The sequence below is a fragment of the Candidatus Neomarinimicrobiota bacterium genome, assembly GCA_017656425.1.
In the GTDB taxonomy this organism is placed as follows: Bacteria; Fidelibacterota; UBA2242; order UBA2242; family B5-G15; genus JACDNV01.
Genome location: JACDNV010000001.1, coordinates 1 through 57671 on the forward strand (window position 1 = coordinate 1; position 57671 = coordinate 57671).

General features: G+C 34.5%; 43 protein-coding genes and 1 tRNA gene (1 of these 44 running past the window's edge). 17 read left to right on the plus strand and 27 right to left on the minus strand.

From position 1 onward, the window contains the following. Positions 1-70: 70 nt before the first annotated feature. The 10 genes from rpmG (at position 71) to rpoC (ending at position 11381) form a co-directional block, all read left to right on the plus strand. Positions 71-220 (plus strand): 50S ribosomal protein L33, encoded by a 150-nt coding sequence (gene rpmG / locus H0Z29_00005; protein MBO8129883.1) that lies wholly within the window; start codon positions 71-73, stop codon positions 218-220. A 13-nt stretch (positions 221-233) separates the two neighbouring features. Continuing rightward, a tRNA-Trp gene (locus H0Z29_00010) sits at positions 234-306 on the plus strand. 34 nt (positions 307-340) lie between these two features. After that, on the plus strand, positions 341-523 hold the full coding sequence (secE, locus tag H0Z29_00015) for a preprotein translocase subunit SecE (protein ID MBO8129884.1): 183 nt from the start codon (positions 341-343) through the stop codon (positions 521-523). A gap of 7 nt (positions 524-530) precedes the next feature. Beyond that, positions 531-1058, plus strand: coding sequence for a transcription termination/antitermination factor NusG (gene nusG, locus H0Z29_00020; GenBank protein ID MBO8129885.1), 528 nt, complete (start codon positions 531-533; stop codon positions 1056-1058). A 7-nt stretch (positions 1059-1065) separates the two neighbouring features. Beyond that, the gene (gene rplK, locus H0Z29_00025) at positions 1066-1491 is read left to right on the plus strand and encodes a 50S ribosomal protein L11 (protein ID MBO8129886.1); all 426 of its coding nucleotides are present in this window, start codon (positions 1066-1068) and stop codon (positions 1489-1491) included. 8 nt (positions 1492-1499) lie between these two features. Beyond that, entirely contained in the window at positions 1500-2189 is a 690-nt protein-coding gene (locus tag H0Z29_00030; protein MBO8129887.1) for a 50S ribosomal protein L1, read from the plus strand. Between the two features lie 24 nt (positions 2190-2213). Continuing rightward, positions 2214-2738: a 50S ribosomal protein L10 gene (locus tag H0Z29_00035; GenBank protein MBO8129888.1), complete on the plus strand. Its 525-nt coding sequence runs from the start codon at positions 2214-2216 to the stop codon at positions 2736-2738. A 32-nt stretch (positions 2739-2770) separates the two neighbouring features. Next, positions 2771-3154, plus strand: a complete 384-nt coding sequence (gene rplL, locus H0Z29_00040) for a 50S ribosomal protein L7/L12 (GenBank protein ID MBO8129889.1) — start codon at positions 2771-2773, stop codon at positions 3152-3154. Between the two features lie 127 nt (positions 3155-3281). Beyond that, a complete protein-coding gene (rpoB, locus tag H0Z29_00045) occupies positions 3282-7082 on the plus strand; it encodes a DNA-directed RNA polymerase subunit beta (GenBank protein MBO8129890.1) in 3801 nt (1266 codons plus the stop codon). 6 nt (positions 7083-7088) lie between these two features. Further along, positions 7089-11381, plus strand: coding sequence for a DNA-directed RNA polymerase subunit beta' (rpoC, locus tag H0Z29_00050; protein ID MBO8129891.1), 4293 nt, complete (start codon positions 7089-7091; stop codon positions 11379-11381). Between the two features lie 308 nt (positions 11382-11689). On the opposite strand, the gene H0Z29_00055 is transcribed toward rpoC, so the two are convergent. The 5 genes from H0Z29_00055 to H0Z29_00075 all read right to left on the minus strand — a co-directional run bounded on the left by H0Z29_00055 (position 11690) and on the right by H0Z29_00075 (position 22883). After that, positions 11690-12727 carry a PorV/PorQ family protein gene (locus tag H0Z29_00055; protein ID MBO8129892.1) on the minus strand — a complete coding sequence of 346 codons (1038 nt, stop codon included), beginning with the start codon at positions 12725-12727 and terminating at the stop codon, positions 11690-11692. Positions 12728-12768: 41 nt separating this feature from the next. Continuing rightward, positions 12769-14973, minus strand: a complete 2205-nt coding sequence (locus tag H0Z29_00060; protein MBO8129893.1) for a hypothetical protein — start codon at positions 14971-14973, stop codon at positions 12769-12771. A 26-nt stretch (positions 14974-14999) separates the two neighbouring features. Next, entirely contained in the window at positions 15000-18482 is a 3483-nt protein-coding gene (locus H0Z29_00065) for a TonB-dependent receptor (protein ID MBO8129894.1), read from the minus strand. 169 nt (positions 18483-18651) lie between these two features. Then, positions 18652-21750: a T9SS type A sorting domain-containing protein gene (locus H0Z29_00070; GenBank protein ID MBO8129895.1), complete on the minus strand. Its 3099-nt coding sequence runs from the start codon at positions 21748-21750 to the stop codon at positions 18652-18654. A gap of 110 nt (positions 21751-21860) precedes the next feature. After that, complete coding sequence (locus tag H0Z29_00075) at positions 21861-22883, minus strand: T9SS type A sorting domain-containing protein (protein ID MBO8129896.1); 1023 nt, start codon at positions 22881-22883, stop codon at positions 21861-21863. Between the two features lie 640 nt (positions 22884-23523). Between H0Z29_00075 and H0Z29_00080 the strand changes: the two genes are divergently transcribed. Further along, positions 23524-23658, plus strand: a complete 135-nt coding sequence (locus H0Z29_00080) for a transposase (GenBank protein ID MBO8129897.1) — start codon at positions 23524-23526, stop codon at positions 23656-23658. 88 nt (positions 23659-23746) lie between these two features. Here H0Z29_00080 and H0Z29_00085 read toward each other — a convergent pair whose 3' ends face one another. The 3 genes from H0Z29_00085 to H0Z29_00095 all read right to left on the minus strand — a co-directional run bounded on the left by H0Z29_00085 (position 23747) and on the right by H0Z29_00095 (position 28148). Next, a complete protein-coding gene (locus H0Z29_00085; GenBank protein MBO8129898.1) occupies positions 23747-24625 on the minus strand; it encodes a DMT family transporter in 879 nt (292 codons plus the stop codon). A gap of 95 nt (positions 24626-24720) precedes the next feature. Continuing rightward, positions 24721-27066 (minus strand): AAA family ATPase, encoded by a 2346-nt coding sequence (locus H0Z29_00090; GenBank protein ID MBO8129899.1) that lies wholly within the window; start codon positions 27064-27066, stop codon positions 24721-24723. Then, entirely contained in the window at positions 27063-28148 is a 1086-nt protein-coding gene (locus H0Z29_00095; protein ID MBO8129900.1) for a DNA repair exonuclease, read from the minus strand. The genes H0Z29_00090 and H0Z29_00095 overlap by 4 nt, the downstream gene beginning before the upstream one ends. A gap of 431 nt (positions 28149-28579) precedes the next feature. Here H0Z29_00095 and H0Z29_00100 point away from each other — a divergent pair, with 431 nt between their 5' ends. Further along, positions 28580-32164 (plus strand): CotH kinase family protein, encoded by a 3585-nt coding sequence (locus H0Z29_00100; GenBank protein MBO8129901.1) that lies wholly within the window; start codon positions 28580-28582, stop codon positions 32162-32164. Between the two features lie 139 nt (positions 32165-32303). Continuing rightward, positions 32304-34733, plus strand: a complete 2430-nt coding sequence (gene pulA, locus H0Z29_00105; protein ID MBO8129902.1) for a type I pullulanase — start codon at positions 32304-32306, stop codon at positions 34731-34733. A gap of 3 nt (positions 34734-34736) precedes the next feature. Here the strand turns inward: pulA and H0Z29_00110 are convergent, their stop codons facing one another. Further along, entirely contained in the window at positions 34737-36782 is a 2046-nt protein-coding gene (locus H0Z29_00110) for a glycoside hydrolase family 97 protein (protein ID MBO8129903.1), read from the minus strand. A gap of 512 nt (positions 36783-37294) precedes the next feature. On the opposite strand from H0Z29_00110, the gene H0Z29_00115 reads away from it, so the two are divergent. The 4 genes from H0Z29_00115 (at position 37295) to H0Z29_00130 (ending at position 39465) form a co-directional block, all read left to right on the plus strand. Further along, positions 37295-37762, plus strand: a complete 468-nt coding sequence (locus H0Z29_00115) for a peroxiredoxin (GenBank protein MBO8129904.1) — start codon at positions 37295-37297, stop codon at positions 37760-37762. A 21-nt stretch (positions 37763-37783) separates the two neighbouring features. Beyond that, positions 37784-38011 carry a DUF2892 domain-containing protein gene (locus H0Z29_00120; GenBank protein MBO8129905.1) on the plus strand — a complete coding sequence of 76 codons (228 nt, stop codon included), beginning with the start codon at positions 37784-37786 and terminating at the stop codon, positions 38009-38011. 47 nt (positions 38012-38058) lie between these two features. Beyond that, entirely contained in the window at positions 38059-38292 is a 234-nt protein-coding gene (locus H0Z29_00125; protein MBO8129906.1) for a zinc ribbon domain-containing protein, read from the plus strand. 75 nt (positions 38293-38367) lie between these two features. Then, on the plus strand, positions 38368-39465 hold the full coding sequence (locus H0Z29_00130; protein ID MBO8129907.1) for an MFS transporter: 1098 nt from the start codon (positions 38368-38370) through the stop codon (positions 39463-39465). Here the strand turns inward: H0Z29_00130 and H0Z29_00135 are convergent. From H0Z29_00135 to H0Z29_00220, 18 genes are all read right to left on the minus strand, one after another. Then, positions 39451-40395 (minus strand): aldo/keto reductase family protein, encoded by a 945-nt coding sequence (locus H0Z29_00135; GenBank protein MBO8129908.1) that lies wholly within the window; start codon positions 40393-40395, stop codon positions 39451-39453. The two genes, H0Z29_00130 and H0Z29_00135, sit on opposite strands and share 15 nt — an antisense overlap. Positions 40396-40416: 21 nt before the next feature. Then, on the minus strand, positions 40417-41274 hold the full coding sequence (locus H0Z29_00140) for an NAD(+)/NADH kinase (protein ID MBO8129909.1): 858 nt from the start codon (positions 41272-41274) through the stop codon (positions 40417-40419). 4 nt (positions 41275-41278) lie between these two features. Next, on the minus strand, positions 41279-41506 hold the full coding sequence (xseB, locus tag H0Z29_00145; GenBank protein MBO8129910.1) for an exodeoxyribonuclease VII small subunit: 228 nt from the start codon (positions 41504-41506) through the stop codon (positions 41279-41281). A 32-nt stretch (positions 41507-41538) separates the two neighbouring features. Beyond that, the gene (gene xseA, locus H0Z29_00150; GenBank protein ID MBO8129911.1) at positions 41539-42729 is read right to left on the minus strand and encodes an exodeoxyribonuclease VII large subunit; all 1191 of its coding nucleotides are present in this window, start codon (positions 42727-42729) and stop codon (positions 41539-41541) included. Positions 42730-42888: 159 nt separating this feature from the next. After that, positions 42889-43182, minus strand: a complete 294-nt coding sequence (locus H0Z29_00155; protein MBO8129912.1) for an integration host factor subunit beta — start codon at positions 43180-43182, stop codon at positions 42889-42891. Next, the gene (gene sppA / locus H0Z29_00160; protein MBO8129913.1) at positions 43179-44087 is read right to left on the minus strand and encodes a signal peptide peptidase SppA; all 909 of its coding nucleotides are present in this window, start codon (positions 44085-44087) and stop codon (positions 43179-43181) included. The genes H0Z29_00155 and sppA overlap by 4 nt, the downstream gene beginning before the upstream one ends. 7 nt (positions 44088-44094) lie before the next feature. After that, complete coding sequence (locus H0Z29_00165) at positions 44095-45678, minus strand: LysM peptidoglycan-binding domain-containing protein (GenBank protein ID MBO8129914.1); 1584 nt, start codon at positions 45676-45678, stop codon at positions 44095-44097. Between the two features lie 72 nt (positions 45679-45750). Continuing rightward, positions 45751-46248 carry a D-glycero-beta-D-manno-heptose 1-phosphate adenylyltransferase gene (rfaE2, locus tag H0Z29_00170; GenBank protein ID MBO8129915.1) on the minus strand — a complete coding sequence of 166 codons (498 nt, stop codon included), beginning with the start codon at positions 46246-46248 and terminating at the stop codon, positions 45751-45753. Next, entirely contained in the window at positions 46227-47513 is a 1287-nt protein-coding gene (locus H0Z29_00175) for a DUF2851 family protein (GenBank protein ID MBO8129916.1), read from the minus strand. Before H0Z29_00175 ends, rfaE2 begins: the two co-directional genes overlap by 22 nt. Beyond that, positions 47513-48217 carry a 1-acyl-sn-glycerol-3-phosphate acyltransferase gene (locus H0Z29_00180; protein ID MBO8129917.1) on the minus strand — a complete coding sequence of 235 codons (705 nt, stop codon included), beginning with the start codon at positions 48215-48217 and terminating at the stop codon, positions 47513-47515. The genes H0Z29_00175 and H0Z29_00180 overlap by 1 nt, the downstream gene beginning before the upstream one ends. Before the next feature lie 27 nt (positions 48218-48244). Continuing rightward, on the minus strand, positions 48245-48877 hold the full coding sequence (locus tag H0Z29_00185; GenBank protein ID MBO8129918.1) for a class II aldolase/adducin family protein: 633 nt from the start codon (positions 48875-48877) through the stop codon (positions 48245-48247). Positions 48878-48881: 4 nt separating this feature from the next. After that, positions 48882-50159: a serine--tRNA ligase gene (gene serS, locus H0Z29_00190; protein MBO8129919.1), complete on the minus strand. Its 1278-nt coding sequence runs from the start codon at positions 50157-50159 to the stop codon at positions 48882-48884. A 90-nt stretch (positions 50160-50249) separates the two neighbouring features. Then, positions 50250-52802 (minus strand): exopolysaccharide biosynthesis polyprenyl glycosylphosphotransferase, encoded by a 2553-nt coding sequence (locus tag H0Z29_00195; GenBank protein ID MBO8129920.1) that lies wholly within the window; start codon positions 52800-52802, stop codon positions 50250-50252. Between the two features lie 108 nt (positions 52803-52910). Beyond that, positions 52911-53648, minus strand: a complete 738-nt coding sequence (rsmA, locus tag H0Z29_00200) for a ribosomal RNA small subunit methyltransferase A (GenBank protein MBO8129921.1) — start codon at positions 53646-53648, stop codon at positions 52911-52913. A 32-nt stretch (positions 53649-53680) separates the two neighbouring features. Next, positions 53681-54439, minus strand: a complete 759-nt coding sequence (locus tag H0Z29_00205) for a TatD family hydrolase (protein MBO8129922.1) — start codon at positions 54437-54439, stop codon at positions 53681-53683. A gap of 3 nt (positions 54440-54442) precedes the next feature. Further along, complete coding sequence (gene metG / locus H0Z29_00210; protein ID MBO8129923.1) at positions 54443-56326, minus strand: methionine--tRNA ligase; 1884 nt, start codon at positions 56324-56326, stop codon at positions 54443-54445. Next, positions 56313-57173, minus strand: a complete 861-nt coding sequence (locus H0Z29_00215; protein MBO8129924.1) for a hypothetical protein — start codon at positions 57171-57173, stop codon at positions 56313-56315. Before H0Z29_00215 ends, metG begins: the two co-directional genes overlap by 14 nt. Next, positions 57170-57671, minus strand: the end of a protein-coding gene (locus H0Z29_00220; protein MBO8129925.1) for a hypothetical protein. 626 nt of this gene lie beyond the right edge of the window; the window shows 502 of its 1128 coding nt (coding positions 627-1128); its start codon lies off the right edge, out of view — the gene reads right to left on this strand; the stop codon is at positions 57170-57172. Before H0Z29_00220 ends, H0Z29_00215 begins: the two co-directional genes overlap by 4 nt.

A 57671-nucleotide genomic window follows, 5' to 3' on the forward strand; every position in this document is an offset into this window, starting at 1 on the left:
CTATTAGGGAAGGCGGTAGAACAGTTGGTGCCGGTGTCGTAACTCAGATTATTGAGTAGTAGGTAAGAATATGAGAGAGATTATAACATTAGAATGTACAGTATGCAAGCGTAGAAATTATACAACAACAAAAAATAAAAGAAAACATCCAGAAAGGGTTGAGTATAAAAAATATTGTAGATGGTGTAATAAACATACACTTCATAAAGAAACTAGGTAATTGAAATAAAGACAGGTGAGTAGCTCAATTGGTAGAGCACTGGTCTCCAAAACCAGTGGTTGCGGGTTCGAGTCCTGCCTCACCTGCTCTTTAAAAAGTGATTTTTATCAAGGAGATTTAATGTTTAAGAAGATTAGAGATTTTATTAATGGTGTAACTTTTGAAATGAAAAAAGTGTCCTGGCCAAGTTTTAATGAACTTAAAGGATCAACAATTATAGTACTGGTTTTATCTCTGATCTTATCATTATTTCTTTTTTTAGTAGATACATTATTGGCGAGAATAGTACATGTAATACTTTAGGATAAAAATGAACTGGTATGTTTTAAAAGTTTATTCAGGTAGGGAGAAGAAAATAAAAGACGCTATAATACATGAAGCAGAATTATCTGGAATTCAGGATCAGATTGGTAAGGTTTTAGTTCCATCAGAAAAAGTTATGGAGATGCGAGAAGGTAAAAAACGTGTTAAAGATAAAGTATTTTTCCCGGGGTATATAATTATAGAAATGGAAATGAATAAAAAGACAAGATATTTGATTGAGAATATTCCCGGTGTTATTAGTTTTGTGGGACCGAAGGGTCAACCACTACCTCTACATGAAGATGAGGTGAAAAGAATTCTTGGTGAGGTTGAAACAAAAGACGGGAAAGAAGTTCTTGCTGTTCCGTTTAAGGAGGGCGATCCGGTTAAGGTTGTAGATGGTCCTTTTGTTGATTTTCATGGTGTGGTTCAGGAAGTAAATGAGGATAAGAAAAAGTTAAAGGTAATGGTAAGTATTTTTGGAAGGCCAACGCCTGTTGAGTTGGATTTTATGCAGGTTGAATTAGAGAAGTAGGTGAAAAATGGCTAAGAAGGTAGTCGCAAAAATTAAAATACAAATAGAAGCTGGAAAGGCTAATCCATCACCGCCAGTAGGTCCAGCTCTGGGACAACATGGTGTTAATATTATGGAGTTTTGTAAAGCATTTAATGCTAAAACTCAGGATCAAGCTGGAATGATTATCCCGGTGATAATAACTGTTTATTCAGATAGGTCTTTTACGTTTATTACAAAAACTCCACCTGCGGCTGTATTATTGAAAAAGGCAGCAAAAATTGAGAAAGGAAGTGGTGAGCCTAATAAAAATAAGGTCGGGAAAGTAACCCTTGATGATATTAAAAAAATTGCCGAGTTAAAAATGCAAGATCTTAATGCACATACAGTAGAAAAGGCAATGGAAATGATAAAAGGAACGGCCAGATCAATGGGATTAATTGTCGAGGAGTAGATCGAATTATGAAAGTATCCAAAAGAGTTCTGAAAAATAAAAGTTTGGTTGATAAAACTAGGGAGTATGATTTAAAAGAAGCTATTGCACTCATAAAAAAAACAGATCCTCCTAAGTTCGATGAGACTATTGAAGCTCATGTAAATTTAGGAGTTGATCCAAGACATGCAGATCAGAATGTTAGAGGTACAGTTTATCTTCCTAATGGAACCGGTAAAAAGATAAGAGTACTTGTGTTGACAAAGAGTAAGATCGAGGAAGCTAAGGAGGCTGGAGCTGATTATTTTGGATTTGAGGAATATATAGAGAAGATAAAGAACGGTTGGCTCGAATTTGATGCGGTTATTGCTACTCCCGATGTCATGAGTGAAGTTGGTAAACTGGGTAGAATTCTCGGTCCAAGAGGGCTCATGCCAAATCCAAAAAGTGGAACGGTAACAAACGATGTTGCTAAAGCTGTTAATGAATTAAAAGCGGGTAGGATAGAAGTCAGAGTTGATAAATATGGTATTATTCATGCACCTGTTGGGAAGCGTTCGTTTACCGATGAACAACTAGAGGAAAATATTAGGTCATTAGTTTCATCTCTGATTAAAATGAAGCCTCCTGCAGCAAAAGGAGCATATCTTAAAAAAATAACATTAGCATCTACAATGGGTCCAGGTGTTACTGTTAAAAGAGAGTCTGTTGTTTCATAATGAAAATAGTTGTCGGGAGAGATTATGCCAAATCCAAAAAAAGTTGAAATAGTGGAGCAAATAACAGAGAAGTTTAAAAAATCTAAAGGGATGTATTTTGTTGATTTTTTAGGAATGAATGTTGAACAGGTGAATAGTTTGCGTAAAGAAATGAGAAACGCGAACATCGATTACCGAGTTTTGAAAAATACGCTTTTAAGACTAGCTGCTGATAAATCGGGTTTAAATGAGAATGTTAAGAAATTTTTTACTGGTCCGACAGCAGTAGCGTTTTCATATGATGATCCAACTATTCCTGCAAAAGTACTGACCGATTTTATTAAAAAGAATAAAATTGAACATTTAAGGATTAAAGGATGTCTGTTTGAAAATGAAATTTATTATGAAAATGAAGTTGAAAATATTGCTAAGTTACCAACTAAAGATGAATTATTGGCCAAATTTATAGCAACAATTCAGACACCACTTTCTAATTTAGTAGCAACTTTGAGTTCGCCATTCACACAGTTGATTGGTGTTTTAAACGCTTTGAAAGAAAAGAAAGAATGAAAATGTATTGTAGAAAAGGAGGATAAAAAGACATGGCAGAAATAACAAGAGCGGATGTATTAGAATATCTTGAAAAAGCAAATATGCTTGAAATTTCAGAACTGATTAAGGATATCGAGGAGAAATTTGGAGTAAAGGCAGCCGCTCCGGTAGCAGTAGCTGCCGCACCAGGGGCAGCGCCCTCTGAAGCTAAAGAAGAAGAAAAGACTGAGTTCGATGTAGTGCTGAAGGAAGTAGGTCCACAAAAAATAAATGTAATCAAAGTTGTAAGAGCAGTTACCAATTTGGGATTAAAAGAAGCAAAGGATCTTGTTGATAATGCTCCGGGTACGGTAAAGGAAGGTATCTCGAAAGAAGAAGCAGAAAATATTAAAAAGCAACTTGAAGAAGCCGGAGCAAAGGTAGAATTAAAATAATTGCTAATCCCAATATCTATGAATTTACAAAAGTTTCTCTGAGAGAAATGCAAGAGTTTTTACTCTATAATATATATAGAGGGTTAAACTATTAAAACCATAAAAATTTCATAAAAGGAGGGAGAATTTGAGAACCATTCAAAATTTTGTTGATGAACGTAAATCCTTTGCTAAATCGAAGCCAGTAATGAAAGTACCTGACTTGCTTGATATACAGATCAAGTCATTTGAGGATTTTTTACAAAAGGATGTTCCTCCTGATAAAAGGAAGATTCAGGGACTAGAAGAAGCTTTCAGAACAGTGTTTCCAATTGAGGACAATCATGGTAATTATCTTCTGGAATACAAATATTATACGGTAGGAGACCCTCCATACACAGTCTGGGAAAGTATTGAGAGAGGGGTAACATATGCTGTACCACTAAAAGTAAGGTTAGTACTGCACATCAGTGAAGAAGGTGGTAGCGGTAAATATACTGCTGGAATTGAGCAGGATATTTTCTTCGGGAATATTCCTTATATGACTGATCGAGGTACTTTTGTAATAAATGGTGCAGAAAGAGTTATAGTATCTCAACTTCAAAGGTCTCCTGGTGTATTTTTTGACCAGCAGGATCATTCAAGCGGAAATAAGATATATATATCACGTGTTATACCTTTTAGAGGTAGCTGGGTTGATTTTGTGATCGATCATAATGATATAATGCATGCTATTATTGATAAAAGAAGAAAATTTCCAGCAACTATATTACTTAGAGCTTTTGGATATCCCAAAAATGAAGATATATTAGCGCTTTTTGATATGGGTAAAAGGGTTAATATCAAGAATGCTGAAAAGGAAGCTAATGGTAAATTTCTAGCTGAGAATATTGTTGATCCAGAGACAGGTGAAGTTATAATTGATATAAAGAACAGGGTGAAAGTTGACGAAGAGGTTATAAAGATATGTAAAAACCACAATATTGAATCTTTACTTGTGTTTGCCACTGATGATGAAACTATTATAAATGTCTTCCTTAATACATTTATAAAAGATCCAATATTTAACGATGAGGAGGAGGCAGTATATTTTCTATATAGAAATCTTAGAACTGGAGAACCACCAAATCTGGATGTTGCCAGAAAATTTGTTGAGAGACTATTTTTCAGTCCCAAAAGATATGATCTTGGGATGGTTGGAAGATATAGGATTAACAAGAAATTTAATCTAAAAATTCCAATTGAGGAAACTGTATTAACGAAGCAGGATCTTGTTGAGATAATGCGTTATCTGGTAAAAATGAAGCGAGGTGAGATCGGGGTTGATGATATTGATCATCTTGGTAACAGGAGAGTTCGAACAGTTGGAGAGCAGCTTACAAATCAATTTACCCTAGCATTGACAAGGATGGCTAGAACCGTAAGAGAGAGAATGAACCTGAGGGAATCGGAAAACTTGACACCCCAGGACCTTGTAAACTCCAGAATAATTACGTCTGCTATAAATTCATTTTTCGGAACTAACCAATTATCACAGTTTATGGATCAGACTAATCCGCTTGCGGAAACAACCCATAAACGTAGGGTTTCTGCTCTAGGTCCAGGTGGTTTAAGCAGGGAGAGAGCTGGATTCGAGGTGAGAGATGTACATTATACACATTATGGCAGATTGTGTCCAATAGAGACTCCTGAAGGGCCCAATATCGGTCTTATATCCTCTTTAGCAACATATGCTTATGTGAATGAACTTGGATTTATTGAGACACCCTACAGAAAAGTGTTTATCGAAAATGGTAAAGCAAGGGTTACAAATGAAATAGAGTATTTATCAGCTGATGATGAAGATAGGGAATTAATTGCACAGGCAAACGCACCAGTTGATGAAAAAGGATACTTTAAGGCATCAAGAGTTAGGGCAAGGATTAAAGGTGAATTTCCGATTGTTGATCCAAAAGAAGTTAAATATATGGATGTGTCCCCGCAGCAAATTGTTTCTGTATCGGCTTCACTAATTCCATTCCTGGAGCATGATGATGCAAATAGAGCTCTTATGGGTTCAAATATGCAGCGTCAGTCTGTCCCGCTTCTAATACCTGAAAGACCTATCGTTGGAACTGGAATGGAAAAGAAAGTCGCGGTAGATTCGAAGGCTGTGGTAACCTCTCCTATTGATGGTGTTGTGGAGAAGGTAAGCGCTAATTACATCATTATACGTAATGAAGAGTTTAAAGATGAATTAAATTTGGATGAAACGAAGGAGAGAATACGTATTGACCTGGTGAAGTTCCAGAGAACAAATCAGGATACAACTATAAATCAGAGGCCACTAGTAAAACCAGGACAAAAAGTTAAAAAGGGAGATGTGATTGCAGATGGTTGTTCTACAGATAAAGGAGAGCTGGCTTTAGGTAGGAATGTGCTTGTTGCCTTTATGCCCTGGAGGGGATATAACTTTGAGGATGCTATTGTAATAAGTGAGAGATTGCTAAAAGATGATGTTTTTACAAGTGTTCATATTAAAGAGTTTGAACTAGAAGTTAGAGACACAAAGAGAGGTCCAGAAGAGCTTACAAGGGAAATTCCCAATATAAGTGAAGAAAAAACAGCTAATCTTGATCCTAACGGTATAATCAGAGTAGGGGCTGAGGTTCAGCCTGGTGATATACTGATTGGTAAGGTGGTGCCAAAAGGCGAAACAGATCCAACACCTGAGGAAAAACTCCTACGTGCGATATTTGGTGAAAAGGCAGCTGATGTTAAAGATGCATCCAAGAAGGCTGACCCTGGTGTTTGGGGAGTTGTAATAAATACAAAGTTATTCAGTAGAAAAGGAAAAGAAAGTAGAATTAAAGACAGGAAAAAGATTGAAGAAATAACCAACAGTGGTTTATTAAGACAAGCAGAACTCAAGAAAAGAAGAAATGCAAAACTAATTGAAATTCTTAAAGGTAAGATTGCCAATGAAATTAAGGATATAACAAATAGGAATGTTGTAGTCAAGGATGGTACTGTGTTCGATGACGAACTATTGAAAAATTTGGATTTTGATAAGCTTGCCTTAAATGTCGATTGGACAAAGGATGAAGAGACTAACAAAAAAATAAAGACGTTATTCGACAATTATTTTAAAGTATCCCAAAAAATTGATGATGATATTGAGAAGGAAATATACAAAATCAAAGTTGGAGATGACTTGCAACCAGGTGTTCTACAGTTAGCAAAGGTTTATGTTGCGACAAAGCGTAAAATTCGTGTGGGAGACAAGGTTGCAGGACGTCATGGAAATAAAGGTGTTGTTTCTATTGTAGTGCCAGAAGAAGATATGCCATTCTTAGAAGATGGTACCAGAGTAGATATGATATTGAATCCTCTCGGTGTTCCATCACGTATGAATCTTGGTCAATTATACGAAACAATGCTTGGGTGGGCAGGTAAGAAACTTGGTATACATTACGAAACTCCTGTTTTCAACGGTGCGACACATGATGAGGTAATTGCGGAACTTAAAAAAGCTGGTTTGCCTGAGGACTGTAAAGTAACGTTATATGATGGTAAGACTGGAGAGCCTTATGAAAATAAGGTGATGGTTGGTTACATTTATATGATGAAATTATTGCACCTTGTTGAGGATAAGGTGCATGCTCGTGCAACAGGTCCTTATTCATTAATTACACAGCAACCACTTGGTGGAAAAGCACAGTTTGGAGGTCAGAGACTGGGTGAAATGGAAGTCTGGGCACTTGAAGCATATGGTGCCGCTTATACTTTACAAGAAATGCTTACAGTAAAATCAGACGACGTAGATGGAAGAACTAAGATGTATAATGCAATTGTTAATGGCGAGAATTTCTCGGATTTCGGAATGCCAGAATCTTTTAATGTTCTTGTTAAAGAATTACAAGGATTATGCATAGAATTAGATTTAAATTACACAGATGAAGAGGAGTAAAATAAAATGAATGGTGTAAAACCAACGAATCACAGGAAGGAATTTACAAACATTACAATACACCTTTCCTCCCCTGAGACTGTCTTGAAGAGATCGAGGGGAGAGGTATTAAGACCTGAAACAATAAATTACAGAACATACAAACCAGAAAAAGATGGTTTATTTTGTGAAAAAATTTTTGGTCCTGTCAAAGATTATGAATGTCATTGTGGAAAATATAAGAGGATTCGCTATAAAGGTATAATATGTGATAGATGTGGAGTGGAAGTTGCGCCAAAGCGTGTTCGTCGTGAAAGGATGGGTCATATAACTTTAGCTGTTCCTGTGGTACATATATGGTATCTAAAATCAATTCCTAGTAAGCTTTACTATTTGCTTGATATTCCTTCTAGGGAGTTGGAGGAAATAACATACTATGAAAAATATGTGGTAATTAATCCAGGGAAGTCAAATTTACCTTATAAGGCTGTGATTACAGAAGAAGAGTATTTCGAAAATCTAATGGAATATGGACCCAAGACTGAATTGTTGGATGAAGAAGAAGTACAGGAATATTTCATAGCCAAGACTGGTGGTGAAGCAATAAGAGACCTTTTGAGACAAGTTGACATTGAAACTTTAGTGACAAAACTAAAAAATGATTTGAAAAACTCAAGATCAGAAACCCAAAAGAGTGAAATTTTAAAAAGATTAAAGGTGGTTCAGGCATTTTTGCCTAAAGAAGGTAGACCTGTCAATAAACCTGAGTGGATGGTTATTACAATTCTACCTGTGATACCTCCTGATTTAAGACCTCTTGTTCCTCTAGAAGGTGGAAGATTTGCTGCAAGCGATTTGAATGACCTATATAGAAGAGTTATTATAAGAAATAATAGGTTAAAACAGTTAATGGAGATAAAGGCACCTGATGTAATTTTGAGAAATGAAAAAAGAATGCTTCAGGAGGCGGTTGATTCTCTATTTGATAATAGCAAACGTACAACCGAGGTAAGAGGAAGTACAAGAAGACCTTTAAAAAGTCTTAGCGATATGCTCAGAGGCAAAGAGGGTAGATTTAGACAAAATCTACTTGGTAAGAGAGTTGATTATAGTGGGAGATCAGTAATTGTTGTTGGTCCAGAGCTAAAATTGAATGAATGTGGTCTACCGAAGGAGATGGCTATTGAGCTATTTAAGCCCCATATAATGCATGAATTACTCAAAAGAGGTATTGCTAAATCTCCTAAAGCAGCAAAGTTAATGATTGATAATAAAGAGCCAGATGTATATAAAGTTCTTGAGTATGTTGTGAAAGATCATCCAGTGTTGTTAAACCGTGCACCTACATTACATAGGCTAGGTATACAGGCATTTCAACCAGTTTTAACAGATGAGCTTGCGATTCAAATCCATCCTCTCGTTTGTGCTGCTTTCAATGCAGATTTCGATGGTGACCAAATGGCGGTCCACGTACCCCTCTCCTTTGAAGCACAGATGGAAGCTAGGATATTGATGCTATCAAGTCATAATATCCTTCATCCTGCTCATGGGAATCCAATTGCAATTCCCTCTCAGGATATGGTTCTTGGCATTTATTATATCACAAAGAAAAAAGATGGAGCCAAGGGAGAGAATACTATATTTAGCTCCATTGACGAAGCAATATATGCGTATGAAGTAGGAGAGGTTGATTTACATGCGAAAGTAAAAATTAAAATTGACGGTAAATTAATTGATACAACGCCTGGTCGTGCTATTTTTAATAGCATATTACCACCAGGAATGAATTATATAAATGAGCTTATTACTAAGTCAAGGCTTGAAAAGATAGTAGGATATGCTTTTAGAAAAGTTGGTAACTATGAAACCGTTAAATTTCTTGATAGATTGAAAGATCTTGGGTTTGCCTATGCTACTAAAGCTGGAGCAACAATATCAATTGCGGATATTCTAATACCACAAGAAAAGCAAAGGATAATCGATGATACATTTAAACGTGTTGATGATATCCAGAGAAAATTTCAAAAAGGTATCCTAACTGAGGGAGAAAGATATAATAAGGTAATTGATGAATGGACACACACTACAAATAAAATTACAGATATTTTATTCGAACATTTATCTAAGGATAGGCAGGGATTCAATCCTGTATTTATGATGGCTGATTCTGGAGCAAGGGGAAGTCGTGAACAGATAAAGCAGCTTGCTGGTATGAGAGGTTTGATGGCAAAACCTCAAAAAACATTGACCGGACAGGTAGGTGAGATTATTGAAACGCCTATTACATCTAACTTTAAAGAAGGGCTGACGGTACTGGAGTATTTTATCTCAACTCATGGTGCACGTAAAGGACTTGCCGATACGGCCTTAAAAACTGCTGATGCCGGTTACCTGACCAGAAGGCTTGTCGATGTTGCTCAGGATGTGGTTGTTACAATGGAGGACTGCGGTACTATCAATGGTATTGAGGTTACTGCTTTGAAAAAAGAAGAAAGTATTATAGAGGGATTGGCGGATCGTATAGTCGGTAGAGTAGCTCAAGAAGATATTTTCAATCCTGAGAATGAAAACGAAATAATCGTTGAAGCAGGTGAAGAAATTGATGAAGATACTGCTATGAAAATTCAGGATCTGGGTATTGTAAAAGTAAGGATAAGGTCAGTTTTAACATGTGAAGCAGATCATGGTGTATGTGCAAAATGCTACGGTAGGAATTTGGCTACAGGTCAGATGGTTAATGTCGGTGAGGCCGTCGGCATAATGGCTGCTCAGGCTATTGGTGAGCCAGGGACGCAATTAACACTAAGGACTTTTCATTACGGAGGTACTGCGGCGAGAGTTGTAGAGGAGTCTGATACTATTGCAAAAACTGCAGGAAAGGTTGTGTTCTCTATTAATTATAAATGCGTTAAATACGAAAAAGGTGATTATTATGTAGCATTATCCAGAAATTCCACATTAAGTATCGTGGATGAAAATGATAGAATAACATCAACTTACAATATTCCATATGGTTCCCACGTTTTTGTCAAAGAAGGTGATAAGGTGGAAAGAGGAGACCTATTATTTAGATGGGATCCATATACAGATTGGATATTGTCATTGCATTCAGGAAGAGTCAAATTCGTCGATCTAATTGAAAATGTAACATATAACGTTGAAACTGATGAATTTGGTCATAAATCGAGAATAATTATTGAATCAAAAGATAAAAATTTACAACCAAGAATTGATATAGTAGAGAAAAAAGATGGTCGAGAAATAGTTCATCCTGGATTTATACTACCCGTCAGGGCAATACTCGTGGTTAAAGATGGAGATGAAGTCGTTGCTGGCGATGTAATTGCCAAAATGCCAAAAGAGATTGGAATGACTAAGGATATTACAGGTGGTTTACCACGTGTTGCGGAGTTATTTGAGGCAAGAAGGCCTGCGGATCCAGCTATAATAAGTGAAATAGATGGTAAGGTATCGTTTGGTCCAACAGTTAAAGGAATAAGAGAAATAATTGTTACTGCACCAAATGGACAACAGAAAAAATATAAAATACCATACGGTAAATACGTTCTCGTTAATCAGGGAGATGAAGTTAAAGCAGGTGACAGGCTATGCGATGGGCCGATAGCTCCACAGGATATTTTAAAAGTTCAGGATCCAAGGCGTGTACAAGAATATCTCGTAAATGAGATTCAGGAAGTCTATAGGTTGCAGGGTGTGAGAATTAATGACAAGCACATCGAGGTTATTGTAAGACAGATGATGCAAAAAGTAAAAGTTGAAGATTCTGGTGATACTAGATTACTTGAAGGAGATAGAGTCAATAAATCAGATTTAATACGAGAAAATGAGAGAATAGTAAATTATGTTGTAATAACAAATCCTGGTGATTCAGAGTGGTTAGAGGGTGAAATTGTTCATAAGAGAGATTTCTTAAGAGTAAACAGACAATTGAGAGAAGAAAATAAACAGCCTGCCAGAGCCAGACAGGCAAGACCTGCCAAATTTAGTGAAGTGTTGTTAGGTATTACGAAAGCTTCATTGAATACTGATTCCTTTATTTCTGCTGCTTCATTTCAGGAGACAACTAGAGTTCTAACAGATGCTTCTGTAGAATGTGCTACCGATTACTTAAGGGGTTTAAAGGAAAACGTTATTGTCGGCAGACTGATCCCCGCTGGCACAGGCTTAAGAAAGTACAGAAATCTTATGGTAATCGAACCTGAAGAAGAAAGAATAGAGTGGGAAAGAATTAAGAAATTGAAAGAAGAACAAGAACAAGAAGAGCGAGAACAGGAAAAAAAGCAAGAAGATGTTGTATAGAATAGTGTTAGAACAAGTATAATATAAACAAACAAATTTTGACACATTTATAAAGAATAATGAGACAGATAATAGATACAAAATTAATTATATTTAACCCACAATACTTGATCTTTTCAGCTAAGAATACTGAATATCAGACAATATTTAAAAACATTAAATTATAAGATGTTTATACTAAGGAATTGTAATTAAACCTTTTCTTTTCCCACGCTTTTTTGGTTCTTATAATATATCATTTAATAAACAAAGATGGGAAAAAACCCTGTGACCCTATCACAAGGTCACAGGGCAACGCAACCTTATCTTCATAAACCGATCGTCAGCGATAACCTACTTACACCATTAAACAACTTAACATCGGAATATGAATAATTAACCTCTAATCGCCTCTTACCAACACTTAAATAAGTACCAGCCCCAATACTCCAAGATAACAAGTCGTGATTTGATTCATACCCAGCCCTAAGGGAAAATAAGCTCTTATAATTATATTCTACTCCAGCATTTATACGTTGATAATAATTATTAGGATGTGATAACTCTGTAATTAAAAGTAGGCTATGTAATTTCCTCAACTCCGGTTTTATCACTTCTATAAGATCCATACTTAAACCAATTGAATACACCAAAGGAAGTGAAAAACTCGTCCTCTGATATAATACATAAGTCGAAAAATTTCTCATCGCCATAGATAAACTCAACGACTTCCATCCAAAATAATACCTAAGTCCAAGATCAAATGCTACCTTACCACGATCATTGTCAGTAGCTTCACCAGTATCCCAATCTATTAACTGTCCTAACGATTGTGAAACATATTTTACTGTACCACCCATCGAAAACTTTATATTAATTTGTCTAACATATGATAAACCAATCGAATAAGCACCTACATTTTTAGCCTCTCCAATTATTCTATAATTTTCTTCTCCTACTTCCGGATGAGTAAGTGCTGTTGCCTGTATATAACCATAATCTACTGTCAAAAAATGTAATCCAAATACTCCTAAATTACCTGCTTTTATCGCTAATGCACTGGCTAAATAATTTATGTCTGCTATCCATTTCGTAGATGAAAAAAACAATTCAATAGGTGTTGATAGCTCTGTTAATCCTGCAGGATTTCCAAAAACACTTTCCACCCCTCTACAAACGGCTGTATAAGTATTTCCACGTCCAGCTATATTTGGTGATACACCTACCTGCAAAAAATTCATCGACGTTGTTCCAGATTTACTGATCTTACTACCTTGACCAATTGAATTCATATCTTCCTGGGCTATAATTATGCCAAAAATTACTCCAATAATCATAAATATTCTTAAACAATAAACTCTCTTCATATATCCCATCCCCTTCATTTTTTGTTAAACATCCAACATTTTTAACGTACCACTATAAGCTTTTTATATGCCATATCACCATTGGAATTGGTAAAAACTACTATATATACACCACTTGCTATTGGCTGACCATCTTCATTAACTAATTTCATTTTGTAATCACCCGTGCCTGTAGTTTTAACTTTCCTAACAAGATCACCATATTCAGTATATATCGAAATAGTAACATCTTTTGGCAAATTGAAAAATGTTAAAGTAAGATTCTTTGGTTTTTCAAATAAATATTTGGCTAACATTTTATCATTATAATTAAATGGATTTGGTACCATAACAATTTCATCCAATCCTCCGGTACTTGGTGGCTGATTTGCACTCGTACCCAAAACATTATATCTCCAGAATGGGCTACTCCATATTGTATCACCATCAGATGTTTCTACTCCTGCATATATCCTGTAAAAGTACTTTGGAGATGGTCGAACATGGACATCAATATACTCATTGTCCTTTCCAGTATACACTACTTTATAAAATACTGTATCATATGTAGAAACTTTTCTTTCCAATTTGTATCCAATAAACCCTGGCCAGTTCTCAGCTGGAGAAGGTTCCCAGCTTATTTTAATACCTTCATTGGTTGGTCTTACAACAGACTTTGGAGGCGGTGGAGGAGTCATCTCTGCATTATAACCACTAAGAAAATTCCTCTTAGCAAGGCTCACTGTTTTATGTACCAACTTGATACCCAAACTTAACCAACGATCTTTAATTTTATCAATTTCAGTAGCATCTTCCGGAAAAACAAAATTCTCAGGTAAAAATCCTGTTTCTGGATTATATCCATCTAACAACCAAGGGGGTAGGTCCGAGTACAATGGATCATCAAGAGTTCCATTCATCCATTTCCTACCAACTTCTACAGCTTGCTCTCTGCTAATTCCAGCAAAACCTGATGCCTTGACTATTCTTATCCTTGTACCGGGTGCAAATTCATACGGTCCATAGCAGTATACCATGCTTTCAAATGAATTTACCAAAGGACCACATCCAAAATCTCCACCAGGTGCACTCTTACCTAATTCATCCAAATTCTTGCGATGATGACCTGGTCTAACATTGTTCCCTTGCATATCCTCACCTGCTGTCACTTGACCCGATATAAAATCATAATAACGTGGATAATCTACAGGTGTACTCTGACTGAATAACCCAAGATTTATTCCCTGTTGAATATTCGCAAATGTTGTAACAGTTGGCTGATTCATATCATCTTTATCATTTGGATCTATCGCTGGAAATTGCACTGATTTATTTGGAACATAAGGCTCTTTAGATGCATGAAGTGTTGCAGCAAAATAGAAATTTTTACTGAATAATCTACCATTCTGCTCTGTTAACGGCTGACCCATATTATCTCCATTTTTTTCAGGATCATCAGATGGATATTGGTAAAATATCCTCAAACTATCATCCTTAAGTGCACCATAATAGTGAAACCACATGCGAGGGTCACCATTAAACCAGTCATCCACAGATGCAATACCAGGATTATGTCCATCTGCCATAATGAAGTAATACCAACCCTCCTGGAAAAAAACATAAAAATTGTGTAAGGTATCATTATCTGCCGGATTATCTAAAGTAATATCCACTATTACATAATTATCATGCTTATTATTTCCCCATGAAAGAACACGTTTTGTTAAAATAACTCCATTTACATATTTATTCTTTACCATAACTGTTTGATCAGATGTTCCTATGCATTTTTCTGGATTCACGTCAACTACCATTCCAAAATCAGGTTGTGGTAACTGTAATTCCGTATCTTGATAATATATGCTATCAACAGGAGGTTCATACCGTATATAATTAGCGAGATCTTCTATGACTTCTAATCCATTCGGTTGAAGTTCATTTACAGGCGGGAAAATAGCTTTTTCTATTATCTCACCAGTTACTGGATTCTTCCAATTTGTACAGGCGAGTGTTACATACCCACCAAAACAAGATTCTTCACCATTTAAACGACATCCTACAGCATCTTGATCTGCAAATAGATACAAATTACTTGCTGAAAAAGAAGTACCGGTATTAGTTCCAATTGAATTTACAGAACCCCAATATTTATTTAAACGAAGATAACAAAAATTTTGACTATAAAGGTTTAATATAAAAAATGTTGAAAAAATTACTACAATAGATATTATCCTTATAAAATTTGAAAAATTTTTCTTCCTCTCCATCTTTACCTCTCAAAAATAATTCCATATTAGAAATCAATTCTTAATCCAATCCAAATAGAGCGTGGCTCATTGCCAAAAGTAAAAATATCAAGATTAGGATTATTTATATGCGGCTTTTCACTCGACCTTACATCACCTATATGATCCTCTCCACTCACTACTTCTCCTTTGTGATGAATAATTTCACCAGTTTCTGGATCCGTTATATCTTTCGTATATACATATCCCGGATAAAGATATTCACCTTTTTCCTCATCCCTAATAGGATCATAATATGAGTCTTTATAATCTTTCAAATGCAGTGATGCCATATAATTTTTGAAGTCCTGAGATGGACCTGTTTCCGAACCAATACCCTTGGCAAATGCATATTTATAAGTAAATATTTTGGTGTTAAATAAATTTAAAATATCAACGGTTAAAGTTGCTTTAGCACCTTTTAAATCAAATGTTTTACTAATAGCCATATTTGCTAGAAAAATATCAGGCCAGCGAAATTCATTATTTACATCTAGACCTCTTGGATTATATCTAAAAATTTCACCTCGTTTCCATTCAGGCAAAAAGCTAAATCTCCAGTCTCCAAATATATAACCCCACTTACTTGGACTTCTCAATGTTATATTCGCTGAAAATTGTGGAACTGGATATGGTCTTTTTGGATCTCTATAGTAATTAATCTTATCTGGATCATTATTAAAATCTGGATCTTCATATACATATTCACGACCACTATACCCAACTGTTACGTAAATATATTGCAATTTTGCCCATCCTGTTAGTATTTCACCAAACTGCTTTGTAATTTGTATTTCCGCTCCTTGAACACCCTTATATGCCTGATTCGTTCTAAATGAAAATCCATTACCATAATTTGGAATATATATAATTGGTCGTACTTCACCTGTAACATCTTTATAATAACCCGCGACATGAATCAAATACATATCCATCAGGTTGTAATCAACTCCCAATTCGTATTGGATAGTTCGAACAGGTTCAAGATTTGGATTTCCAAGATGATATAAACCACCTTTCGCTGTACCATGCCTATAAACATACATATACATTTCACTGTATGGCGGTAACATTCTAAAATGTCCATAATTAAAATAAAATTTGGTTCTACTTGTAAGAGGGAATGAAACACCCAAACGTGGACTAAATACTAAATGTGATTTTACTGGTTGATATAACGGTTTTTCGCCTATCCTTCTATAATAATTATCAAGAGTATCCCATTTCCACCAAACTACCGATTTCCCTGCATGTAACATTTCTAACCAATCAGTCGGTGTCTCTGCATAATTTATACCAAAGGCTTTTTCCTCGAATAATCTACCAGTTGGCCATTTTAATCCACTTGCCTCACCGAAATAATCCGCTCTTATACCAAAATTAAGTATCATCTCTTCATAAGATATTTGATCTTGAATGTATGCACCCGCAAATACTGGTCTAACCTTGAACATATATTCATAAGCACTACCTGGATCATGCCAATAGCCAAAACGATCATGATCTAAATCCATTACAAATACCTCTGCACCTGTCTTTATAAAATGCATCATATTTATCTGATTACCATAGTTTATCTTAAAGCGAAATTGCTGGGTTAATGAACGGTCAAAAAGCAAACCACCTTTACTATCAAATCTATCTTCTAATCCAGGAACACTGTGAAACTGGTCAAATATAAACCCATCAACCGTATCACTATCAGTATTAAGAGGTAAAATCCTCCTACCATATGGTGCCTCAGTTAAAGGTATTACCCCACCTAAACGATATAAAACTGTTTCATCACGAGTCTCCTTTGGATGTATATGATCTTTTATTCTCATATAACTTGCTTGTACGTCAAAAAATGACTTTACGTTTATTGTATGGGTATATTTTAATCCAAGCATAAAATTATATTGTTTCCAGATTTGAAGATCAGAAACATACCACCATAATCTTGGTCCATAATTACCACCCCATCCCTGACCACTGAATAGAAGAATATTGTCTTCAGGCATAAAATCACCACGATCAAGCCCGCGTGGGGTCCATGTTCCAGATGAAAACTCCAAACCCTGCGCGAAACTTAAGTTCGGCATTTCACTTTCACCACCATGTGTCGGAGACATTCCTTTATGATAATTATACAAAGATGTTATTTTCAAATTAGATTTCTTACTAATATTTGATTTAAGCACTAATATAGTAGTTGTTTTATAATCTGAGTCCAATTCCTTTGGTTGAACATATGCAGTTCTTGCGGTAATATTAGATAAATAGAAAGTCATATTTCCTAAATTCTTTCCTATAATCGGTACAGGACCACCAAATCCACCATCAAAAACATAATCCCATGTTCTCCCCTCTTTATTTGCATGTTTTCTAAATAGCTCTATCAACTTAGGATCCGTTACCTTTTCTCCAACATATATACCCATCGAATCAAGCTCTTCAATTTTTCTGTTCAATTTATCAAAATCAGGGAACACCTGGTGCATCCATGCATCATAAAGGTATAAATCAACAGCAGTAATAGCGGAAAAATCAAGCCCCATATTAACCAAACTAGTCTTCCATGTCGATGGTAAACGCCTACCTGTATAAAATGGGAAACCTCTGAAACTATTATATTTAACAAATTGTTGGGCTTCATATTCAGTAATTATCCCTTGTTTTATAGCTTCATCAACACCTATGAATGCAATATCAGGATCCAAATGCGGACGCAAAGCATTATTCATTGGATCATATAAGGATCTACCGAAACGCTTCATATGAGGTTGATTTCTTTTAAATGAAAAAGTACCATGATATCTATCACTATAACCTGTCTTTGTCGTTACCTCTATAATACCTGAGCGGAACTCTCCATACTCCGCACTCATACCGCTTGACTGTACAGATACCTGCTCAATTGAACTCGTTGGAATAAATGACCCTGTCTTACCTACTCTTGTATTTACAAAAGCAAATCCATTTATTATAGTTCCTGTTTCCTGTGGATTCCCACCACGTATTTCTAAAAACCTCTCATCCGTAATTCCTGCCTGCTTTGCCAAAAAATCATGTAACGTCGTTACTCCAGCTGTCTCTACTATCCTATCTGCCATAATAACATTCTGGCTCCCCGTTACCTCTTTATGTAATATATCACGCTCAGCAACAACCGTAACTGTAGCACCCTCTATCACTGCTCTCTCTAATTGAAAATTTACCTTTGTAATCCGTCCCTGAGATACAATTACACCTGTCTTCTTTGTCTTAGTATAACCCACATAACTTACTTCGATTATATAAACTCCTACCGGGACATTCACTATAACATAATCCCCATTTTGATTTGTAGCAGCACCAAGATATGTTCCAGAAACAATTACATTTGCTCCAGGAAGTGGCTGACCTGTTTCCTTATCCTCAACATGACCAATTATCTTTCCCTGCGACCATAAAACAGTATTCAATAAAAATATTACAAACAAAACACATAATAGCTTTAAATTTTTCATTTAGCACCTCCCCCAACTATTTATAGGTGCAATTTAGTTATGTAAAATAATCAATGTTAGCATCTATTTAAAGAACTGTAATAACTTTTTTTATACTCTAAAAACAAGTGGTTTGGCACAGATTCAATAATTGAACTGTGCCAAACCACTATAACTATCACAGGTGGGTTTACTTAAGCAACATCATTTTCTTTATTTCAGTGTACTTACCTGCCTTAATTCTGTAGAAATAAACACCCGACGGTAAATTCTTTGCGTCAAACCTAACCTGATGATACCCCTTATTCATGTATTTATTAACAAGAGTTTCAACTCTCTGTCCAAGAATATTGTATATACTCAGTGTTACATAACAATCCGTAGGTAATTGAAATTTTATATTCGTACTCGGGTTAAATGGGTTCGGATAATTCTGCATTAGCTTGAATTCTTTTGGACCCGCTTCGGCAACATCGTGAATAGCTACCTCTGGACCAGCAATATACATACCTTTTACCTCTTCATCGGACAATGCACGTCCGTAAATTCTGAAATCAGCTAAAATACCTTTAAACTTATTTGTTCCTTTGTAATAATTCCCCAAAATTAAGTCATGCTCAGTTCCAATAGGCCCTTCAGTTTTATCCCAAATCGAAGCTACTTTTTCACCATTTATATATATAAACAAGGAATCCTGTATTCTATCACGTACACAAACTACGTGCATCCATTGATCATTCAAATCTTCTGGTAAATCATATTCGAGTTGTGTTTTACCAGTAGTATCTGTATCAGAAAACTTAACTGTATCCTGATTGCCATTGTCATCAATTGCAAAACGTAACTCACCATTTTTAATTTCTGATTGTAACCATCTTGCACAACTATCTTCACTATGTGGAGCAAATGCAAAAGTACCTTTATAGAATATTGTTTGATTCTGTGTAATATCAGTCTTAATCAAATATGCTACTGAGAATGACTCCTCGCTAAGTCTAATCAAACTATTATCAGGAACTCTAATAAGTGCAGTATCAGAAGCAGCAGAAAAATCCAGACCACCACCTGAAAAAATCGTCACCCATTCATCACCTTCAAAACCTTCCAGTGTTCCATCCAGCCCATTTACTATTTCCTCAGCCGTAGTTCCTGAGGTTTCATCAAGTTTCCAGTGAGCAATTTTTGCCATACCTAACTTACTACCTATTTCAGCAATTTCATCAGGGGTAAGTACATAATTATATAATCTAATATCCTTTATATCTCCAGACATAGCAGTTTCAGATTCATCAGTCGATTCACCTATACATAATGGTTCGCCATTTGATATATCACCGGTTTCATCTTTGCAACCACCGATAAAAGCTCCATCAGCAAATATCATTAATGAATCGTATACTGCATCACGAATCGCAACTACATGTACCCAATCACCCGTTACAAAAGCATCATCAGGTACTTCAAGTTTTGTTTTTGTAACATTATCATCAATGGTAAAACGGACAGTGGGACCACTAGTATGGAAAAGCTCGTAACGTTTTCCTGTAAATATGCTACCATCATGGGTTCCTTTAACTAACCAGCGGTCAGTATCAGTTGGTCTTGTTACATAACGTACAAACATTGATATTGTAAAACTTCTATCATCAAAATCAAGCGTATCTTTATGTGGAACTAGAATATGATGTCCATCTATATTATCAAAACGTACCCCACCATCTGGTAACCAGCACTCGGAAGTGTTAAGTCCTATTAATTTACCATCTATTCCATTCACTTTATCGTTAATTATATTTCCTGAACCCTCATCCATCGGCCAATGAGCTACAATACCAACTTTGAAACTTTCTCTTACCCAATCTATTGCAGCATCAATGAATTTATATGCAGTATCTGTCATTGAAGTATATGCTAACTCATGTATGCCAATTACTGCAATTCGATGTTTCATCGAAATATCGTTAGCATTTCTTGTACCCTGTTCCACTCCATATATAACTAGTGTATCTTCACCAGCCTCAGCAATCGGTATAACAGGAATTTGCGGTATTGATCCAACGATTAAACCAGAACCCGCTAAGCTTACCATATCTCCTTCATTAAACCCTGCTGCAAGTGGATGTCCTGAATTATCAACTATTTTAACAGGTTTTACATCAATATTTGCAACAACCTTATCCACCATAAAATCAAACACACCGGGTTTTGCTGCCCATCCTTCAAGACATACGGTTGGTACTGGTATATCTTTTATATATTTAACATCACCGGAACCAATACTTTCTGAAATGATTATAAAATCATATTTCTTCAAGTCTTCTATTACATCAGGATCACTTAAACTGCTACTTGGAATAATATCCGGGTATTGACCACCAGGTGTTTCTATTCCAGTATATCCCTGCTTACCAATCCAAATATAAAGTACTGAATCTCCAGATGATAACTCATCTGGAATAGTAGCATCTTTACAAATAAGTGCAGTTTTACCTGATTTCAATTCCGGCATTTCCATTACCTCTGACCCTATTTGAATGTGCTGTACAGCAAGCCAACCCCAACCTCCTTGAAATGCATCTACAACTTCTATAAATATCTTTTTACCTGCATACGCTGAAAGATCAAGAGTATCTAATCCAAGGGAACCCTTATTGTGCAGATGAAGTGATCTTGCAAATGTAGTATCAGTCCCATCAATAACCCATACAGCTATACCAGATGATTCTGTTTTATAAAGTTCTGCAGTATTATCATCTAACTCAGGAGCTATATCACCACCACCACCAGAGGATATTACACTCAAAATTATTGGACCTTCTGCTGGAAGTTCAACAACTGGAGAACGAGCTACCTGATCATTTGTTTCACTATGGACATAGTCTCCGTGCATATTCAGTAAGAATGTGTTTAAGCTACCCTCAGTTATCCAGCCAATACGCGGTTTGCTAAGGATAAACTGTAATAGACCATTATCATCAACACGAGCATGATCTGGATCAGCACCAGGCTTCAAGCCGTTAAACGATAATAATGACCCAACTGTCCACGCTATCCCTGCCTGAGGCAAATTACCATCGTTTTCTGTATCCCAGCCACCCGTTAACCTCTCATCTCCGGCAGTAGTAGGATCATCTTCTGAGGGAGGAGTAATTGCTGGATATCTACTAAAAAATTCAAATCCATGAGTATTCCCATTTTCAAAATCCCATATTATTGGCCACTCGCCATTTGCAAAAACAAATGTACCAATTAAAAACAAGGTTAATAAACATCCTGCTAATCTCTTCATAACAAAACCTCCATTTTTTTTGAATTAAATAATTTACTTAGCGAGAAAAGCAAGCTGCTCTCCCAGCTAAACGTAAAAATGTTTCTCTTAAAAATTTGTAACCGCATCTTTTATTTAACAAGAATCATTTTCTTAGAATCAATGAAATTACCAGCTTCAATTTTATAGATATACTCACCAGCACTGAAATTGGACGCATCCCACGTAATGTTGTAAATCCCGGCTTCTCTGTAGTCATTTACCAGAGTAGCTATTTTACGTCCGAGTATATCATAAATACTTATTTTAACCCATGAATCTTTTCCGACAGAATATTCAATATTTGTTGTTGGGTTAAATGGATTTGGGTAGTTCTGCGCGAGGCTAAATCCAATCGGTACTCTATTACCCATATTTACAAAAGCGTTTGATTCTTCAGTAACCCAGTCAATTCCAGCCTTAATAAATTCCCATGCATCCTTTGTCATAGTAGGATATCCAACTTCATGAATACCAATAACAGCTACTCTATTTTCTATGGAATCACCCGCAAATGACTTAACACCAGGTTCTATTCCATAAATAACCAGCATTGAATCAAGAGAACTTAAAGCACCAATCTCAATAACAGGGATATCAAGCTCACCAGCAACAATAAGCCCATTTTGCTGATCAGTGACCAATGTAACCTGATCATTTACATTATGTCCTGCAGATAACGCATGCCCGGTTTGATCCACTATTTTAACGGCTTCAGGTGCATAATTATTGACAGCCCTATTTGCCATCCAATCCATTGCCCCGGGCTTGGCTAACCATCCTTCAGTGGTTACAAGCGGAATAGGTATATTTCTAAAACCTTTATCATCATCTGGATGTTTACCTAAATCACCTGACCCAATGGTTTCTGATACAAAAGCAAAATCATATTGTTTGAATTCCTCTTCATACATATACTGTACTTCAGAACCCAGCGTTATCTCAACTTGGTATCCCCAATTTGTCAGTGAATCTTTAAATACTTGATCTGAACTCTCATTTCCGGTAATCAGCACACACTTCTTTTGACCATATGAATGGTCACTAAACATTACAAAAGCAACAACCAAACTCAAAATGAAAACAAATTTCATTGGTAACATTTTCCTCTTCATACTTCTCCTCCTTTTTTTAACACACATTATTCACATATTTTCTATCAAATAGCAAAAGGCTCTATCTTTTTTAATATATCTTACTAAACTAATCTCATTACCACCTCACTGCCTTGTAATATATAAACTATTCGATTAATAGGAAATTATCTTTTATTTAAGCGGTATGTTTTTTGAGTAAACGGTAAAATCAAAAAATTTTTATAATTCACTATTTCAAATTCAAGTGCAAACTATATATACTGAGAATTATTTAAATTTTCAATAAAACTTTTTTAGTATAAATTTAATTGTTTCTGAATTCTGAATAGGGAAAAATAAGGAGATAACCTCCTGTGTATATTGAAATTTAAAAGAGAAAACAAAAATGCAGGAGATTATCATGAGAAACTATATAATTTTAAACTCATTAAGAGAGATAATCAAAGAAGTATTGGAAGATATGCTTAGAGTGGAGAGGAATAATTATTTAGAAGGTGGATGAGATACAAAAGGCAATGGTATATTACATGAAGAATTTGAAAACGATATTAGATGAGGTAAAAGAGTTAGATGTTCTAAACACAAGACAAGGGAAACTTAGCAGTAAGATTCTTATTTAAAGCAAAGGATATGCAAATAAGACAAGCTTGTAGAAGATTTGATTAATAATTTTTCTAAATCAAAAAATCAAAGATGTATCTTCCATATAATCAAGAACATATCGAACAAGGTAAGAGTGAAAAACAGAATTTCCATACTCAATGCTTTCAAAAAAGTAAGAAAAGTTTTATAATGAACTATATCGCTATTTATGTACTTTTATAAACACTTTTTCATCTATCAGTTAACAGATTTTTTAAACTTACAGAAGACTTCTATTTTTATTCAGAATGGCGAAAGAAAACGAGTGCAATAATAATCAATCCCAGTCCGAGCCCTTGCAAAAACGTAATTGTCTCACCAAAGAAAGCATACCCAAAAAGTGATGCAAAAAATGGTGCAGTTAACTCAAGAGAAGATGTCACAGCTGTCTTCAACCTTTTTAGTCCTTCATAATAAAGCATATATCCTACGAACACAATTATCCCACTAATGATCTGATAATAATTTGAAATTGCAAGCCCAACGTAAATAGAAGTTATTATAGATAGAATAACCGAAGCTGTCAGAAATCTATAGAAAACGAGTGCCCCTGTATATAGTCCTGATAAATACTTTTTGGCTATTATGCCTGATAGTGCCCACAAAATAGTCGAAATTAATACCAACAAATCACCATAGGTGCCAAGTTTAAGTGACTTCAAATTCTCTGTAGATTTTGTAGTAATCAAAAGACTGGCTATTATCATTGAGATAATAAAAATATAATCAAAGCCCGTATGCTTTTCTTCACTAAATATAAATAACCCAAGAATAATTATGAAAATAGGTTGCATATGACCGATTAATACTGCATTAATAACTGGAATATGATTGAAAGAATAAAAATAGAGCAAATCAGCAATGGTAGTCCCAATGATCCCTATAAACGCTATTTTAATAAGATGGGACCTCTTCACTTTCAAAGATTCAATACCACTTGTTGAGACAATATATACAAATGCCATGACAGTTGTGACAATCGCTCTTATAGTTGTAGTCTGGATAAAGTTTGCATTTACGTAAGAATACCTTGCCACGATTGGCTCAAGCGCCCACATAACGGCTGCTGCGATTACACACAGTGCACCAAAGCCTTTCCTACCAATCAACTTTTCCACAACAATTCTCAAAAATTCAACGCCTATAACTTAATTAATTTTATTTTAACGGGGTATAAATTTTTATTATTTAAAATTATGTATTAAATACCCAATTAGAATAGTGATGGAGTATTTTCTATGTGCGAATTCGTCTTATTTATATCATCAAGTACAAATACCTCTACAAGAGATTTTTCCACCCCTTGCAGCTTTTTCACTCTCTCAAGAATTTCTTCTTTTGCAGAAAAATAAACAATCTGCCATCCTTCCAGAGCCAGCTTTAGTAATATTTCAATTTCTTTTTCAAGTCTGTCGGGATCAGATTTTATAAAAGGATCATCCATTAAGAAAAATCCAGCCTCATTTTCCAGAATACTCTCAGCAAGGGATAGCCTCACAGCAAGGTACAGTTGATCATATGCACCAGCAGAGAGATTCTCTACTGGAATCTCAATATCATCTTTACCAATTAAATGTAAACGATTCTTTTCCAAATCATATGATATAGCTTTATACCTGTTCTCACTAAAATTTTTAAAATATTCCACAGCCTTTGACTTTTTGTCGAATAATTCCTTTATACTCTGTTTTTTTTCATTCTCAATTTCCTCCAATATTTGAATAGCAATTTTACAATCATCGAACATTTGTTGATGATGAGACAAAAACTCTATTAATTTATCCTTCAATTTCTCAATTTGGGATAATGAATCAATCCTAACCGGCTCATCTAAAAGCAGAATCTCATTCGACCTTTCTTCAAACTGATGAAACTTCCGTGTATATTCCTCTTTTGCTTTCTTCAAATTTTCCAGCTTTTCCTCTATCTTATCGAGTCTTGATTGATATTCATCAATCTTACCCGGAATATATTCAATATTAAGAGCACTTTCCTTAAAAGATTCATATTCTTTTAAAACTTCATCCCATCTGTCAAATTCCACAGCTTTATCCAGACCAAAAACCCTATAAAATTCTGATACTAAACTGGATAATTCAGCTTCCAGTTTGTCTTTTTCTTCAACTTTCTTTGAATAGTCTTCAATATTTTCAACCTTAGCATTAATTAAAATATTTTTAATATTATTCTCTAAACTTTTAATCTTACTATATAACTCCTCAATCTCTTTATCAAGTATTGATATCTGATTTTCGCAATTTTCTATTGTATTTTTCTTTTTATTAATCTTTATTTCAAATCTTTCAACCTCATCCATAAATCTCTGTATGTTTTTATGTATATCAGAAATATTCTCACTTCCTAGGCCTAATGGTGCAAGTTCATTCTTTATATTTTCAAGAATGTGCACGAGCCTACCTTCTTTTCTCTTAAGCCAAACGACATTTACTGTTCCGGACAGAAGAGCTACTAGACTAATGAACGCAAATATATTAGAAGCTATTTTCATACCAAACAGTGCAAATCCAAGTGAAGCAAGGAGGACTACAAAAGAAATGACAAACGAATAAATATATAGTACTTTACCAAATCTTTTACCAGCAAGATTCTCAGACTCTTCTTTGTATTTACCTATCTTCGGAATAACATTTTCAATCTGCAACTTCCTCTTCTTCAGAAGTTCATAATCAACTTCAAGATCAAAAAGCTCCTGCTTTAACCGGTTTACATCTTTTCGCAAATTCTCCAGAGTTTCTTTTTTCTCATTGATACTTTCTTGGTGATGCTTTATACTTATATTAGCTTGATTTAATTCTTTCTCTGCTTCCTTATTTATAAATGATAGGTTTTTCAGCGCTTCTAACTTTTTTTCATAATTATTTTTTATTTCTACTCCTATCTCATATTTTCTTCGTTTTTCAGCCTCTCGATAAATTGAAATAGTCTCCTGTAGCTTTTCTCTCTCATTTTCCATAGATACAATTAGCTTCTCTACCTCGTCATAGCCTTTTGCATATGCTTTTTCAAGAAAATCCCCAATCTCATCGATTAGCTTCGTAGCTTGGCTTATCCTTGTTGCCAACTTCCTCGAGTTTTGATCATCTTTTATGTTAAATTTTTCCGTTAAATGACCGATTGAGAAAATTTTCTCTTTTACATCCTTTATTTTTTGTAAATTCAGCCCTGTCAATCGATCAGCTATATCGTTATAGAATCCTGCCTCATTTTCTATTGTTAGATCGCTATTTCTTATTATAAAAATATTTCTGAAAATTGACGTATCAATGCCAATAATATCCACAAGTGAACCATTCTCAGGTAATTTGACATCCCCATTCGATAACTCAATCACCAGATATCCGGATGGGCTTTCATTAACTCTATTAATATTAGGGAATGCCTTAGAATACTTTCCGAGCATAAATTTAATAATTGCTTCAAGAGTCAGAGTTTTGCCAGCTTCATTCTTACCCCAAAATAAAGTAAAATTTTTTAGACCAAACTTATCATGGTATCCGATATGTCCATATCTATCTATTCTAAATTCTTTAATTCTCATCCCTGTATAGACTTAATCATCGCTTTTATAAAAAGTTCTTTTAATCTGTCTAACTTTTCTTTTTCAAAATTGTTGTTCTCAAGCCTTTTTTCAAACTCCTTAAACAACTCATCTTCAAGAATAGTACTTATGTCCCTATAATTTTCTTCACACTGAGGTGGATATCTTAAATTTAAATTATCAAGATGCTCAATTAGTCCCCTGTGAAAGGCTACCTCATCAAGCCCGTGAAGTGATTTATTAATATATCCACTAACTTTTAAAATTAAACTAGCATTCTCATTTATATCAGACAAAGCTTTTTTGACAATATCTAATGGATTCTTTCGTTCAAAGGGATCGAGATATATTTCTTTCAACTCATAGTAGAAACCATCCGTAACAATCTCCTCAATATTACTATTCTCAGTGTCTACTATCACTACTTTTCTTTTACCAGTCTCTCTGCGTGTTATGGATACTGGTGAACCAGGATAGATAAAAAAACCCCCATGAAACTGCCTGACAGTGCAATTGGTATGGAAATGTCCTGCTAGTACAAAATCAACCCCCATCTCATCAAAGTATGATAATCTAAATGGCATATATCTATCATATCCTTCTTCTCCAAAATCACTAATAGAAAATAAAGAATCAATTAATTCACCATGTATTAGTAGAAAATGTATCTCATCCTTATCCTTCATTTCATCAATTTTTCTTTTTAGCGCATACAGATTTTCCAAAACCTCATTCTGATTATAATTTTCAAAGGGCAATCCCCAGAAAACGCATCTGTCTATCCTGACAGGATCGCCTCTTCTTATAACTTCCACATTATCACCAAAGTGATATCCCTCTTTATAAACATTTTTATCATGGTTTCCAGGAATTATCAAAATTCTTGCCCCTGTTTTTGAAAATAGACCCCGCAATTCAGCTCGTATCTTTTCAGCATCCATACCTGTATCAAAAAGGTCACCACTAATAGTAATAACCTGACAATCATTGTCATTTGCAATACGAATAATATTTTTTAATGCATCCCATCTTTCGTTACCAATATCCTTTAAATGTAGATCTGCAGTATGTAAAATCTTCATACTTAATCCTATCAATATCAAATTAATTTAAATTAAATATTCGTAATTGGTTATAATAAAAAACAGAGAAAAATATTAAAAAATTATTACTTATTGAGCCTGATCATCTGCAAAAGGTGGTAATTAGGATTTTGATCTATCTAAAAATGAATTCTTTGTAATAATTAGTTCCAATGCAATTTTACCACACTGAGTAGATTTTGATAATTGAAAAAAATACTTAAAAACAAATATGATTTAAAAGTTTTAATGACAAGTGGTTAGTTTGATAAAGAAGAGATATTAAATGAAATAAAACGAAGAGGATGGGATTTTATTCAAAAACCATATACCACTCTCCAATTACTTTCATTGATTCATAAGATCATCCATTAAATAGTTTTAGATAAAAATTTTAACGAATTTTAACTATATTTTAAGGATAATTATAAATGGGGCAGTTTATTGTGAACATAAAATCCGCTTTCCAAATTATATTGGCTACATTCATAATACTTCGATTGCAAAGTCTTGGGCAAGGCTTGATCATTAATGAACTAATGCCAAATAATGTCAGCACAATCTCCGACGAAAATGGCGATTTCCCTGACTGGATCGAATTAAAAAATAAAAGCAATATTTCAATTAATTTGAGTGACTACTTTATCACTGACAATCCAGCAGATACATTTAAATGGAGACTACCAGATGAAGTTTTGGCTCCAAACTCTCATTTTTTAATCTTTGCATCGGGCAAAGACAGAAATTCAGGTGGTGTTCAATGGGAAACCGTAATACATATTGGAGACACATTAAAATATATTCTTGGCTCAAACTATCCAGGAGCAAATTGGAAAGTTCCCGATTTTGATGATTCAGAATGGTTAATAGGCGTGTCAGGAATAGGATACGGAGATTACGACGACAGCACACAAGTCCCACAGGGTACAATTTCAATTTATATCAGAAAAACTTTTATTATAGAAAATTCAGAAAGCATAAGATATGCAATACTGCATATGGATTATGATGATGCATTTGTCGCCTATCTGAATGGAAGAGAAATAGCACGCTCAAATATTGGAACAATTGGTACAGAACCAGACCCGAACGAGACAGCAACAACAGATCACGAAGCAAGAATCTATCAGGATGGTTTACCTGAAATGTTTATAATAGATTCATTGTCATTTTTTAATGATGGTGCAAATGTGCTGGCAATTCAGGTTCATAATATTTCCAGTGAGTCATCAGATCTAAGTGCTATCCCATTCTTAACAATAGCAATAGAAGATAGTATAGAGAACTCAAGGGGTCTCGACCCATACATTAATTTGCCTGATCTCCGACCTCACACAAATTTTAAATTGAATTCTGATGGTGAATCGGTATATTTATTTGATCTAAATGGAACCTTTGTTGATTCAGTCATTTACAACTACATTCCAGAAGATTTCTCATATGGGCGAAGTAGCACAGACATTAATAACTGGTTTCTTTTTGATAATCCCACTCCTGGTTATGATAATCCTGCAGAAGGCTATACCTCCATCTCTCCGGAAATACAATTTAGCTTACCACCTGGAATCTACGATAATACAATTAGCGTTTCCATTTACACACCTAACGATACTAATCAAGCAGAAATATTTTACACAACTGATGGTTCAATACCAACAACCTCATCGATGAGATATACAGCTCCCATAAAAATCTCAGAACCCACAGTAATTAGGGCAAGGGCAATAGAACAGGGTAAGCTTCCAGGTGAAGTCTCCACTGCCACTTATATTGTCAACTTTGAAACAAACCTTCCAATTATTTCACTGGTAACCGATCCTCCTAATCTATGGGACTGGGAGACTGGAATATATGTAGAGGGACCAAATGCAGATCAAGAACAACCCCACTTTGGAGCAAACTACTGGCAGGATTGGGAAAAACCAGCATATATTGAATTTTTTGAACCCGATGAAGGATACCAGTTTTCAGCAAATGTAGGGATAAAAATTTATGGAGCTTGGAGCCGCGCCCATCCTCAAAAGTCTCTTGCAATTTTTGCTCGGAGGAAATATGGAACAGGTGTAATAAGATATAGGTTATTCCCCTGGCTGGATATAGATGAATTTGAATCCTTTGTACTCAGGAATTCAGGAAATGATTGGTATTTTACAATGTTTAGAGATGGACTGGTGTATTGTCTCACAAAAAATCTGGATATAGACGCACTTGCATTCAGACCCTCTGTGGTGTTTATAAATGGAGAATATTGGGGAATTCATAACATTAGAGAAAAAGTAAATGAACATTATATTTCATCTCATCATCATTTAGACAAGGATAAAATTAATCTGCTGGAAATGTACAATACAGTTCTACATGGCTCAGGTAAAGATTATAATGAATTATACAATTTCATTAAAAATAACGACCTGTCTTTAAAACCCAACTATGAATACGTAAAGCAAAAAATGGATATTGACGAATATATAAACTATATGGTTACAGAAATTTATATAGACAATGGAGATTGGCCAGGTAATAATTTAAAATACTGGAACTCCGACGGTATAAAGTTCCGATGGATATTATTCGATACGGACTTTGGATTTGGTATTTACGGGAATGAAAGATATAAATTTAACACTCTTGAATTTGCCCTTGAACCAAATTCCAAGAAGAATTGGCCAAATCCACCCTGGTCAACACTTATTTTTAGAAAATTGATCCAAAATAAAGAATTTAGAAATAAATTCATTAATACAGCATGCGACCTGATAAATACCTATTTATCTTCCGACTACATTAAAAAAACAGTTGATTCACTGAAAAATTTAATATCAGATGAAATGGTCCGGCATACTCAGAGGTGGCCACAGGCTGGAAATTACGATAACTGGCTAAAGGATATCGGAAAAATAAAAGAATTTGCCACCTACAGACCATCTTATTTCCACAACTTTATGCAACAACGCTTTGGTCTGAATACCAGTTATCTACTAAAAATTCACATTAATCCCCCAGCAACAGGTAAAATAAAGATAAATTCGATCATAGTAAGTAAAAAAGACTTTATCGGGAGATATTATAAAGAAATTCCAGTCACAGTCCAGGCCATATCAAAAAATGGCTATGTTTTTGACAAATGGACAGGTAACATAGAATCACAGGAACCTGTAATTACAATAGAATCAGCATCATCAAGCTTAGAAATTACGGCAAATTTTAAACCAGCTGAGTTACCAGATAATGCAGTAGTAATTAATGAAATAAACTACCATCCGGAAAATTCTTTCGACACCGGTGATTGGATAGAAATTTATAACAACACTGACTATACTATTGACATCAGTAACTGGAAATTGATGGATTCAGATAGCTCCCATGTATTTTCAATACCAGAAAATACTATACTTGAAAAAGGTGGCTTTCTTGTAATAGCAGAAGATTTATATAGATTTAAAAGTTTATTTCCATCTGTAGAAAATATAGTGGGAGAAACTGGCTTTGGTTTTTCCGCTGGTGGAGAAGTGATCAGGCTATTTGATGAAAATTGGAATTTGATAGATTCCGTAGAATACGATGATCAAAATCCATGGCCTGAAGAACCTGACGGTCATGGTCCTACCCTAGAGCTTAAGGATCCCGATCTTGATAACTCGCTACCTGAAAGCTGGGCAGCTTCAGAAAATCATGGTACTCCAGGAACATATAACAGTGTCTACACAGATATAGAAAAAACAAATAAACATAATATTTGTGAATTCAAGCTGTTATATAACTACCCAAACCCATTCAATTCTCAAACAACTATAAAATTCTTTATCCCTGATAGAGGTGTAGTAAAATTGTTTGTTTATGATATTTCAGGAAAATTTATCTATAAAAATACTCATTACTGTACAAAATCAGGGTATTATAGTTTTAAATGGAATGGTAAAAATTCAAACGGTGAAATAATACCATCAGGAGTTTATTTATATAGGATTGAATACAGAAACAAATCAAAAGTAGGAAAGATGCTATTTCTAAAATAAACTTTCTTTTATTCCCACAATTATAATTATATTAATTTTGATATCTATAATAAGAATTAGCATGATAAAATATCTATACACCATTTTATTTATTTTATTGACAACTGTTATCAACCAAAACACAGGGGTAGAGCAAGATATGAAAAAATTAACAGTTCACTATCACAGATATATGCAGGATTACGAAGGATGGACGCTCTGGAGCTGGACCGACTCAATTAGAAAAGAAATAAAGCCGGTACGAACCGACAACTACGGCTTGGTATTTGAAATTGATATTACAGATTTCAACTATCCAGATATAATCGGACTCTTGCCAAAATATAAAAACTGGGAGAATAAAGATACTCCCGAAAGATTCTGGACCAACAAAGCTGGCTATGAGATTTGGCTTATCCAATCGGATAAAAACATATATCAAACTACACCTGATTTATCACTGAAAATATTAAATGCATTTCTGGATGGTGAAAATTACATAACCGCTACTTTCACACACCCGTTGATAAAAAATGATATAAAACCTTCTCTTTTTTCGCTTATATTAAAAAACAAAAAAATCAAACCATCCAAAGTAGATTATCTAAATCCCACCGATTCATTATCGAACATCTTAACATTAAAATTCAACTCAACAATTACCATTGATGACTTTCCTGCAAACATTTATTATAAAGACCTTCCCTGTTGTGTTGTCCATATACGTGATTATCTGGTAAATGAAAAATTCTATTTCGACGGCAAATTAGGGCTTTTAAAAGAAAATGACTCTTTAATTTTTAGGCTTTTTGCACCATCAGCAACAGAGGTAAAATTAAATATTTATGAAAGTGCAAGAGGAAAAAGACTCGAACAAATATCTCTTGAGAAAAGAGATAATGGTGTCTGGGAAATAAAACTTCCTGATAGATATATTGGGGAATACTATACCTATAGTGTAGCTGGATTGGATCCTCATCATGATCCAACTCTTGAACTAACTGACCCTTACTCCGCCTGCGTTACAGCACCGCATTCGCGAAGCAAAATTTATTTTGACAACACAAAAATGATTTATCCACCAGACACTGAAATTGATGAATTAATTATATATGAAGTTCATGTTCGTGACTTTTCTATCTCAGATGATTCAGGAATTAAGGCAAAGGGGAAATTCCTTGGATTTTGCGAAGAAGGAACTAATTTACAAGGGCAAGATATTTCAACCGGCATTGACCACCTTAAAGAACTGGGAATAAATGCTGTCCATTTACTTCCAGTTTCAGATTTCGACAATGATGAATTCAGTGATAACTATAATTGGGGATATATGCCCGTAAATTTTAATAGCCCCGACGGGTGGTATGCCACAAATCCTGAAGACGAATCCAGGGTTATCGAGTTAAAAAAACTAATCAATTCCCTTCATAAAAACGGGATTAAAGTAATTCTTGACATGGTTTATAATCATACAGCTGAAGGTAGTCCTGAGGTTAGATACAACTTCAACGGGATTGTACCACACTTTTACTACAGGGAAAAACCAGATGGGACATACTGGAACGGATCAGGATGTGGAAATGAAGTTAGATCAGAAAATCCAATGGTTAGAAAGTTTATAATTGATTCAATGATATACTGGGTAAAAGAATACAATATTGATGGTTTTAGATTAGACCTAATGGGGTTAATAGACCTTGAGACATTAAAATTAGCCGTAAAAGAATTGAAGAAAATAAGACCTGATATTTTTATCTACGGTGAGCCATGGATAGTTGGAGAAACTCCAATCAAACCAACACTTAAAGGAGATCAGAAAAGTACTGGTATTGCTGTATTCAACGATAACTTCAGAGATGCAATAAAAGGACCATGGTACAACACCGAGCCGGGCTACATTCAACAGGCAATATATATTGATAAAATAAAAAAAGGAATAATAGGAAGTATAACAGATTTTACCGATTCTCCCCTTGAAACAATAAATTATGTTGCCTGTCATGATGGTAGAACTCTCTGGGACAGAATCCAGGTCACAACACAAAATGAACCATCTGCTACATTTGAGCAAAAAGTAGCAATGCATAAGCTTGCCATTGCAATTATCCTCACATCACAGGGTATTCCATTTATACATGCAGGAGATGAATTTTTAAGAACAAAATTCGGCGAGCATAATAGCTATAATCTACCCGATGAGATAAACAAAATCCGCTGGTCAAATAAAGAAAAGTATTACGATGTTTTCAATTATGTAAAAGGTTTAATAAAAATCAGAAAAGAACACCCGGCATTCCGAATGAAAACAAAAGAAGATATATTGCAAAACCTCGAATTTTTTGAAGATATTGGTTTGCAGGTACCGGAAAATTGCATTGCCTACTGGATGAATGGTAAAAAAGCCGGTGACAGTTGGGAAGAAATTATTGTACTAATAAATCCGAATAGATCAGAAAAAGAATTTATACTGCCTGATGGAGAATGGAGCCTTATACCTATCAATAATCCTATGGGTAACACAAACACACAAAAAATAATTGATAATTTAATAACTGTAGATCCTATTAGCTTATTTATATTAAGTAAATAAACTTTATTTTTCTGTTGGGACAAACCTTATAGCAGTCCCACCTCCTGGCGCAAGGTTTATATTAATCCAATCAACGTTTTTTACTAATTTTTTCTCAATTTTTATATCATAAGGATTTGTTCTCCAGTCTGCCTTATCCCCATCTCTATATATTTCTGCTACATATTTTATCCCGGGAGTCAAAAAGTCAAGTTTTATCTCAAAGTTCCTACACTCCTCATCGGTAATACTGCCTAAATACCACTCATCAGAATTTCTATCCTTTCTCACAATTGTCACATAATCTCCTATTTTTCCATTTAATACAATCGTTCTATCCCAGTCAGTTGGTACATCCATTATAAACTTAAATGCATCCAGTTTTTTCTCATAATTCTCTGGTAAGTCCGCCGCCATCTGAAATGGTGAATATATCACTACATACAATGCAAGTTGCTTGGCAAGTGTCGTATTTACTTTATTATTTGGTCTGTATTTATCAAAGGTAAGATCAAATATCCCGGGTGTAAAATCCATAGGTCCTGATAATAGCCTTGTAAATGGTAAAATCGTTGTGTGTTCAGGCGGATTACCACCATCAGGCGACCAAGCATTATATTCCTGCCCTCTTGCACCTTCCCTCGACATCATATTAGGCCATGTCCTCCTCTCACCAGTATCTTTTATCGGCTCATGTGCTATTATCATTATATGATGTTTTGCTGCTACCTCTATAACCTTTCTGAAATGTTCTACCATATACTGGCTATGATGCCATTCTCTTACAAGTTTCCCTTCCTCATTAATCCTTGGCAAGTCTTTCCCCCAACCAACGTACCCGGTCTTTACAACGGGAATACCTAACTCTTCATAAAACTTAAAAGCTTCCTTCATCTGTCTTTCGTAATTCAATATATCTGCACCCGTCTCATGATGTCCAATGACGAACACTCCCTTCGATTTCGCATACTCTGACAACCTCTTTATATCAAAATCTGGATATGGTTTTAAAAAATTCATCGGGCTTGGATATGCACCTGCCCAATCACTATCCCATCCTACATTCCAACCTTCAACTAAAACCCCTTGAAAACCGTATTTTGAAGCGAAATCTATATATTTTATAGTATTCTCTGTCGTTGCTCCATGTTTTTGACCAGATGACCAGGTCGTCTTACCTACATGCATCTCCCACCAGATACCTACATATTTACCAGTTCTTATCCAGCTCACATCTGTTAACTTACAAGGCTCATTTAGATTTAATATTAGATAAGAAGTTATTAAACCACCTGGAGTATCAGCAATTTGGATAGTCCTCCAGGGAGATTTTAAAGGCAAACTACCCTTTACCTTGATCCCATCTGACCAGGGGACAAGATCAACCTCTAATTTAGTTTTCCCTTTTCTTGCCAGTGTCATTGACGAATACTTTTCTAAAGCAGCCTCATGTATAGCTAGATATAAACCATTATTAGTCTCAATTGTAGCAGGTGTGTGAATTGTATCTATCTGGCTGATCTTTGTCTTTCTATATAGATATTCATATCTTTCGGGCTTATATGCCGGTATCCACCAAATCTCATAATCACCGGGAAAATTAAACTCCGTAAGCTCATCTAAAATTTCAATTTTTTTTAATCTCCTCTGTTCTGGAATGAAATATCTAAATCCTATGCCATCATCATAAACTCGAAATATTATTACCAATTTCCCAGTATTTCTTCTTGAACCATCTAACTGAATTGTAAGTTCATTATAGTTATTTCTTATCTTACTTTCCTCACCCCATACTTGAGTCCAGACTTCATCTAAGGAATCTTTTTTAATTCTCCTCACTATGAAATGATCTTCGAAGGAAATTTTCTCTTTTATTTTTAAACCCAATCTTGATAAGATAATAACAGGTTCATTAGAACGATAGACCTGATAGTAGGGGATTCCATCTTTAAGGATAAAATTAAGTTTAACCGTTCCGTTTGGCGAAGATATTGAATATTCATTCGGATAGCTCCTGGAAACTATTAGATAAATTATAATTACAATCAACATTCTGATCACTTTTTTCATTTTATCCTCCCCTAAATCATCACTACCTTTTTTCGTTTCATCATCTTTTTTATCAAATAGTTCCTATTTATATTAAAATAAACGTTCACTTGAATATGCCATCGTAATTCTTCCATCCAGCACAAAACGCTAATTTAGAAGAACTTTAGTAATATATTCTAAAAATGTGAATAATTTCGGAACACATAAAATATTCAATTAACATCCTTTCCTAAAAATAAAAATTATACTTCTTGAAACCCATAACAACATCAAAAACAATAAATATATAGGCAATGTTTCTATTTGTCTTCTGATTTCTAAATACCAATGGTATCTCAAATATTAGTCCCTACAATATAAGTCATTTAAATCATTTTATCAGTATTATATTCCAAAATAGCAATTCTTAGAGGAAAATTTCTTTTTGATATTTACTTTAAATTAGTTCCATAAATTATTCCAAGATTATATTTTTGATTATTTAAAATTTTCGTAACTTTTTTACGCAAATTTACAAAAGGAGATAAAAAATGGTCAAAGTAGGTGACATAGCATCTGACTTTTGCCTACCAGATCAAAATGATAACAAAGTCTGTCTAAAAGATTTTCGGGGGAAGTGGGTGGTATTATATTTCTACCACAAAGATAATAGTAGTGGATGTACCAAAGAGGCTAAGGAATTCACATCATTAATAGATGAATTTATTAATCTTAATAGTGTCATTATCGGAATAAGTCCCGATTCACCAAAAAGTCATAAAAACTTTGCTGAAAAACATGAATTAAAGGTATTGCTATTAAGCGATCAGGACCATAAAGTTGCTGAACAATATGGGGTATGGCAACTTAAAAAAAGATGTGGAAGAGAATCATGGGGCATTGTAAGGACAACATTCTTAATTAGTCCAACAGGGAAAATCGAAAAGATATGGGAAAATGTGAAAGTAGATGGACATGCTGAAGATGTCAAATGTGAATTAAAAAACTTACATGACTAAATAAAACTGGAGGGAAATAACATGGAAAAAAATGTTGGCAAACTTGATCAAGTATTGAGAATTGTAATAGGTATAGTTTTACTTCTTCTCGGGCTTTTCTTCACTGGCGGATGGTTTGCAAAAGTACTCATAATACTGGGCTTCATAGGACTTATTACAGGTATCCTTGCAAAATGCCCACTGTACGCTTTGTTTAATATTAACACATGTAAAGTAAAAGAAGAAAAAGAAAAAAAGAAAGCCGAATAATAATTTTTGTTTTCTATTTAACAGATACTTATCAAAATAAAGAATCCATGCCTATTAGGGAGTTTTTATGTATAAATTGTAATCATAAATTTGAGGAACTTGTATTTAAATCTGATGATGTATCCTCAATAAAGTGTCCAAGGTGTAATAGCAAATCATTAAAAACTCTTATCTCAACTTTTTCATCACCAAGGGGAACATCATTATCAAGTACAAATAGCAGTTCATCTTCAAGCTGCTCAGCCTGTTCTACACGCACCTGCTCCATGTGCGGGAGATAAAATTTGGAAGAAAAAAGCCACAACAAAAGCAATAAAATCGTAAAAATCTTTGCTGCTTCCTCATTCCTGAATGACATGGGTTCAGATATGATATACCCTATATGGCCTGCTTTTGTTACTCAATTTCTTGGTGCAAATCTTACAATCCTGGGATTTATTGATGGACTCGGTGAGGCACTTGTTTCTATTTCGAAATCACTTTCAGGGCTTCTTTCTGATAAAATTAGAAAAAGGAAAGTTTTTATATGGACAGGTTATCTGATGGGATTATTATCGAGAATTGGATATGCTTTATCGAAAAGCTGGATTTGGTTAATTCCGTTTAAAGTACTTGATAGATCTGGAAAAATAAGAAGTGCTCCAAGGGATGCACTTGTAGCAGAAGTATCGGTTGATACAAACAGAGCAAAAAACTTCGGACTACTTCGTGCTATGGATCACTTAGGAGCTGTAGTCGGTATTCTTCTAAGTCTTTTACTATTTAAATATTTGGGGTATCGCAAATTATTTCTAATCGCTGCCATTCCAACATTCATAGCCGTTTTACTGGTCATATTTGGTATTAAAGAAACAAAAAAAGATTTTATTAAAGTCAAAACAGATTTCAAGGTGAAATATCTTTCAAAAGATTATTTTTTATTCCTTATATCCTCTGCCATCTTTTCCCTTGGCGCTTTCAGCTATTCATTTCTATTAATTCTTTCCAGAGAAAAAGGATACGCGACTATCAATATGCCCATTTTCTATTTAATTTTTACAATAGCTGCCACTCTATTTGCTCTCCCATCCGGATCACTTTCAGACAAAGTGGGAAGGAAATTTGTAATTTTCATTGGATATATTGTATGGATACTGGTCTGTTTAGCTTCAATCTATTTTCCGAGAGGAATTGGTATAATAATCCTTTTTATTCTCTATGGCATGCACAAAGGAATATTAGAGCCTGTCCAGAAAGCATTTGTGTCTGAGTTAGCACCTGAAAAATACAAAGCCAGCGCCATTGGCTTATATCAAATGATTATCGGACTATGTGCACTACCTGCATCAATGATAGCGGGCTTTTTATGGGATAAATTCGGGCTTATTTATCCGTTCTCACTATCAATTCTATTGACTATATTATCTGTAATAATTGTTATAACAATAAAAGAAAAAAGATTAAGCGCTGAATAAATTATCTATTTTCTTCATTACTGAGTCATCCAACTCTATGCTATATGCTTTCAAATTTTCCTCAAGCTGAGATACCTTTGTCGCTCCAAGGATAATGCTTGTAACACCCTCTCTTTTCTTCAACCAGGCAAGAGCAAGTTGAGCTCTTGTACACCCAACCTTATCAGCTATCTTTTTAAATTTTTTTACTTTTTCTATAACTTCTTCTTTATAATGTCGCTGTCTAACCTCTTCGTATTTCTCAAGTCTTGATCCTTTCGGTATACCATCATCATATTTACCCGTCAACACACCTGAAAGAAGAGGGCTAAATACAATTGCCCCAATTTTATATTTATTTATCGCTGGCTTCACTTCCTTTTCAAAATGATCCTGTATGATCAAATTATAAATTGGTTGTTCTACGATAGGTTTATATAATCCGTATCTTTCACATAGTAAAAAGGCTTCCTGTATTTGCTTAAATTCCCACATACTTGTACCCCAGTATAAAATCTTACCCTGATGAACCAAATCATCCATAGCCCTTAATACTTCTTCAATTGGTACTTCTGGATCATATCTATGACAATAATAAATATCTACATAATCTGTACCTATTCGTTTCAAACTTCTATCTATTGATTCAATTATGTGTTTCCTAGATAATCCTTTATCGTTAACGTCCTCACTCATAGGCCAGAATACCTTTGTAGCCAGGACAAGTGTATGCCTGGGGAAATCCTTCAAAACCTCACCCATTAATTTCTCCGCTTGCCCAAAAGCGTATACATCAGCCATATCATAATAATTCACAGCATAATCATGTGCTTTATAAATAATATCACGTACAACCTTCTTATCTTTTACAAGATCACCAAAAGTAGTCCACCCACCAAGTCCAAAAATACTAACTTTTAATCCACTTTCACCAACATTTCTAAACTCCATTAAAAATTACCTCCATTCGTTTTAATTGCCTCGAACGTCCTTACCCCAGTTTAACTTTGCCCTTATCGTCTTGAAGAATGTTTCTCCTGGTAGCCTTATTATATTCAAATGAAAATCTGCCTTATAAATTACAACTTCCATACCACGGCTCAATGGTGTTTTAATTTGTCCATCTGTTGATAAAAAAGGTGTACTTCCCAAATTTTCCACTTTAATAGTAATCTTCTGCCTATCGGTAATAACAAGCGGTCTTGCTGTAAGTGTGTGGGGACATATTGGATTTACCACTATTGCTTCAAGACAGGGATAAATAATAGGGCCACCAGCCGAGAGGTTATAAGCCGTGGAACCTGTTGGTGTAGAAATTATCAAACCATCAGCCCTATAAGTATTAAGAAATTCATCATTTATATAAATCTTTATCTTTATCATACTTATACTGTCGCCTTTATCAACCACAAAATCATTGTATGCATATAAGCTTAAACTTTTACTATTTTCTTTTTTTACATCGGCCCTTAGAACACTACGCTTCTCAATCTTATATTGATTATTAAATATAAATTCAAGTTTTTCCCTGTAATTTCCCGGTGAAATTTCCGCTAAAAAACCAAGACCTCCAAGATGAACACCAACTATTGGTTTTTCACTTTCACCAATAATACGAGCTGTTTTTAAGAATGTCCCATCTCCACCAACACTTATAATTATCTCTGCCTGCTTTATAATATCCTCATTTTCAAGAATTTCTATATCATCTTTAATTCCAAGTTCCTTAGAGACCAAAACCTTGTGATTTTTCTTATTTAAAAATGATACTATATCATTTAAAAATGCTATATTTTCTATTTTTGGATTTACAAATAATCCTATAACCATGATACTATTCCTCAAAATCTTTTAACTCATATTCACCATTATCTTTTTTCATAAGAATTTGCACCCTTTTTTCAAGAGCTGATAAATGTTCCGAACACATATTTGACAATTTCATCCCTTCTTCAAAGAGTTCAATAGCGTCTTCAAGGGTCTTACCCCCAGTTTCAAGTTCAGAAACAATTTGTTCTAATCTTTTTATAGCTTCTTCTAAGTTAAATTTATCCTTTGACATCTATTCTCTCCATTTAAAAAACCTAAATACATTCAATTTACAACCGCTCCAAAATTACCATCAGAAACCTCAATACTCAATGAGTCGTCTTTCTTTACATCGCCGCATCTTTTTACAATTTTATTCTCAGGCATTTTATATACAATTGAATAACCACGATTCAGAACTGATTTCGGGTTTAAGGCATTCAATTTCCCAATTATTTCCTTCAATTTAAATCCACAGGTGTCAATATGTTTTTTAATAGCATTATAAAGTCTTATTTCAAGCTCATCTAATCGCTGGACTTTATCCATGATCATATTCTCAGGCTTAAATCTATAAAGACGAGATTTAAGATCTGACGACCTTTCCATATATCTGGACAACAGATTATTAAGGTCTCTTTCAATTCTTTTTAACAAATACTCAATTTTGTTGAAAATTTCTTTCCTGTCGGGGAAAACAATCTCGGCTGCAGCAGATGGCGTAGGAGCCCTCAAGTCTGCGGCAAAATCAGACAAAGTAAAATCTATCTCATGCCCAACGGCACTGATAATTGGTATTTCTGATTCATTAATGGCTCTTACCACCTTCTCTTCATTAAATGCCCATAAATCTTCCAGTGAACCACCACCCCTACTGATTATTATCAGATCAACGTTTTTTTCTTTATTGAAATATTTTATACCTTCTACTATAGTATCTGCCGCTTCCTCCCCCTGAACAAGAGCAGGAAAAATTATTATTCTTATAGCAGGATTTCTTCTCCTTGATATATTTAAAATATCACGTATCGCAGCGCCTGAGGAGCTTGTTATAACTCCTACTAATCGTGGCATAAAAGGTATGGATTTTTTTTTCGATTCGTCAAATAAACCTTCAGCTGCTAATTTCTCCTTTAACCTTAAAAACTCTAGATAAAGATTGCCAATACCGGCTGGCTTTAAATCATATACTTTAATCTGGTACTGAGATTGAGGTGTATAAACAACAACTTCACCAAAAATAATTACGCTCATCCCATTTTCTATATTAAATGGAATATTATAAGAAACATCTCTCCAAAGCACGCAATTTATTAAGCTTTCTTTGTCCTTGAGTGAAAAATAAATATGCCCCTTTCTACTCTGGGATAGGTTTGAAATCTCACCCTTAACCCACACTGGAGGTATATTTCCCTCAATTAAATCCTTTACAATAATTGATAACTCTGTAACAGTATATATATGCTGGTTATTCATAAATTATGGTGGTTAAATCAAACCACCATAAAAATCTTACCTTTTCTTTTTCTTATGACGGTCTCTTCTCAGACGCTTCTTTCTTTTGTGAGTCCGAATTTTTCTTCTTTTCCTCTTTTTACCGCATGGCATTCCCGCTTATACCTCCGAAATCTCTTATTACTTTAAATCATTAGGAGTTAGTTTAATACTTTCCTTTAATAATTTCGATGGTTTAAAAATTGGTACTACTCGTTCAGGCAAAACAATCTCAATATCAGTCCCTGGTCTTCTTGCTTTTTTAGGCTTTCTAATGACCACATTAAAACTACCAAATCCTCTTAAATCAACTCTGTCACCCCTCTGCAAAGCATCCTTTACTACCTGAATAAAACCATTTATAACCGCTTCAGTATCAACCTTAGTTAATCCTGTCGCATTGGAAACGATATTAACAATGTCCGCCTTTGTCACTTTCTACCTCCTCCTAATTTTAATGTATAACTCAAAGATGGATATATTCTTAACTTTGAATAAATATCCTCAATATCTGAAAAAAGCAGATCAAGAAGCGTAAGCTTTTTCTTCTTTATATAAACCAACTTTGGCTCTCCTTCTATTCCTGATAACTGTGCAGTTATCTTAACAGCCGTTTCAAAATCCCCAACAGTGTCAACAAGCCCATAATCAAAGGCCTGTAAGCCAGTAAAAATACGCCCATCTGCCAATTTATTCAAGTAATTTTTATCAAGGCCTCTATTATCCGCAACAGCGTCAAAAAACTGCCTATATAAGTCCATTACAACACTATGTAATATCTTTTTCTCTTCCTCAGTAAATTCATCATACGGAGAACCAATATCCTTCAATTCCCCACTTTTTACTATATTCACTTCTACACCTATTTTTTCCATCAGCTTATAAAATACAGGAATATCAGCTATCACACCAATGCTACCTGTAATACCTGAAGGATTCGCTATTATTTTATCACATGCAACGGAAATATAATATGCCCCAGAAGCACCCATTGGACCCAAGTATGAAACAACTGGTTTAGATTTTTTACTTATTTCAGAAACCTTATTATATATCTCCCAGCACGCTGCAGCACCTCCACCTGGTGAGTTAATCTTTAATATGATGCCTTTTATCCTTTCACTTTTTCTGAACTTTTCCAACTCATCAACAATTCTATCAGATTTTAATATCATACCTCCGATCTCGACAACACCAATATTGCCCTTGTTACCTCTCCCTAATGCTGAAATGCTTGTATCCATTTCACCTGGCTTATTTAACGATATGATCAATCCTATTATGATAACAATTAGGAACGACAATATTATGATAGAAATAATTTTATCGGTCTTTGTCACTTATGTATCAACTCCCATAGGACTTATAAATGTATAGTCTCTGACCTGGATATATGTATCTCGAACCATATAGATTATTCCACGATTTCAATTGATTAATTGTAACCTTATATTTTCTAGCGATTAAGTATAAAGACTCACCTCTTTTCACTATATGCACGACTCTCCGTCTGCCAGCATAATCATAATTCCTCTTACCAACTGGAATTAGAAGTTTCTGCCCGATTCTTATCTGGTTTTCATTACGTATTTTATTGGCAGCTACTATAGCTGATACAGAAGTTCCATATCGTCTTGCTATATGCCAGAGAGTTTGTCCTCTACCAACTCTATGAACAACCCATTCTGTTCCGGTTTTTATAGATGGAATCTTCTTAATCTTCTCTGCAATAAGCTTACCCTTCCCTTTTGGAACCCTAAGTACATATTCTTTTACATTAGGTGGCGTCATCCACCTTCTCAGTTCTGGATTATACTCTCTCAAGGTCTTTGCGGAAATACCTGTAACTCTTGCAATTGATTCCAGATCATAGCTTTTATCAAGAACCACCTCATCCCATTTAAAAGGTGGCATTGGATCATTTTCAAATCCATATTTTTCTGGATCCTTAGCAATAATAATAGCAGCCATCATGCTCGGTATATAGTTCCTCGTTTGTAACGGAATTGTCCTTAACTTCCAATAATCTCTTGTACCTTCCCTTCTAATAGCCCTTAGTACATTCATTTCTCCACAGTTATAAGCCGCAATAGCAAGAAACCAATCATTAAATTCCTCGTAAAGATCTCTCAAATATCGTGCTGCTGCATGTGTTGATTTAATAACATCACGCCTCTCATCTATCCACCAATTCCTTCTCAATCCATAACGAGCAGCCGTTCCTGCTACAAATTGCCATGGACCTACAGCGTGTGCATTCGAATATGCAAAGGGACTAAATCCACTTTCTACCATAGCAAGATAAAATAACTCAGGTGGAAGACCATATTCCCGTAAAATTGGCATTATTATGCCTCTATATCGACCTGCCCTATTTAACCACTTTTGAAAATTTTTCTTTTCTCTTGTTGAATAAAATTTTATTATCCTTTTTATTTTATTATTTAAAACTACAGGCAAATGTCCTGGCTCATCTTCAAGTACAATTAAAGTATCATTCCCAACATCGACTGTATCTACAAACTCTCTTGATATCTCGTCTTTTACCATATTCACATCGACAAAACTTGTATCCCCGTTCATTGAGTTTATGATATCTTGAAAATCACTTGTAAACTTTTGATAGAACCTATCAAACTCGTTCTTTTGAACCTTTGTTAAGGTATCAAGCTCTCCAATTTCCGTTATGACAGATAATACTTTCTCAACATAAAAATTCATACCGAGTGAATCAGCATAGAACTGAGAAATCAATGCATCCGCATAGTACGTCTTCGCCTCTGTTATCAATAGGTCAAATAGTTTTACTGAAATCTCCGCATTTTCAGATTCAGTATTTCCAGAAATATTATCATTTACGTAAGAATCACTCTTTTTTAAACCATATAGCGATGCCGAAATTAAAATTATTATTAGCCATATTTTTTTCATAATCACCTCATTTACGAAAACATTTAAATAATCATATTAAAATTATCCCGTAAATACTTAATTGTCAAGATTTCATAAATATTTTTGTATTCTATCTAGTATTTTTGTGGTACTTTGACCTTTAACTAATGGAAGTATTACCACTTCACCACCATTTCCCTCAACAATATCTCTACCAATCACATCATCCGGTTTATAATCTCCGCCTTTAACTAAAACATCGGGCCTCAACCTATTTATTAAATTATATGGAGTATCCTCATCAAAAACTATTATATGATCCACATATCTAATTGCCGAAAGCACTTCTATTCTATCTTTTATTTTATTTATTGGTCTCCCTTTTCCCTTCAATCTTCTTACAGAATCATCACTATTCAACCCCACAATTAATATATCGCCAATTTGCTTTGATTTCTTTAGTAGTTTTATATGTCCAACATGAATTATATCAAAACAGCCATTGGTAAATACTAATTTTTTACCTTCCCTTTTATACTTTTCACGTAAGTTCACCACATCATCTTCGGATAGAAGAATTGAGCTATTCATAAATCCTCCAATGGACATAATCTACACAAATCTTTATCACAATACAAAAAATTAAAATCTATCAGTCCCTGTAGTTCAAGATTCGAGCTAATGTCATTCTTCTTAATATTAAGGCTCTTAATCATTTTGAGTATCTTATTGGGAATTTCTCCCACTTTCACATTCTCCATTAACTGAAAAATATTATTTCTGCAATCAATTTTGTCATTAATATTAACCAAGGCAAGAAGATATGGCAGAATTACATTTATTAATATATCGTTAACTCTACTTTTGCCCATTAATTTTCTTAAACCCATACCTCCCAGTAATGGATGATTACGCCAGAAATACACAGGATTTTGAAACAAATTAAAAAACCATTCTATTTTTTCATCTACTTCTCGTTTGCTACAAAAATTCGCAACTAAAACATCTATAAAGGATTTTGGATATATCTTTGAAATAATTTGTGATAGAGCAAGTATTCGTATAAATGGGCTATTATAAGGACGAATCGATGTAAAATCCCAGTTGTTAAAATCAACAACCTTTAGATTAAAATTTCTTCTTGCACTATTCCATATTTTCCTTAAGACAATTGTGTACTCATGATTTATTTCCGTACACTTCGATAGCATCCCGCTTGCACCGAGTAACAGTGATTCAATTATAACGATCTCTCTATATTTATTTTTGAAATAAGCTATATTTGAATATAATATATTTATAGGAACTATCTTTGCAAGAAGGTAAAATCCCTCCCGATTCTGGCTATAACCAAAAGCTTCAAGTATATATTCATATAATACCTGATTTGGGACTCTATTATTAATTGCTTCGGTAAATTTGATACTCTTTTTTTTGACTCTCCCTAAACCCAAATTCTTCATATAATTTTTTATTTTACTGTAATCTATAACTTTCTCCCTGCACTTCCCTATCTGCTGATTTTCCGTGATCAATTCCCTTGGTAATTGAACAGTAAGTACATTTTTATTTTTTCTATTCTTAATTGGTATACCTTCATCATTAACAACTAGGTGCAATATAACATGCTCATAATTGGGATTCATATCATGTCTATGAAGATACCAATCTCCAGAATTTATATGAATTTCAATATCACCTTTTAACATTTTATTACCAACCATTATAATCGCAGATTTATAATCTGGACCTTTTCCTTTATTTTTCAATCCTAAGGAAACTATACAAATCCTCCTTCCATCTTTTAGAGATAGTATTGGAAAACTCTTAGAATACTCCTCCCATAGCGAGCATAGTTCTCTTTCAGGTATCATTATATGATTAATTTTTTGTTTTGCTCAATTTCTCTTCTTATTTCTTCTTTTACGGATTCTATCTCCTCTTCCGATTTTACACACCGTGGCTCCAATACTCTAATAACAACCTTACCAGGTTTAATATCAATTTTTCTCTTCGGAGTTATTTTTCCAGTACCTATTAAAGCAATGGGTAAGATAGGAACACCAAATTTATAACTCAATACAAAAGCACCCTTTTTAAAAGGAAGAAGCTCTCCAGTCACGCTTCTTGTTCCTTCAGGGAATACAATGGTGGATACACCTTTCTTAAACATTTTACCCACTTTTTTATTTATCTCATCCACAGACTTCCTTGGATTCTCTCTGTCAATTGATATGTGTCTTCCAGACATTAATATCCATCCAAGTAAAGGTATACGAAATAACTCTTTTTTGGCAAGGAATCTGAAATTTAACGGTATATATGCAGCTATTACCAAGATGTCAAGCGCACTTTCATGATTTGAAACTATTACATAACTCTTAGTCCTGTCTATTTTTTCCAAACCCTTTATTTCCACTCTTATACCTCCAGTCTTCAAAATAGCTCGAGCCCACATTCGCATCATTACACTATGAAACCAGCCCTTTCTATCAAAAATGTCTACAATTATTACAATAAGACCAGGAATGATTAAAAGTATGGTCATAACAAATAAAATTAATATTACCCTAATCACTTCTTAAATACCTTAGATTTAATCCTCCTACTTATTTAATTGCATAATTTCATGATCACTGATATAATTTACCCGCCCATATAGTTTGGCAAAGTATAAAACCATAAATGAAAACTCCGCCCTCTCAAGATTGTAATATGCTTCCTTTATATTACATCCTGCCACCACAAGTCCGTGGTTGGCTAATAACACTGCGTTTGTTAGCTTCAACTTATCACAGACATTTTTAGCGAGTTCAAGTGAACCTGGTGGACTGAATCCTACAAGTGGAACATTTCCGAATTCAAAGGTTTCAGGCAAAATATATCCATCAAGAGAAATACCGGAGACAGCGCAAATGGTTGAATAGGGCGGGTGAGCATGGATAATACAATTTATTTTATTATTCTCTTTCAACGAAAAAAGATGAAGTCTGTATTCAATGGACGGCTTTAAATCTGTCTGATTTACAACATTTCCTTCAAAATCCATTTTTATTATTTCATCAATACTTAATTCTCCTTTACACATGCCAGATGGAGTAATCAAAAAATATTTATCATCAAGTCGAACACTTATATTACCATCACTGGCCACGATATATCTATACTTATATAATTTCTGGCCCACCTCACATATCTTTTTTCTGAGCTCCAACTCATTCTTACTATAAGCTGACATTATTTTACTCCCCTTTTTTTATTATCGAAAATCCTGCATATTTTTGCAATACCTCAGGAATAAATACTGTCCCCTCATCCGTCTGATAGGTTTCCAGTAATGCAACCATTAGCCTTGGTGTGGCTACTCCAGAACCATTTAGAGTGTGTACATAATCAACTCTATTGTCGCTCGATCTTCTGTATCGTATATTTGCTCTCCTTGCCTGAAAATCCTCAAAATTACTTACACTCGATACTTCCAGGTATTTTCCAGTAGCTGGTGCCCAGACTTCTATATCATAACATTTAGCCGCCGCAAAACTCAAGTCCCCGGTACATAGTTCTACAATCCTGTAATGTAATCCCAATAGCTGCAATATTTCCTCGGCATCAGACAATATCAACTCAAGGTGATGATAAGAGGCATCTGGTGTCGTAAAATGGACAAGCTCTACTTTATTAAACTGATGTACACGAATAAGCCCCCTCGTCTCTTTACCATAAGACCCAGCTTCCCTTCTAAAACATGCTGAGTATGAGACATATTTAATTGGAAGCTTCTTCTCAGGAATTATCTCATCTCTATGAATATTTGTAACAGGCACTTCTGCTGTTGGAATCAGAAATAAATCGTCTTCACTTATCCTATACATATCTTCTTCCAGCTTTGGTAATTGTCCCGTCCCGAAGGTAGATTCCCTTGTCACCAGATACGGAGGGAAAACTTCCTTGTAGCCATGATTTTCAATATGATAATCAAGCATAAAATTTATTAGAGCTCGTTCAAGCCTTGCTCCTTTTCCTATAAACATGGGAAACCCAGTCCCTGAAATTTTTGATGCCCTTTTAAATTCGAGTATTCCAAGCGACTCTCCTAATTCAAGATGGTCCTTAATTTCAAAATCAAATTCTGGTTTTGAACCATGTTGCCTTATTACAATATTCTCATCTGGTCCTGAGCCTACTTTAACAGATGGATGGGGAATGTTAGGAATATTTGATAGTGTATCCTCAATTTGGTCGCTTATTTCTTTGAGTTCCCCTTCCAACTTTTTTATTTTTTCACCAACTTCACGCATCTGCCTTATTTTATCTGTAGCATCTTCTCCTGTTTTTTTTATCTCCGCAATTTCTCTTGACACTTTATTTCTCATATATCTTAATTCATCAATCTCCCTTATAATGTCTCTCCTTCTAACATCCTTATTTAATATTTTTTCAATCTCTCCTTCAACACCCTTTTTCTTCAATCCCTCAATGTATTTTTCTGGATTCTGCCTTATTTTTTTTAAATCCAGCATACTATATTCCTCTCTTTAAATTAACACGTTAAAAGTTATCAATTTTTTTATTTCTTTCCAGATAATAAAATTATTTAAGATGTGCTTTGATTATATTCTTCTGTGGTGATATTTTCTTCTAAGTGCCATTAAAATTGTCTGGACAATTATTTTTAAATCAAGCAAAACCGACATATTTCCTATGTAATAAAGGTCATATCGTAGCTTTTCCTTTACATCATCAATCGTTTCATCATATTTATGTTTAATCTGTGCCCAGCCAGTTATACCGGGCTTTACAATCAATCGACGAGAATAAAATCTTACCTTCTTTTCCAATTCATTTACAAAATACGGTCTCTCAGGTCTTGGGCCAACTATACTCATGTCACCCATCAGAACATTAAAAAACTGCGGCACCTCATCAAGCCCAAATTTCCTCAAAATCCTGCCCACCCTGGTTATCCTTGGATCATCTCTTTCTGCCCATTTTGGACCAGTTAACTCTTCCGCATCTTTTACCATTGAGCGGAATTTTATCATATTAAACTCTTTTTTGTTTTTCCCAACTCTCTTCTGTTTGTAAAAAATCGGGCCAGGCGAATCAATAACAATAACAATTGCGATAATCACCCATATCGGAAGAAAAGCTACTAATACAAATAATGAGATTAATATATCTATCAATCTTTTGAATAACCATTCCCACGTTTTCATATTGGATTCAAAGAAACGTATTAAAGATATGCCATAAATATGGCTTGTTTTAAACCCCGACAAAAGATTATAAAAATCCGGTACCAGCTTTATTGAAACTTTGTACTTATTAAATAAAGCAATCAAATCTATTATATCCTCACCGCCAGGATCATCAAGGGCAATAATCACTTCTTTTATCTTATTTCTTGCGACAATTTCAGGTATTTCATTATAACCCCCGATTATCTCTACGCCATTAATTTTTTCTCCAATTCTGGGACTATTTTTTTCATCAATTATACCAACGATATCAAATTTTAACTCTGGTATACTTTTAATTTCATCAATTAATCTCTTAACTCGCCTGCCACCACCAACTACCAATGTTGGTCTTCTTTTAAATCCAAGTATCTCTCTATTCTTTAAAACTGTTATTATCAATAATCTTCCAAAACCTATCCCTGAAAAAAGAACAAATCCATAAAGCAATAATGCTCTTTTTGATTTACCAAACGGAAACTCTATGCTATACTCCAGAAACCAGAACAATAGAATACCAAAGGCAACAATCTTTAGCACGTTATACAACATATCTACCCTGCTTACATCCCATTCTATTTTATACAAATCATTCAGACCAATCAAAGAAACCCAGAAAATAACAAACCAAACGCACCAGAGCGTCGTTTCATAATCAGACATTTTTTCTACAGGATACATTCTCAAAAACCATAAATAATAGACCAGTAAAAATGAAAGCACAATAAAAAAGATATCACTTACAATAAATATTAGCGTCTGTACAAATTCGTCTTTATCAAAAAACTGGGGTTCTTTCTTTGTGCTTCCGCCATTACCGTTCAGAAGGCTATTTATTTTACCATTCTCATTCCCATTTTCAACAGTTATTAGATTTTTCTCTATCTCAACATATCCCAATCTTCTGATCAAAAGACCGGCAAGGATTCCGCCAACCAAAAGTATAGTAATACCTCCTTTATCATCAACAAATGTATAAGCAATCCCCATTAAACCCGCCATTATACTAAAAAAGTATATTATTCTAACAGCATTTAGATGCGAAAAACCGATAGACATCAATCTATGGTGAATATGCTCTTTATCAGCAAGAAACGGATGTGACTTTTTACTCGCTCTACGGAAAAATGATATTGTAGTATCAAGAAAAGGAATAGCCATAATTGTTAAAATTAATGCTAAATCTATGCTATTCCCAATCCTCTTACCAACTTCTAATGACATTATCGATATTGTATATCCCAGAAACAGCGAACCTGAGTCTCCCATAAATATCGACGCAGGGTGGTAATTATATCTTAGAAATCCAAGATTTGATGCAATTAAGATAATATTTAATATCCCCAGAAAATCATTCCCGTGGTAAAAAGAGATAACTGCAAAACATGTAAATATTATCGTTGAAACACCTGATGCTAATCCATCCAGCCCATCCAGCAGATTTAAAGCATTCATAAAGAATACTATCCACAACACAGTAAAAAATGGATTTAAATATCCAAGAGATATATTACCAATTAGGGGCAACCATACACTGCGAACCTCAAAACCGCTTATAACTACAATAATACTAATAATTATCTGTGCGTAAAATTTTGTTGCAAAACCTAATTTTTTCAAATCATCATACAATCCTACAAGAACAGCAAGGAAGGACGGTATTAGCAAATATGGATAATATTTAGGAACACCACCAATCGTATTCCTAAGTAACACTAAGAGTAGTAACAGCCCTGTTAGAAAAGAAAGATATATTGCAACACCACCCAGGTATGGTATAAAAACTTTATGAACCTTTCTTGGTCCGGGTACATCCCCAATATGGTATCTCGTAGCAACTGCCCTTGCTATCCTTGTATATACAAATGACGCAGCAAGAGTTACAACAACAATTATGAAATATTTTATATAAACAATTACATCCATCTATTTGACTCGTTTATTTTACCTAGGAGCTATATTTATATAATTTGTAACAATTTTTCTCAAATCACCTGACAAACTATTTTAATATAACTACCAAATTTATATTTTTCAATATCCATTTATTAAAAATTTTGTAAGCAAAATAAATTCTTCCGGAGTTAAAGTTTCCGCCCGTCTTGATAGCTCAATTGGACATTTATTTTCATCTATCACAAAATCTTTTAATGCATTTTTTAATGTCTTCCTTCTTTTATTGAAACTAATCTTAACGATTTCTTTAAAGTCATTGTAAAAATTTCCTTCAATTTTCATGTCTTTAAATTCGATTTTTATAAAAGATGACATCACTTCCGGAAAAGGATAAAAACATTTATTCGAAACGTCAAATAACTTTTCAATATCTGCTACAAGGCCCAAAATGACAGATAGAATTCCATATTCCTTTGTCCCGGGCTTTGCTATTAATCTCAAAGCAACATCCTTTTGTACCATTAAATGCACATCTTTAATAATTTCTCTGTTTTCGATAAGCTTAAAGATCAGGGGACTGGTTATGTTATAAGGGATATTGCCAACAACTCTCAATTTAATCCCATCTTCAAAAATATTTTCAAAATCAAATTTGAGAATATCCTCATTAATTATCTTTATATTTGAATTACAAGAATATTTTTCAATTAAAAAATCACATAAATTCCTATCTATTTCAATTGCTATTATCTCAACTCCATATTCGACCAATTCATTAGTGAGAGACCCTTTCCCCGGACCAATTTCAACAAATATATCACCTTCAGCTGGATTAATTGCCCGTATACATTTCCTAATGATATTTTTATCAATCAAAAAATGCTGCCCTAGACTTTTTTTAGGTCTTATCATTTTAGGTGGAAAAATTCAATTGCATTTTGAGTAGTAAAATGGCATACCTCCTCGTAAGGTATCCCTTTATATTCAGCAAGTCTTTTGGCAACATAAACCACATTTTTAGGCTCATTATATTCCACCTTAACACCAGCAGGTATTATATATGGTGCGTCTGTCTCTACCATAATACGATCAATTGGTAATAAATCTAACACTTCCATTGTCTTCTTTCTACCGTAGGTAATACTACCCGTAAAAGAAAAAAATACATCATATTCCAGAAACTTTTTAGTAAAGTATAAATCCGAAGAATAGCAGTGAAAAACAAGTTTAAAATAGCCAACCTCTTTCACAATTTTTTCAATCTCCGCATCAGCTTTTCTATTATGAACTATAACTGGTTTACCAAATTCCCTTGCCAGCTCTAATTGAAACATGAAAGCTTTCTTCTGGTCTTTAACAGTAGAATAATTTCTATAAAAATCAAGACCTGTTTCACCGATTGCAACAAATCTATCATCACCGGCTAACTGCTCAAGCTCCTTTTCCCAACCGGACTTCAACCTTCCCGAGTCATGAGGATGAATACCACAGGCAGGATAAACAATATCATACCTTTCTGATAAATCCAATGCTTTAACAGAAGTCTGCATATCAATACCAGGACAAATAATCTTCTGTACACCACTATCTATAGCCCTACTTATAACCTCGTCTATATCTTCAATCAAGGGCGGTAAATTTAGATGACAGTGCGTGTCTATTAACATATATCAACTAATTTCCGTTCCAGGATCTATATCCTCAAGAGTAGTCAAGATAGTCAGCTTATCATCTCTGCTGGCAGCAAGCAACATTCCCTGACTCTCTATTCCTCTAATTTTTACCGGCTTTAAATTATCGACTATCACAACATTTTTACCAACTAGTGAATCAGGGGTATAATATTTTGCAATTCCAGCAACTATTAGCTTCACCTGGTTACCAGTATCGATTTTAAGTTTCAAAAGCTTGTCTGTATCCTTCACTTTTTCCGCTTCCAAAACTTGTGCAGTAACTAATTTAACTTTTTTAAAATCGTCTATTGTGATGTATTCCATTTCAGTCCCTTTTTCACCGCTTTTCTGTTCCTCTTTAACTTCTTCAACTATTCTCGGGAATAGTTGTCCCACCTTATCAAGTCTATCACCTACTGCCAATCTTCCCCAATCTGTAGCATTGGAACCTGAACGTGTAGGAATAGTATCTAATAACTTCTTCATTTTTTCAGGCATAACAGGGGATAACATTTCCGCTGAAATTCTTAATCCCTCCAGTGCATAATATAGAACTGTCCCTGCCTCATCAAGATTAATTTTAACAAGATGCCATGGGCTTCGAATTTCAAGATACTTGTTTATATATCTTATATATGTCATAATAATATCTACCGCTTCATTCAACTTTAATTCTTTTATTTTATGAAAAACCGCACTAGTCATTTCTATACACTTTTCCTTTAAAAGCTGTTCTTCATCTGTCACATATGAGTCATCCGGAACTTTACCTTCATAGTGTCTTGATATCAATGTAAAAATTCTATTAACAAGATTTCCAAGATCATTCGCGAGGTCAGAATTATATCTTGAGATGAAAAGTTCTTCACTAAAATTCGCATCCTGCCCCAAAACCATTTCTCTTATTAGAAAATATCTAAGGGCATCAACACCGTATTTATCTGCTATATCGAGAGGTTTAACTATATTTTTCAGTGATTTGGACATTTTAGTCTCATCAATAAGCCACCATCCATGAGCAAAGATCGTGCGAGGCATTGGGAGACCTATAGCTTTCAAAATAGTTGGCCAATATACACAATGTGTCGTAACAATATCCTTCCCTATAAGGTGATAATCAGCGGGCCACCATTTATTGAATTTTTCATTATCAATCTTATAACCTATCGCAGATATATAATTTAGTAAAGCGTCAAACCATACATAAGTGACATAATCTTTATCAAATGGTAATTCTATACCCCATTCCAGCCTCTTCTTTGGACGAGAAATACATAAATCCTCCAGAGGATTCTTTAAAAATCCTAAAACTTCATTTCTCCTTGTCTCAGGCTGAATAAACTGTGGGTTGGCTTTTATATAATCAATAAGCCATTTTTGATACTTACTCATTTTAAAAAAGTAGTTTTTCTCTTTAATATACTCAGGAGCTACTAAATGTTGAGGGCATAATCCGTCTACAAGCTCTTTATTGGTATAAAATCTCTCACACCCGACGCAATAATATCCCCCATACTCACCCTGATATATCTCCCCTTTATCATATAATTCCTGCAACACATCCTGTACAACTTTTTTATGAAAATCAATTGTAGTCCTTATAAAAAAATCATACTGAATGTTGAGCTTTTTCCATGCTTCCTGGAAATGAATCACCATCCTATCGCAATGGATCTGAGGACTAATGCCACCTTCTTTCGCTGCTTCCTGTACCTTCTGACCATGCTCATCCGTACCAGTTAGAAAGAAGGTTTTATAACCCATCATTCTGTAAAATCGTGACAATACATCAGCTAATATAGTAGTGTATGCATGACCTATATGAGGCTTATCATTTACATAGTATATTGGAGTCGTAACATAGAATTTATTCTGCCTCATTTGTTTCTTCCTCTTTATAAATTTCTAACACCTTTATCGATTTCCCTAATTCATCCAGTGGATAATCTTCAAAATTCTCGTCATCAAATCTAATGGTAACCAATTTTTGAAAAATCTCTATCTTTTCTATATAACCTTGCTTTCCATCAATTTCTACTTTTGATCCATATGAAGGATAGTTTTTCAATACTTCAGCATACATATCATACTCATACCGAAAACAACACTTCAGTTTACCACAAGCCCCTGATATCTTAACTGGATTCATAGGTAAATTTTGGTCTTTTACGTGCTTTGTCATCACAGGTTCAAATTTTGTTATCCACTGCCTACAACAAATTGGGAATCCACACGGACCAAATCCTCCAGCTTTCCTTATTTCCTCTCTGGAACTGATCTGCCTCATTTCAATCCTTGTTTTAAATTCCGCTGCTAAAATTTTTACGAGCTCACGGAAGTCGATTCTATCATCGGCAGTAAAATAGAAAGTAAGTTTTTTTCTATCCAAGCGATATTCAGCCTCAACAAGTTTCATTGGTAGGTCAAGCTCTTCTATTTTCTTTTTACAAAATTCAAAAGCATATATTTCCTTTATTCTATTCTCAACATTGGTCTTCATATCCGAAAGATAAGCTTTTCGCAGTATGCAGAAATTTTCACCATTGGGAACCTCTACTTCATCTACATTTCTTTTGATCCCACATACCTCACCAATATCCTCTCCCCTATCCGCTTCCACGATAACCATATCCCCTGGAACTACTGGTAATTCCAGAGGATTTTCATAATATTGCTTATTACTACTCTTAAATTTTACTTTTATATAGTGTTTTAATTCCTCTTTCATTTTCCTTTCCTACCAAGTTTCTCCTTGATTTCAAACATCATATTCATCAGCGCCACGTTAATATATACGTTACTTTTCAGTAAATCAATACAATTATCCACAGCTTTATACAGCCCTTCACCATTAAAAAAGGGATAATTCTTTACGAATTTCTCCAGCCTATCTATCTTATCTGCCAAAATAATGTCTTCCATTATACCTCTGGATAAAAGAGTAGCATCACGGAACCAGAATTGAATACACTTCATTATTAAAAAAAACTTTTTTCTATCACGCTTGTAATAATCAACCAGCTCATTTATTCTCTCTTTAATCTCCACTTTATCCCATTTCGCTACAGAAATGAGTAGATTTATCGAATAGTTAACTAAATCAGTAATATTGTAATTAATCAACTCATATACCTGTGTAATATTATATTCTGAAAATCTTGCCAAAATATTTGCCATAGCCTCTTCTATTCCCATATCCCTTAGCTTTGATATCAATACCTCATGA

Excerpts from the sequence above, each read along its gene's own strand:
- rplL (MBO8129889.1), top strand. The coding sequence starts at position 2,771 with ATGGCAGAAATAACAAGAGCGGATGTATTAGAATATCTTGAAAAAGCA.
- xseA (MBO8129911.1), bottom strand. The coding sequence starts at position 42,729 with ATGAATAACCAGCATATATATACTGTTACAGAGTTATCAATTATTGTA.
- H0Z29_00215 (MBO8129924.1), bottom strand. The coding sequence starts at position 57,173 with ATGAAAGAGGAATTAAAACACTATATAAAAGTAAAATTTAAGAGTAGT.
- H0Z29_00095 (MBO8129900.1), bottom strand. The coding sequence starts at position 28,148 with ATGAAGATTTTACATACTGCAGATCTACATTTAAAGGATATTGGTAAC.
- H0Z29_00055 (MBO8129892.1), bottom strand. The coding sequence starts at position 12,727 with ATGAAGAGAGTTTATTGTTTAAGAATATTTATGATTATTGGAGTAATT.
- H0Z29_00115 (MBO8129904.1), top strand. The coding sequence starts at position 37,295 with ATGGTCAAAGTAGGTGACATAGCATCTGACTTTTGCCTACCAGATCAA.
- H0Z29_00090 (MBO8129899.1), bottom strand. The coding sequence starts at position 27,066 with ATGAGAATTAAAGAATTTAGAATAGATAGATATGGACATATCGGATAC.
- H0Z29_00070 (MBO8129895.1), bottom strand. The coding sequence starts at position 21,750 with ATGAAGAGATTAGCAGGATGTTTATTAACCTTGTTTTTAATTGGTACA.
- H0Z29_00075 (MBO8129896.1), bottom strand. The coding sequence starts at position 22,883 with ATGAAGAGGAAAATGTTACCAATGAAATTTGTTTTCATTTTGAGTTTG.
- H0Z29_00060 (MBO8129893.1), bottom strand. The coding sequence starts at position 14,973 with ATGGAGAGGAAGAAAAATTTTTCAAATTTTATAAGGATAATATCTATT.
- H0Z29_00120 (MBO8129905.1), top strand. The coding sequence starts at position 37,784 with ATGGAAAAAAATGTTGGCAAACTTGATCAAGTATTGAGAATTGTAATA.
- rfaE2 (MBO8129915.1), bottom strand. The coding sequence starts at position 46,248 with ATGTCCATTGGAGGATTTATGAATAGCTCAATTCTTCTATCCGAAGAT.
- metG (MBO8129923.1), bottom strand. The coding sequence starts at position 56,326 with ATGAGGCAGAATAAATTCTATGTTACGACTCCAATATACTATGTAAAT.
- H0Z29_00030 (MBO8129887.1), top strand. The coding sequence starts at position 1,500 with ATGAAAGTATCCAAAAGAGTTCTGAAAAATAAAAGTTTGGTTGATAAA.
- H0Z29_00100 (MBO8129901.1), top strand. The coding sequence starts at position 28,580 with ATGGGGCAGTTTATTGTGAACATAAAATCCGCTTTCCAAATTATATTG.
- H0Z29_00165 (MBO8129914.1), bottom strand. The coding sequence starts at position 45,678 with ATGAAAAAAATATGGCTAATAATAATTTTAATTTCGGCATCGCTATAT.
- H0Z29_00140 (MBO8129909.1), bottom strand. The coding sequence starts at position 41,274 with ATGGTTATAGGATTATTTGTAAATCCAAAAATAGAAAATATAGCATTT.
- H0Z29_00185 (MBO8129918.1), bottom strand. The coding sequence starts at position 48,877 with ATGTCAGCTTATAGTAAGAATGAGTTGGAGCTCAGAAAAAAGATATGT.
- rpmG (MBO8129883.1), top strand. The coding sequence starts at position 71 with ATGAGAGAGATTATAACATTAGAATGTACAGTATGCAAGCGTAGAAAT.
- xseB (MBO8129910.1), bottom strand. The coding sequence starts at position 41,506 with ATGTCAAAGGATAAATTTAACTTAGAAGAAGCTATAAAAAGATTAGAA.
- nusG (MBO8129885.1), top strand. The coding sequence starts at position 531 with ATGAACTGGTATGTTTTAAAAGTTTATTCAGGTAGGGAGAAGAAAATA.
- H0Z29_00135 (MBO8129908.1), bottom strand. The coding sequence starts at position 40,395 with ATGGAGTTTAGAAATGTTGGTGAAAGTGGATTAAAAGTTAGTATTTTT.
- secE (MBO8129884.1), top strand. The coding sequence starts at position 341 with ATGTTTAAGAAGATTAGAGATTTTATTAATGGTGTAACTTTTGAAATG.
- H0Z29_00125 (MBO8129906.1), top strand. The coding sequence starts at position 38,059 with ATGCCTATTAGGGAGTTTTTATGTATAAATTGTAATCATAAATTTGAG.
- pulA (MBO8129902.1), top strand. The coding sequence starts at position 32,304 with ATGAAAAAATTAACAGTTCACTATCACAGATATATGCAGGATTACGAA.
- H0Z29_00205 (MBO8129922.1), bottom strand. The coding sequence starts at position 54,439 with ATGTTAATAGACACGCACTGTCATCTAAATTTACCGCCCTTGATTGAA.
- serS (MBO8129919.1), bottom strand. The coding sequence starts at position 50,159 with ATGCTGGATTTAAAAAAAATAAGGCAGAATCCAGAAAAATACATTGAG.
- H0Z29_00175 (MBO8129916.1), bottom strand. The coding sequence starts at position 47,513 with ATGATACCTGAAAGAGAACTATGCTCGCTATGGGAGGAGTATTCTAAG.
- rplK (MBO8129886.1), top strand. The coding sequence starts at position 1,066 with ATGGCTAAGAAGGTAGTCGCAAAAATTAAAATACAAATAGAAGCTGGA.
- H0Z29_00110 (MBO8129903.1), bottom strand. The coding sequence starts at position 36,782 with ATGAAAAAAGTGATCAGAATGTTGATTGTAATTATAATTTATCTAATA.
- H0Z29_00130 (MBO8129907.1), top strand. The coding sequence starts at position 38,368 with ATGGGTTCAGATATGATATACCCTATATGGCCTGCTTTTGTTACTCAA.
- rpoC (MBO8129891.1), top strand. The coding sequence starts at position 7,089 with ATGAATGGTGTAAAACCAACGAATCACAGGAAGGAATTTACAAACATT.
- H0Z29_00065 (MBO8129894.1), bottom strand. The coding sequence starts at position 18,482 with ATGAAAAATTTAAAGCTATTATGTGTTTTGTTTGTAATATTTTTATTG.
- H0Z29_00035 (MBO8129888.1), top strand. The coding sequence starts at position 2,214 with ATGCCAAATCCAAAAAAAGTTGAAATAGTGGAGCAAATAACAGAGAAG.
- H0Z29_00195 (MBO8129920.1), bottom strand. The coding sequence starts at position 52,802 with ATGGATGTAATTGTTTATATAAAATATTTCATAATTGTTGTTGTAACT.